Source organism: Okeania sp. SIO2C9 (assembly GCF_010672455.1).
Taxonomy (GTDB): domain Bacteria; phylum Cyanobacteriota; class Cyanobacteriia; order Cyanobacteriales; family Microcoleaceae; genus Okeania.
On sequence record NZ_JAAHGO010000025.1, the window covers coordinates 1 to 57,671 of the forward strand.

Sequence of the window (57,671 nt, forward strand, 5' to 3'; positions counted from 1 at the left end):
CTCCCTGGTTCACCAACAATAGTTGTGCCACTCACTTTTTTATGTTCTATCTATTAATTTGTTGGCTAAAATTTTGATTATCGTTCATGTATCTTTTCGTACTACATTGTGAAGTGCGGAATGTGGGATTAATAGTCAGTCAATTAAGTTAGTAATTGAAGTTGTCAGTAGCAATTGGAGCGATGATTATGCTCTCAAACTAGATGCTTATGAAATTATGGGCATTAAAGAATATTGGATTGTGGATTATTTGGGATTAGGAGGAAGAAAATTTATCGGTTATCCCAAACAACCAACTTTTACTGTTAATATTCTAGAAAATGGAGAGTATAAATCTACTCAATTTAAGGACAAACAGCTCATTCAGTCTTCTATTTTTCCGGAATTAAAATTGACTGTGGAGCAAATTTTTCTAGCAGAATAATGTAAGCATTCAGCCGTCAGCTATCAGCTATCAGCTATCAGGTATTGTTTTTAGTTTTAGATAAAAGCTTTACTAATTGAGTCAGAATTAAATCTTACTACAAAAACTGTCTAAAACAGTCTATTTTCATTAAAACCCTGTCCTTTTTCTGAGAGCTGATAGCTAATAATATACAATCCGGTTATATAGTATATGTTCATAATTGGTGTCTACACTTCAATCTCCCCATCTCCCCATCTCCCCATCTCCCCATCTCCCCATCTCCCCATCTCCCTACGATACAATAACTATTCAACCGGATTCTATATAACTTTTTGCGCAGCATTCCGTAGGAAATGCTTACAGAATAATACCAAATAGTTTTCAACTAAAATCCTTGGAAAGATTCGTCCAAGATTATCTCTATAGATATTGCTTGATGAAAAGTCAATTATTGAGTTGTTTGAGAAGGAAAAATTAAGAAAATATTAGAGAAAAAGGTCTTCATCTGAGGGAAAGGTAAAAATGTTATGAAAAGTTCCTTTTGAAAAGCACCCAATATAAGGATAAACGAAGAGACAAATGGAAAGATTGTGGAAAATTATCGCAGGAATCATGCTGGTCGCATTGGTTTTTTTCGGTACGATGCTGGCAAATGTAACTTCAGCTCTTGCAGACGATATGGGGCCATTGTCCCCTGATGTATTTATCCGAGGGCGAGGACTTGCTGTTACCGATGTTTATGGCCCAGAAGAATGTTCTAACTTATGTGAAAATGATTCTGAGTGTATAGCAGTGAATTGGTTTCGACCTACATCAACTTGTACGGAGTTAATGGCTTACTTTTCAGCAGAAGTAAATCCAGACTACATTTCTGCATTAAAACCCCAAGGTTACAGTGACTAATCGCAATCTGGGGTTGTTGACATCCTCCCAACGCTGCTCTACGAGACAGCGCGGGATTCCTAACCATCGCGCTCTTAGATCTTTCTGCTGCCTCTTGCAGAGGAGCTGCGCTAACAATGCACCAGCCTCCAAGGTCGATCCTCTTTTCGGTCTAAAGGCGCGCTCCACAGACTGACACTGCTAGCCCAGCAGCCATATTTCTAAGTCTAACACACTATTGACGAAACCGCAAAATTGATTGGTTTTCATCCCGACGCTCCCCTTCGGGAGAGCGCGGGTCTTCAACCAACGTTGAGATAAATTAGGGTATAATATTAATCTTACAGGACTTACGCAGTACCGCTATATATAGAGTATAACTTCGTAATTATTCTAGATACAATCACTATAATTAGTGCTGTTGAGTAAGTCCTGTCTTAATTACTTAGGAGTCAACCCACCCCTAACTCCTCCCAGGAGAGCTATCCCTGATAAGGAACTCCTGAAAAGCTTGTGGGGAGCAGGGGAGAAGGGAGAAATAGTCAATAAAGCTTGGCAAAACTACTTAACTTATCCAAATAAATGTGCTTTTAAATACATTTTTTCTCAGGAAAAAGCCTTTTGAAGGCTTATACATAATTTATATGTTTTGTCAAGTTTTATGTGAAGTAAAGATGTTTATAAAGCATAGCCCAGGAGGGGGAGAACGGAGTCAGGAGGGAAGAAAGAAGAAGAAATAAGGAATAGAAGGAGAAAGTTTTTTGTTGACTGGCGCACAACGCACGTTAACGCGGAGTGCGCAACGGAGTTCTATCCCGCTCTTATCTGGAATGATATCATACCTCAAATCACCAACGCCTGCAATCTTAGACCCACTTTACAACTTCGTTAACGCTAGGCGAAATCTTTGCGTAGCATGACTTTCCGTATTTCATATTACGACCAAGAAAACTAGCTGTTTGCGGAGTATTCCGGCAGGGAAATGCTAAAAGCTGATAGCTAGTTAACTATTTGAGTTTGATTCAACAAAAAAGCTTTAGCAGTTTCAGTATCAAATGCCCAAGCTTTAACTTTAACTCTTCCTTGAGGAATTTCTTCAACAGTAAAAGACTTTTGCCAACCTGAATCTAAATAACTTGAATTATCAAAATATTCCCTGACACTAGGTCTCGGCATTCTCTGATTAATTAACTTAAATATTATGTCTTCTCCCTCGGTATTTTCATAAGTTAAAATCACACCATCAGCAACTTCATTTCTTTCCGGTAAAATTGCCCAACCATTAGCAACATAAGTCCCATAGTCAATTTTATTAACTGTATCAAAATAACCATAAATTACATCTGTTTCTGTCTCTCCAGCAATATCTTGAATATTCTTACTCTTAATTAAACCCGGTTGCAAAAAACCTAATTTATCTAAAATATTAGCTGTCTTTCTCAGAGGTTCTGGATTTCTTTTGGTCACCAAACATTCATTTTGCAGAATTACATTTATCATTAACAAACAAGCCTTACTTTGTAATAAAATTACTCGGCGATCGCTCATCCTCTCTACAGCATTAATTGTAGTATTAATATGCAAGAATACAAAAACACTAACCAAAAAGTATGAACTATATTTAATCAACTTTTTCTGAGGCAATTTATGAATATTTAACTGCAAAAAAATAGCCAACAAATAAACCAAAGAAACCATCAAATATAAAGAAAAAGCCGTATATCTTGGAGCCAAAGATTGTTCGACACCAAAACCAACTCTACCTACAGCAGTTACAGCACCACTAATAATTCCATAAACCCCAATTATTAGCCAGCCAATTAAACGATGTAACAATAAAAAATCTGTTTTAACTAACCAAAAAAATTTCCAACCTAAAAACAGCCAAAAACCAAATACCAAACCTCCAACTATTGTCGCCACAGTTAAATTTTCAAATCCTAAAGGAGCGCCTAAAAAAGCTAAAAAATAATGAACTGTCTCAACTGGGTGAGCTATAGCAGATAAAAAACTCGGATGTTTATCGGGCTTTTGATAATCATAAAAATATACGACTAAATTAGCAACTAAACCCAACAACCCACCGATAATTATCCAAATATTCTTAGTAAAAACTTCCTCAAATTTTCCAGAAGCTAAAATTGTCAATGCTGGAAAAACTAATACCCAAGTTAACATTCCATTGGCATAAGAAAAAGTGCTAACCGCACAGAGACAAAAACAAATAATAAACTTAGTTCTTAAACTCAGTTTTTTCTGGGCAATAACCAAACAACCAGTCAAACAAGCAATAGGGATATAAACCACAATTTGAATTCCCCAAAGCCAATTTTCATATTGGGCAGGAGAAAAAATTAGTAAATTAGAAATTGCCAAGAGCAAAAGTTGAGTAAAAAGACTAGCCCTAACAGTCAACCTATTTAAACAATAAATATTGAAAGAAACAACACAAGTCAACAGAAATATCACCAACATTTCATATCTGACATCCCAATTAGTCAAATAAGCTAAACCGATAAAAATTAGCCTGGGAAAAAATTTTCTACTTTCATGGAATTGAGCAAATAAATCGCTAAAAGATAAATTTCCAGCATAGATTTTCTCAAACATTACTGCTAGAGGCCATTGGTCAGAAAAAGGAAAATTTACACTATATTTTAGGATGCAAATTCCCATGAATAAAACTGGCAAAAAAATCAGACATAAAATAGGAATTTGTTGGCGCGTTAACTGCTGCATAGACTAGAAATATTTTAATTGATGACTATACTCAAGAGCTTTTCAAGTTTAATAAACTCCAGGTATAACAGATAATATTAGATAATTTTCAGACGAAACAAAGGAAAAATGTATTTATAGAACCCCTGAGTGGGATCTTTTAGGAATAAAGTTATACTAATGAGCGATATAGCTGCCGCTAGGCTCCGCCAACGCCAACTAGCATGAGAAAATGCCAGCCTTCAAGCAGTTTAACAGACAAAGAATAGGTTCTGATCGAACCACTACTACCTAAGAAGAAGAAAACTCGGCCACAAAAATGGAGCAACAGAGAAATCTTAGATGGTATCTTGTATCAACTTAAGAATGGTTGTAACTGGTGTAACTTACCCTGTATACTTACCTCCTTATTCAACAGTATTTTGGCAGCTACATTCAGTGGCGAGCATCAGGGAGAATTGAGAAGGTTAGAGATGTATTGCATTCTCAAGTATATCAACAGGTAAAAAAAGCCAGATGGACAACTTTAATCATCATTGATTCACTTATCTGTAAAAAATACCTGTAATGCTAGTATCAAGTCAATCATGATTTTGTTTTTACAAATCCACGAACGGAATTAAGCGACATAAGCGCGTTAGATAGTCTCGGTTTTCCTTCTTGCTCCGTCCTTACTCTGAGGAAACCTCAGAGCGGGCAGTGCGCTTTTTTTACTTATTGCAGCAAAGCCAATGTATCTGACGATCAGGGATGAATAGAAATGTTGTCAGATAACATTGATTACTTCAAGTCCAAACCTTTTAACCCATACCAAAATTACTATTTTACTTGACAGGTTTCAACAATTAATAATGAATAATGAATAATGAATAATTACCTTTCCTTGAAAAGAAGAGGATTGACAAATTCATGAAAATTTTTCTTCACAGGAGTCGATTGGATATGGCGAGGAGACCTCGCCATCCCTCGACCGCTTATTATCCCCTTAAAAGGGGAGGCGCATACCCACAATTTTTCGGTAAAAGCTTGACCAAAAATTTTGTTTGCGCAGCATTCCGCAGGAAAAGGATTCTTAAAAAGACTACAGCTAAGATTAATCAGTGTTTGATCCGATTGATGCTTGAGAGATTGGCGATCGCATAGATACCACTCAGGGGTTCTATAGCATGGTATGCTGACGCGAGGCCGCACCACTGTTCCCTGTTCCCTGCTATAAATAAAATGGTAAATAAATAATCTGGTTTGATAAATGTTCTTATATTACCTATTGGGATTTCTACTTTTACTTTTGGTGCTAGGTATTGCGCTTTATTTTCTCACCCCTCGCAGTTATGAGTCGTCTGAGACGGTAGCTAATTCCTACGATGAATGGACTCAAGACGGTATCCTAGAATTTTACTGGGGCGAACACATTCACTTGGGTCACTATGGTTCGCCACCACAGAAAAAAGATTTTTTGACTGCCAAGTCTGACTTTGTCCATGAAATGGTGAAATGGGGAGGGTTGGATAAACTATCTCGCAATACTACCGTTTTAGATGTAGGTTGTGGCATTGGCGGCAGCACCCGTATTCTAGCAAAAGATTATGGGTTTGACGTTACAGGAATTACGATTAGTCCTAAACAAGTACAACGTGCTCAGGAATTAACCTCGGAAGGAGTTGATGCTAAATTTCAGGTGGATGATGCTCTAGCACTTTCTTTTCCAGATAATAGTTTTGACGTAGTTTGGTCGATTGAAGCAGGACCTCACATGCCAGATAAAGCTAAATATGCTGAAGAAATGATGCGGGTATTAAAACCTGGTGGAATATTGGTTGTAGCTGACTGGAATCAGCGAGATGATCGTCAAAAACCACTCAATTTCTGGGAAAAACCTGTAATGAAACAGTTATTAGAGCAGTGGTCTCATCCTGCTTTTTCTAGTATTGAGGGTTTTTCGGAACTGATAGCAGAAACTGGATTAGTTGAAGGGGAAGTAGTAACAGCAGATTGGACACAGGAAACTATTCCTTCTTGGTTGGATTCTATTTGGCAAGGTGTAATTAGACCTCAAGGAATGATTCGCTTTGGTTTATCAGGGATAATTAAGTCTATACGAGAAGTACCTACCTTGTTACTGATGCGTCTAGCATTCGGGAGTGGTCTTTGTCGTTTCGGAATGTTCCGCGCGGTCAAGGTTAGTTCAATATTATCATCAACAGAAAATACTCAAGCTGAAGTAGTTAAAATGTAATATTTGTCGGTATCTTTGACAGATTTGGGAAGTTAGTTACTGGGAGTAATATCAAATCTGGTAGCATTGGTCTAATTAGATTCATAGTGTGGAGACCCACCCCTAACCCCTCCGGTGGAGGGAAAGATGGGGAGATAGAGAAAGATTTAGCAATGGCGCTTTAATGGAACATTTTTTTATACCGAACCCAAGCGGATTTGATATCAAAAGCTTAAAACTCAGACAACGCAAGATTTTTCTGTCTTCCTTCTTCCTTCTTCCCTCTTCCTTCTTCCTTCTTCCTTCTGCTTTGGAATCGGAAAACTTAACTGTTTCGCAATGAAAAATAAATCACAAATTTTGGTTGACTAATAGATTTTAATTGAGATATTTAAGATTTAATTACTACTACCGATTTCTTTGATAATTTCGCAAATTTCTGAATCAATTTTGTCTTTATCCATTAAAGCTGCCATACGAGAAGCATCTTTTTTTTTGTTAAAGCGAACATTATATATCTGACAAACTTGATCGAGTAATAAGTCACCAGGAACTATATCCAGCTTTTTATAATTCCAGTTTTTCTCAACTTTAGATAAGATTTTATTGTAAATATTTTCTGTATCTTTCTTACTTTCTTCTAGCTTTTTAAGATTACTGTTAATTTCTAAATTTATTCTTTCAACAATTGTATTGGTATCCGAGTATTTTAATAAGCTTTGTTCAGAGAGATAAATTAGCTTAGGTAGTTTTTTAATTATCCTTTTATCAATCGAAAGTTGTTTTAATTTTTCTGCACATTCTTCTATTTTATTGGAAATTTCATCTATTTCCGGTATTTCCGGCAAATCATCTTTTGTTTTTCCTTCCAATTCTTTTTTTGACTGAATAAACTTTCTGATTGTACTAGGACAAATCAAGTAATTTTCTATTTCCCTCTTACTGAGAACTTTTAATTTTGCGTTATTTCCTAAAAGACTTTGTAACTTACTAACCTCTGAATCTTCTTTTTCATCTCTATCTAATAAAAACCACATTTTGACTTGACGTTTAGTCAGAAAAGATAAAGTTGTTTCTGTGGCAAAATGTGCAAAATTTCTTACCCCACTCATAATCACAAAACCTACATTAGCTTGACTAAAATTAACGCCTAGTTTAGATGCCCATTCCCGAATCACATCTTCATCAGATTTACCTTCAACAAATACCAGGCGATCGAACATAAATAAGGAACTAAGTCTAATACCAAGTTCTTGAGGTATTTTAGTTTCTGCCTCTTGAATATCTAACTTTTGAATTTGAGTTGAATCTGGTTTAGATACTAAATAAACATTTTGCATTTCACCAGTATCTAAAAAATTTGTAGAGTGAGTTGTTAAAAGAATTTGACAGCGAGAACTAATACCTTTTAAATAGCGCATCATACTTATTTCAAGAGCGGGATGAAGATGAACTTCTGGTTCTTCAATCAGCAAAATATTAGGTTGTTTAGACTCAAAATCAAAGACTAATCTTAAAGCTTCTCTAATTCCAGACCCATTGACTTCTACTAGAAAATTATCAACATCTAACTCTGGACCATGTTCTCCTTGAAAGGCATCAATTTCAATTCCCAATAGAGAAGAAAAAACATCTTGAATATTAGTGAATTTTTCTGTAAAACCTCTTGTATTTTTCAATTTTAAAAAACTCTGAGCATCATGCTGGTTTATAGGTCTACGTTGCTCTTTTAAATGAATTACTTTCAGTTTTGATACTAGATTGATAACTAAAGATTCTTCTTCCATTAAAAGCTTTCGTATATTTTTTGGTGCTTCTTCTTTAAGCTCATTTAAATATTTTATAGTTGATTCTATAAATTGTTCGTAACTTTGTGATTCTTGGTAAAAATTTTCAATTTTCGATATGATAATATTTGATTTACTTATATAGTCTTGAAAAAAACCTTTACTAAATTCATCAAAAGAATCATCAGTAATATCTTTATATTTACAATTTTCACTCCATGTTTTGCTTGCTCTTGTTATGATTTTATTTATTTGATTAACGCCTGAAAGTTGCTTATTATTCTCCACTAATTGCTGATATACTTCCGTTGCTGCACCATCATCAATATTTAATATAACAGTTTCATCACGATAATCTATATCATCAACACAATTTCCACTTAGCTTAATTTGAGTTACTAAACTAAAACTTTCGGGAGGAGGAAAAATTTTTAAAGTCACTAAAAGCTGTTGAATATATTCAATATTGCCTACAGCATTTTTCATTTGTGGTGCTTCATTAATAACTTTCATTAAATCTTTTTTATCACTGGATTCAAGTCCGAAAATCACTACAATTTCTATAGGTGAATCAGTTTCTTTATTGAAAAAATCTATTTCTTTTTTGAGGGTATAATCAAGTGTAATTATCTTGCCATCCTTAGCATCTTTAAGATTTTTCAACAAGGTATTAATTTCTACAAAAAAAGTATCAATAGCTAATAGGATGCTAGACTTACCAGAATTATTTTTACCTATGAAAACATTAAAATCACCACAATCTTTAAGCTCAACTTCTTCAATACTGCGAAGTCTTTTAATCTTAACGGAATGAAGCCTCATTATTTTTTTCCTGAATACTAATCAATAACTGAATTATATATGTTTATAATTGCTAAAAATCGCAAACCATTATTTTTCTCTAGAACATAATTTATTAAATACTTGTTCCGTGGAGGCTAGTAATGAAATCATTAGACATATCCAGAAAAGAGGGAGTAGGGGAAAAGAATGGATGATTTGTGTCCGATAATTGATTTAGTCCCTTAATATTTACTTCATAAATCAGCTATAAGTTTATAAATCAGGATAATAATAATCCCACCAATTACCATATATTTTTACTATTCCATCTGACCCGTCATTGCGTAGATATAAACAATTTTCTTTACCAGGAGGCACATAAGCAATACCAAATTCATCAAACATAAAGATACCAGTTTTAAAGAAAGTACATCCTTCGCGTTGGCGAATGGACTTAACATAAAACCATCCAATTCTGGTATTGTATTGACATAAATTAGGATTATTTACACAATTAATTAAAGCAGATTCAGATAATTTTAATCTAATTGTATCTGTATAAGCTGCTAATAAAATGTAGGAAAAAATTAATAATGGTACTCCTATGGCTTTAATTAAAGTTTTTACCGGAGAATATTTCAGTTTATTTTTTTTGAGAGAATATATTAACATTCTCACAAGTTCTATGACCCAATAAATGCCGATAATTAAACAAAAAATTAGAGCAATTATCAGAGCAATTAAATATACTAAAAATTCAAGGGTAGACCTATAAATTAATATAAATTGCCAACCTTGAGCTAGAGGTACAATTAAACAAAGAAAAAGTACAATTATTTCCCAATAACCTTTGATTAGTTTAAACTTCAAAATTAAATCTTCTAAAACATTAAAATTTAGATAAAATCGTAAAATAAGCGTAGGTTGGGTTGGGGTAGGAAACCCAACCTACGCTTATTTTTTTTGGGTTTCCATGATTTAGTCAATAAAAATATTACTACATACTTTTTCCTCAAACTAAGTCGAAGGATGAGTCATATTTTTAGGAATTACAATCTCGTCAAATTCCTCCGCTGAAACATAACCCAATTCCAAACAAGCTTCCTTCAAAGTCAACTCTTTCTCATGGGCAAAATGAGCTACTTTCGCCGCATTATCATACCCAATTTTCGGACTCAAAGCTGTCACTAACATCAAAGACTGTTCCAAATAAAATTCAATTTTTTTCTGATTTGCCTGCAAATCAACTAATAGAAAATCAGTAAAATTATTACAACTATCAGCAATCAAATTAATCGACTGAATCAAATTAAAAATCATCATCGGTTTATAAGTATTTAACTCAAAACTTCCCTGAGCGCCAGCAAAAGCGATCGCTGCATCATACCCCATTACCTGAGTTGCCACCATCGTCATTGCCTCACACTGAGTAGGATTAACTTTTCCTGGCATAATTGAAGATCCTGGTTCGTTTGCAGGTAAAATCAACTCTCCAAACCCACACCGGGGTCCGCTTCCCAACCACCGAATATCATTAGCTATTTTCAGCAGCGAACAAGCTAAAGTTTTCAAAGTACCACTCGCCATAACTATTGGATCGTGGGCAGCTAAAGCAGCAAATTTATTAGGTGCAGACACAAATGGCAACCCAGTTATTTCACTAATATATTTTGCAGCAAGTTCGGCAAAACCACTAACTGTATTTAATCCCGTTCCCACCGCAGTGCCACCTAGAGCGAGTTCATACAAACTTGGCAATACATCACTAATGTATTGCATATTTGCATCCAGTTGCGCCACATATCCAGAAAATTCCTGCCCCAATGTTAACGGTACAGCATCTTGCAAGTGAGTACGCCCTATTTTTACAATTTCGGAAAATATTTCTGATTTTTCCTGGAGTGCATCGCGCATCTTCTTAACTTTCGGCAGCAACTTTTCCTGTAATGCTATTGCTGAGGCGATGTGCATAGCAGTGGGAAAAGTATCGTTAGATGACTGCGACATATTAACATGGTCGTTGGGATGTATTGGTATTTTGCTTCCCATTTCTCCACCAGCAATTTCGATCGCCCGGTTGGAGATGACTTCGTTGACATTCATATTGCACTGGGTGCCACTTCCTGTCATCCAGACTCGCAGGGGAAAGTTACCATCTAGTTTCCCAGTAATTATTTCTTCTGCTGCTTGAGAAATTAATTTTGTTTTATCTTCTGGAAGTTTGCCGAATTCATGGTTAGTTTTGGCGGCTGCCTTTTTGAGAATGGCGAATGCTTTGATGACTTCTGCTGGAATATAGTCTTGCCCAATGGAGAAGTAGATGAGCGATCGCTGAGTTTGAGCGCCCCAATAACGATTTGTTGGTACTTCTATTTTTCCCATGCTATCGCTTTCAATGCGCATTTTGGGCGACATTAATTCTGTCATTAGTATTTTTATGATATGGTGTATCTTTATATTTACTTACATCATTATCTTTTATGGCACTGACTTAGTTAAATTTTTATTTTTTTGTTTTTATTTATAAGAATTTTATGGTCAGAAAATTATCTGATTATACTATTTTTATTCTCTTCAGCATTCAGGTGCCAAAGCTAAAGATTGTGAAAGGTTATTTTTATTTTGATATTCCTGTTTTTTTAACTTTAAATATTTTTCTACTATGTCTAAGATTTTTTTTGCATTTGCTGGTTTTCTTAAAAAATCTGTTGCCCCTGCTAATAACCCCCTGGCTCGATTTAGATAATTATCCTGTCCAGTATAAATAATAATAGGAGTTTGTTTATAAATTGAAGCTTTCCGCAAAAAATTACAGAGTGCATAACCATCAACTTCCGGCATAGCTAAATCCATAAATATTAATTCAGGATTTTTTTTAGCCATTAATCCTACCCCTTGCATTGGGTCAGTAATTTTCTCAATTTTATAACCTTTAGGCATCAAAATTTGTTCTAAAAATTTACCTGTTGTTTGTGTAGAATCTATACAAGCTATGAGAGGTCTATAACGATTTGTTGAACAGTAAGCTAGGCGTAATTGCTCTAATGGAGAAGGTAAATCTGGTATAGCTCTAACTTCTATTAAACCTTGTTTAAAAAAATGATACATAGTACGGGTTGTTAAGGCTAAACATTGCCTTTTTTGAGCTGTAATATCCCACAAGGTATTTTCACCATTAAATTTACTAGTAAGAACCTGTATAGATTCTTCACTGAGACGACTGTGTAATTTTATAGATTGTTTAACTACCGGAGCTTGTTCTGGAAAAATATCATTAATACCTATTTTTTGCCAGCGTTCCCAAAGTTTTTGTGCTGCCTCTATAACTTGCTTTAATTCTAATGGAGATAATGCTAAGTTGGAACAAATTTCTGATGTTAATTCCCGATCGGATTGCCAGTTGAGATTTAAAATTGACTGACTTGCTAAAGCAAAGAAAATTTCATAGCTGCTACTACGGATAATTGCTTTAGCTTGTTTTATAGTTATTTGTTCTTCAGTAAGACCTTGTTGAAGAAGCTTATATTCCCATAATTCTTCAGTAGATAGTAAACTAGCGTTAAATTTTAGATGCTGACAATATTGACTAATTGTTCTGTACCAACGTCTAGTTTGATGTAATCCTCCTGTGGCATATAACATTTGTCCCCGACAAAAGTAAATCTGCCATTTTTCTTCGCCATTGTCTAATATTAGTTTACCTGTTGCTTGCTTGTAACTAAGTGCAGCCAAAGCATTCCATACTTGATTACATCCTATATTAGTTATTAACATAATTATTCTATGTTATATTTGCTATATAATTTTATCTCTAGTTTAATCATACAATCAAACTTTTTCTATAGGGTTTAACCCTCTACTGACTATTTTATCCATGATTAATTATTAAAAAATTAATTTTTCTGAAAATTTTACTATAAACATATAGATTAACTAGCTGTAAGCTATCAGTTACTAGCAGTCAGCGGGAATAGTCCATATAAAAAAGACATCTAAAAGCTTGGATTAAAATCCCCGACTTCTAGCTTTTCGTTGAATTTTATGAGGGGTTGAAATCCCATTCTAAAAAGCTGAATACTAAACGCTCTCTCGCTGTTTGTGGAGCATTCCATCAGGAAATGCTTTTTAATAATGTTGATTTAATGATTTTATTAAGATTACTTTTTTAATATATTTTAGGAGATATAACAAAAAGATTAAGCGGGTAGTCGTGATATGGTTTATATAGAAACACTAGATTTTACAAGTGCAAAATTGTGTATCAAAATTATCATTAATGAATAATTAACTTATAATTTATCGTAATTTAGTGTTAGCTTCCTACAGCCATAAAAGTGAAATTATATGTTTGCCCCAAAGTGCTTTTTGAATCATTTGTAGAATGTTTAGGATTGACATACTTTTCCACAACTTCTACAATTTTTTCTGGGTCGTAAGATTTACACAGGTAATCATTAGCACCTACAATTCTAGCTCTAGTCCGGTCGATAATACTATCTTGAGTTGAAAAAAATACAATTGGTATATCTTGAAAGGTAGTAGTTTTTCGTAAAAACTCACATACTGTATAACCACTAACTTTAGGCATAATTAAATCCAAAAAAATCAAATCAGGTTTACATTCTTCCAAAAGAGCTAATCCTTTAATTGGATTTTGAATATGCAAAATTTCATATCCCAGTGGCTGGAGAATTTTACCCAGTAAGAAACCAGTACTATAACTATCATCAATACAAGCAATTTTGACTTTATCAACACTCTTTTCTATGGCTGGCAAGTTAAATCTTTCTGAAGGTGGAAGCCAATCTTCTACCTTCAGAAAATCAATTAAGCCTAGTTTTTCAAAGCTATATAAACTACGGGTAATTACCTCTAATGACATTTTCATTTCTAATGTAATATCCCAAATTGTTCGTTCGCCATTGAGTAACTTATCGATCTTCAAAACAGACTCTGATTTTTCTTGATTGAATAGCTTATTTCTATTTTTAATAATTGGCACAAGATCGGGATTAATTTGCCATAAACCTTTATCTTGTAAAGATTTTAAAAGTATTTTTGCTGAAGCAAGAACTTCTTTAATTTCTCGCCTTGATAACAGTAAATTTAAAGTTGTTTGAGAAGTGGAATGTTTCTGTGGATGCCATCTTCTTGTCAAACCTGCTTGACTAATGATAGCAAAGAAAACTTCTTCAGTAATAGTACGCAAAATTGCCTTAGCTTCACTTAAAGTTATCTGATTATCACTAATAGCTGTTTGCAACAATTTATATTCCCATAGTTGAACATTTGTTAACTGATTAACTTCAAATTTAAAGTTAGGACAATGTTTTTTGACAGCTCTATACCAACGTCTGGTAGGGTGTAACCCACCACTTGCATATAAAAGATGACCAAATAGGAAATAAAGTTGCCACTCTTGATTGCCATGAGCGACGCTCAACTTTCCGGTAACTTGCTTTTTGCTGACTATACTCAGGGTATTTGCTAGCTTAATATAACCAATAGTGGGTGCTGACATAATTATTTAACCTTTCAAATAATCGTAATATTTAATTTTGCAGTATTAAGCAGTAGAGCAGCATGATATAGACATGGTTTTTATTGTTTCATATTTCCTTCATTATGTCATCGCTTGTTATACTGAGTTTTTTTAAGAATTGTACTGAAATATCAGGGTTTTCTCGGAAACTTTTTGATTTACTTGTAGCAGGAAATACTTAAAAGTGGGAAAAAAGTTTTCTTGTATTCAATTCATCACTACTCTATATACTAACTAACTCAATATTTACTAACAATATTTATTACTAACCACATTCTCTACGGATTATACATCCGCCATTCAGATTATTTTTTAATTATTTTTTCACCAGATTCATAATATTAGATTTTAGGTATAGCAATAGACAAATAGGTTAGGACATAGATTGATCAAGATTTTTAAACAGGGAAATATTTTTCCTACTGTTCCCTATTCCCTGTAATATTTTATATTTTCAACATTGATTTAATTGTATCTCATCTCAAACTCGGTTAATTGTATACCAGTTTGATAGATATTTGCTACAAATAAATAAATTATTTCTTAGGAGTCAACCGACCCCTACTGCTCCCATGAGGGGAAGTCAGTCCTCAGGTAGGGGAGCTGTCGGATTGGCGAGGTACAGAATAAATAGCTTTGATACCATTTATTAGGTTTATTAGGTCAGAATTTATATTTTTAGTCCAAGGGACATCTTTGATCAAGTCTTTATAATTGCCTAAATTAATTAGTAACATTATTTTTCCAAATTGGTAGTATATAATTAATGTTTCGTAATTTTCATAATTCACTTGCTTGCAAATTGTTATAATATTAAGTTTCATGTAATACTTAGTGTGATTCGTTCTAGAAAATACGATTTGTGTTGAATCTACACTTAAATCCTTGTAAATTAAGTGTTCTATAAATTATCAAATCAGCTCTCCAAAGCAATAATATTTAACTTAAATAAATTAGTTAGGTATTAGCATAATAAATAAAGATATTAATGTTTGAATGCGATGACAAGATTGGCGATCAAATGGAAAAGTTATTGTTCCTATAGGAGTACGTTATTTGAGTTAGGACAATAAATTTGAGTGAAAAGGGAATAAGGAGTAGGGAATAGAAGAATGTCCGTACCCTATTTGCGTAGTGCTATATGTAAAATTGATAAAAATTAGTTTTAGAAGTAGCTAAAGAGTTAAGTGACTATGATTAGCTATTAGTTTCATTTGCAAAAATACCAGGCAAAAATAGGCCTATTATTAAACTTTTCTAATTCAGCAATAAGTCTAACAAACTCCTGCTTACAGTGCTTTTCAGATTGATGAACCAGATCTTCACAACAAAAATCGTGTAGGGGCGAATGGCCATATAACCTGACGGCATGGGCTTCGCAATTGCGCCCCTACTGTGGTCTACCCAAACGAAAACCGCTTTCAATAATGAATAATGAATAATGAATAATGAATAATTACCTCTCCTTGAAAAGAAGAGGATTGACAAAGGGATGAAAATTTTTTTTCTCTTGGTCGATTGGATATGGCGCAGGTTTCCTCGCCATCCCATCCTAACGGACTGCTCCGCAAACGACCGCTTATTATCCCCTTAAAAGGGGAGGCTTTAAACCACAATTTTTCGGTAAGATAAATAATTATTATCTCGACAATAATACAGTAAATAATTATCGAAGCAAAGAGTTTTTTATTTACTCCCATAAAACAGTATCCATACTATTGACTCTTCTTGAGGTAATGCAGCTAATAAATTTATCGCATTATGTAGTTTATTAGCAACATAAATATGCTTTACATATTCAAATTAATCACTATTTTCCTCAAAATAACGTAATTTAAGCTATTATCATGGTGATTTAAGAATAGTATCATATAGTATTTTAGTAATTATTTATCTGATATATTGAGGAGTCAGGAATCAGGATCAAGGAAGGATGAGAGTGGAAATTATCTAGGGATATTTCGGTATTTTATGTCTGTATTGAGTGGAAGTATAGAGTGGGATAACGGTATAACCATATTTCATATAAGTTGTGAACAATTTAACTTTATTCCAGTCTTGTCTTCAGAGTAACTTACTAATCTATTAGCTATCCATCTTTCCCATTCTTTTGTTAACTTTTTTACTTCTTTATTCCTGTTTCTAGAATAGATCATTTGAATACTGACCAGCTTAATGAATTCCATAGTTCATTTTGGACTATTTTTTCTTCTTGATCATAGAAGTAAATCCACAATTTATGTGATTTCTATATCAACAGCTAGCCGCAATAATAGTTTGTAATTTCTATTGCCGATATTAGTATTAGTATTTTATTTTAACTCTGACAAAATTCTACTACTCTCATAAAATAGTTAGGTTTTCCTACTAAAAAACTACAACTTTTACTTAAAAGTTCATCTAAATCTTCCACAGACCTTAGCCAAACCTTGCCGTTACTACCAGCAACAGCAATTTTTTTGCTATCTGAACTAAAACTAATACTAATTACATTGTCCATAAATTCAAATTGACTAATCTGCCGTCCTGATAAATTCCAAAGTCGCACAATACTATCAATTCCAACAGTAGCTATTAACTCTCCATCAGGACTAAAACTAATTAGCTTAGTATCCAAATGTAAACTTTGAAAATTGTTCATTAATTTTCCTGTAGAAATCTGCCACAATTCCACTACTCCATTTGATGTTGCTGTTAGTAAAAGCTGAGGTTGAGAAATGCTAAAATTCATACTAATAGCTTGCACATTTAGAGTTTGGAATTGATTTTCAGATATATTCCATAATCTAATTGTAGACTTTCCATCTAATGTTGCTAGAAAATTTCCATTAGGACTAAAACTAACAGCTCTAATCAAACCATTATCATTCAAAATTGAATCAGATAATATAGTTATAGGTGAGGATGATACATTCCAAATTTGAATAGGAATATCTATGCCAGAAGTTGCTAAATACTTACCATCAGCACTGAAACTAATACTATTAACTTCAGTTTGAGATATCTCTAATACATATAATTTTTCCCCTAATAAATTCCAGATTTTTACAGTACCATCACTACCAGCAGTTGCTAAATATTGACCATTAGGATGAAAAATTAGATTATTAACTGATTTTTGCTCTGTTTGCCATTCTGTAATTTTTTTGCCCTCAAAATTCCAAATAATTACTTTTCCATCTACTCCTGCTGAAGCTAAAATATCTCGATTCGGTCTAAATTTAACACTGGTAACAGCACCTTGATGACCTTGCAGAATAATCTTTCTTTTCTGAAGAAAACTATCTTCAAATTGTTTTTGTTCGTCAAGTTTATCCAGAATCATTTGTAGTGCTAATATCGGTCGAGTTGCAGGATATTCTGCTAGAGGAATATTGTTATTAACCAAATCTTTTAATCTTTGTCCCGCAGATATTGCCTTGGGTAAAGCTTCAAACAATGCTTGATTTGTTGTTGACTTTTTGAACATTGCTAATAACAGAGCATCGGTGCCAGTTTGTTCAATTTCTCGACTAGATTGTGCCAATCTAAATCTCTGATAAGCTAATAGGGAAAAACCTATTGATAAAACTAAAGATGTGCCAAGGATAGCAGAACCTATGGAAATCCAACGTTTAGCTTTTTGTTGTGCTTTTGCAACTTTTGCTTGAGCTTTTTTAGTTTCTATTTTTGTTGATTCTAAGGCTTCTACTTGAGCATCTAATACTAATCTTTGGCTAGTAGTCAAAAACTGAAAGTCTTGATTTCTTAAACTTTTTCCGGCTGCCCAAACTAAAGCAGATTGTAAATCTTCCCCTTGCAATAAATAGGATTTATCTTCACAGTTTGAATGAAGCCATGCTTTAATTTTTGTAGAATAAGGAGGTAGTTTTTCTAACTCTTCATTAATCATTTCCTCGTGAAAAACTGTAGCATATATCGGATTAGCCACAGTTAATTTACTATCTCTTCTAACTACCAATCCAGATAACCTAAGTTCCATTTGTTCAGGACTATCATCGGCAACTATTCCAGCCAAATCATTCTGTAAAATTTGCTGATATAACCCTAATCTTCTGACTATTCTTTCATCCTTTCTGAAAAGGCGATCGCGAATAGTTTTCAAATGTTCTGGTATATCTTTTGCCTCCCAATTATGAATAATTTTAGATTTAATTATCTCCTCTAATTCGATTTTGGGATTAACAATTACAGTTCTATTTTCAATGATAATTTTACATACTTTTTGAGTTAAAAACGGTTGTCCATTCGTCCACGACAAAATCTCTTTTAAAACTTCCTCTGGCTGCTGACAAATTTCAACTAATCCATCCACCAATGATAAAGCTTCATCAAATTTAAAACCAGCTAGTTCAATAGCTCTACCAATATTAAAAGGCGTACTATTTTTGTCTTGACATAAATCTTGAGGCGTACTAACTCCTAACAAAGCAAAAGTTAAGCGATTATATTCTTGATTATTAGCACGTTTATTATAACAAGAGCGAATAAATACAAAAAAATCATCTACCGGAAAATCTAGAGCTAGAATACTATCAATTTCATCAATAAAAATCACAATATTGCTCTGGATTTTTGTTAGTAATATCGTTTCAATAAATTCACTTAATCGTTGTACGGGTGTCAGATAATTTCGTTCTCGCCACCAGGTACGAATATTTATATATTCTGAGAGATTAAAATTATTTTCCAAGATGCGAAGAATACCTGCATACCACTGCTCAGGAGTAACTCCCCGATTACCTATTTCGGAGATGTCTATTGCCACACAAGAAATACCTTCTTGCTGTAATCTTTTAATCGTTCTAACTTGCAAGCTAGATTTTCCCATTTGACGAGAGTTGAGAACATAACAAAACTCACTTATTTTGAGATTTTTATATAAGTCTTCATCTGCTTGTCGCTTGACGTAGTTGGGTGAATTTCTGGGGAGACAACCACCGACTTGATAATAGGATTTTTGTGTTGAATCATTCATGGTAATAATGTATTTATCAACTAAGTTAACAGTCATAACTTTCCTCAATCTAACCGAGAAAAGCTATAAGCAGTTGTGCAAAATTACAGCGTATTCGGTGGTTTATGAAGTTGTATGCAACGTCCGTACAGAGTAGGGGATAGGAAAGAATATAGTTTTTTCCATCCTGAGTATTTTCTTCAATAAGCTTTCATTATTTGGACTCTCAACTACTGTGCCACATTTACATGGAATCTGCTGTAATTTAATATTTGGAGAAAGCAAAGAAGTTAGAAATGTCTATTAGATTAGATATCTCCGAAAAAAATATAATGATGATATTTTAAACTTGAAAAGGTAAGAAGGAGTGAAGAAAAAGGGAAAAGAGAAAGATGATAAAATAGTATTTTTATTAATATAAATCTGGTGAAAAAGATATAAACTTTTTGTAAAAGTAGGGAATAGGGAATAGGGAATAGGAAATAGGGAAGATATTTTTAGGAAAAAAACACGAAAAATGATTTTTTTAGTTATTACAGTTTATAGCAAAGAAAGGGCAAGTTTATTTTCTGGAGATGTCTAATATTAATTAGGACTTACGCAGTAAAACGTATTTTCGTCCGAAGCGACCGACAGGGTTTGCGGAGTAGTCCGGAACGGATAGCAATCTCAAATCCTAGTTTTTCGTAATATAGCGCTGTGCGCAGGCAACAGGCAACAGCGGTGCGACCCCGCGACGACGCCAGTTGCAAGCGGTCAGACCCCGCGACGACGCCAGTCGCAAGGGAACGCTGACCAAGAGAGGGAACGCGCACTCCTGTGAGGCAACAGCTCATCTGGGGGAATAAATTGCCGATAATATAAGACTTTCAGCTATTTGGCCTTTCCTGCAATTTGTAAATATACCAGCGCTCATTGCTATACCAATTTAAAAAAAGAATGTTACGAATAGTAAGAGGAATAAGAGGAATAAAAAGACAAATGCAGGATATGTACTTTGACAAAGCAGTCAAGGGATGGCGAGGAAACCTGCGCCATATCCAATAGACCAAGAGAGCGGTGCGACCCCGCGATGACGACAGTTGCAAGGGAACGCGCACCAAGAGAGGGAACGCGCACCAAGAGAAAAGAATGATTTACGACTTAAAAAATGGTATTGAAACCATTCATTCTGTACGTCGTCAATCCGACAGCTCCCCTACCTGAGTTCTGATATCAAATCCGTTTAATTCGGTATAAAAAAATGTTCCATCTTCAACCATTACCAAATATTTCTTGATCTCCCCATCTCCCCACACTTCCCACCCTTCCCACACTCCCTACCCTCTTGATCTAATTACACCGATGCTACCGGATTTGATATGACTTCCCCTCCTGGGATGGGTTAGGGGTGGGTTGACTCCTAAGAAATATCCTAGCTATTTGTAGCAAACATTTATCAATTTGGTATAACTCATGCGTAAGTCCTGAATATATATAGCGCTACGCGCAAGGCAACAGGCAACAGATCCGGAAGGCAATAGGGAAATACAAAAGGGTTTGTTGCTTCTATTCATGTCAAACACCTTAATGCGTAGCGCTATATATAGAACCCATTTGGTATCTTCATAAATATTAAGTTTTTTAGCCAGGAGACAGGAGACAGGAGACAGGAGACAGGAGACAGGAGACAGGAGGTAAGAGGGAAGAAGAAAGATGTGGGGAGAAATAATACAAAAAATTCAACACTCCTTATAGCTGATTTTTCCTCAAAATTGATCCGCGAAAAGACTTGACTACCATAATTATATAGATCTCAAATGGGTTCTATATAGCGTTTCTCAAATTGCTGAGGTAGAGTTATTTTTCTTGTTTTCTATTCTGTGTTTCCCGTATCGTTAACGATAATTGTGCGCAAACTAACGGCAGTTTTGTGCTTCGCGAAGCTTCCTCTAATATCAAATCTGCTGAATTCAGTAAAAAAAATGTTCCATCTGAGCGCCATTGCCAAATCTTTCTCGATCTCTCCATCTCTCCACATTCTCCTCCTGGGAGGGGTTAGGGGTGGATATCCATACTCCCCACACTACCCCACCCCCCATCTCCCCATCTCCCCATCTCCCCACACTCTTTATAACATGTTCGTACTTTATCGTTTGTGTAAAAGTTAGCGTGAATATCTACAGAAAATTTAATTAAGTTTTTTCGGACTTTTAAGTCTTCTGTTCTAGATAACTAAAGCTTTTTTCCTTCTTCCCTCTTCCTTCTTCCCTCTTCCTTCTTCCCTCTTCCTTCTTCCCTCTTCCCTTATTAAGTAAATTGAAAATTTTAGGTAGAGACAGAATATAACAATAGGCAATTCATAAATATAGAAGCACTGCCAATAACAAATCATTTTTGGTAAAATACCTGGCTATTATTATCTTAAATTTGCGTAGTAATTGAAAAATAACTTCAGAATTATAAGAGCAAGACAGAAAATTAATTACTCACTAACCGCTACTTCCAGCAGATAAAATTACTTCATAAGACTAGGGTAATCTATCCATATTCTCAACAGGGATCAAATTTTCTATACTCAACTAAATTTGCATATTAAATGCTTAAAATTATATTTTAATCATAATTTGAGTTGAATATTATAAAGATTTTGTAAAGATTTTTATAAAAAAAGTAAAGATTTCGTGAAGTTAAAAAATTATCTGAATTAAGTCTTTTATGTATTTACACAGATATTATAAAATGATATAGTATATGTAGATAAGTAACTAAACCGTAAACAATACAACTGCAAAGTTAATAAAATTAACAGATATTTCTAACATTAAGTGTTAGTCCGTAAATTAAAAATTACGGTTAAACTGCTCAAAGAGGTTTACTACCTTAACTAAGAAATCATCTCAAGTTGTAACGGTCGATTTAAACTTTACAGGGTCATCTATTTCTGGGATAGCAATTGCGTTGAGCAGAACAGAGTTCTATTGCTTCCCAGAGTCGAGCTACTAACATTTATTACTCCCTGATAAAGTAAAAAAAGATGCCTAAAAAAGCCTATCTCAAATCTCACCTGAGTGAAATAGAAATCAAAACACGTTATCTCCAAACTAGAGATAGAGTAGAATCTCGACGCTGGCACCTTTTGTGGTTAGTGTCTCAAAAGTGGACGATTAAAGAAGCAGCTAAAGCTTTGGGTCTTAACTATGATTATGCCAAAGATATAGTAAAAAATTACAATCAACAAGGACCAAATGCTATTTTGAATCGACGGAAAACTCGGAAATTTTATCCTTCTCATGCTTTACTGACACTAGAACAACAAGAACAATTACGCATAGCACTCAAAAATCCACCCACAGACCAAGAAACCTGGACTGGACCGAAAGTGGCAGAATGGATTGCGAAGACTATTGGACGCGATCGCGTTTCTCCCCAACGTGGATGGGAATATATGAAACGATGTAGTTCCAATTCCTAAATTTCCTGAATATACCAACGTTTAATCTTTTGACTCTATTCAAGGTAGGGTGTGTGACGGCATCATTAATTAAGCTGTCACACCTGATTATCCGTTTAAATAGTGATAAAAAACTTTCTCCTCCTCTTCCTTCTTCTTCCCTCCTAACTCCTGACTCCTTCATCATTATTTATAAGTATTCAACCAGATATAATCAGGACTTACGCATAACCACTACAGATAGTAGGGGTTAATGGCCATTAACCCCTACACGGCCATTAACCCCTACAAATGGTGTATAATTTAATCTTTTGCGTAAGTCCTGATTATGTGATGGCAGAGAAAGAGTTGATGTTTGACTTATGCGGATGATGAACCTCAGACAGGGAAATGTTTTTCCTCCTGTTGCCTGTTGCCTGTTGCCTGTTGCCTGTTGCCTGTTGCCTGTTGCCTGTTGCCTGTTGCCTGTTGCCTGTTGCCTATTACTTGCTATAGGTTCATTTTTCGGTAACTTTCAATTCATCAATATTCCAAAAAGCTCCACCAATAGCAGAGAATTTTAAATTATCTATACGATCGCGAACTGCTTGGAACGAAAGAGGGTTTACTAAAAAAAATATAGGCAACTGTTCCGCAACAATTTGCTGAAACTGACCGTAAATTTCTCGACGTTCATTCTCATCTACCGTCTGATATCCAGCAGCAAATAAACGGTCAATTTCTTGCTCCCAATTAGAAACTTGCCAATTTTGCATTGGTGTTTCTCCAGGTTTAGCACCAAGATTAAATTGATGAAATGAGCCATTACTTAACCAAAATAAGGAGAGTAAATTTGGCTCAAAATCTGCACCAGGAACACCAAAAGCTCCGACATAACATTCCCAATCTCTACGAAGTAATAGCTTCTCTAAAACAGTATTGAAATTAAGTACCTGTAAATTAGCTTGAATCCCAATTTTACTTAAATCTTCTTTGACTTGAACTGCTGTATCTATTCTGAGTTTTTCTTCAGATTTTACTAAAATTGTAAATTCTACTCGGTTACCATCCTTGTCTAATAATTCATTGGCATTATTATATTTAAAACCAGCATCTAACAATAAGTTTCTAGCTTTTTCATGGTCATAATTATAGACCTTTAATCCTGCTTCCGGAGATAAATAATAAGGACTTTGTACCCCCAGAGCAGAATGTTGTATTGCTCCTAAACCTCGATAAATATTATTATTTATCTGTTGACGGTCAATAGCATAAGCAACTGCCTGACGAAACGCCAAATTATTAAACCAACCAGACTTAATAGGATTTAAAAAAGGCTTACCTTCCGAATTTTTAGCTTGATTAAGATTAAAACCAACAAACTGATAGCCAACTTGAGGACCACCATTATAAATCTGATATTTTCCTCGTTTTTCTTCTCGTTTAAGTAATTGAAATGCTTCGGCATCTACTCGTAGAGTATCTAATTCCCCAGAACGAAATCTGAGCAATTGATTATCGGTTGAAGGAATAATTTGGATAATAATTTCATCGAGATAAGGCAGTGAATTACCCATGGCATCAGAACGCCAGTAAAAAGGATTTTTTTGTAAAATAATTCTTTGAGAAGGTATATAACCAGCAAGTTTAAATGCACCATTACTAATAATTTTTTGTGGTTCTGTGTTTGTATTCCAGGTTGATAAAAATAGAGGTTTACCATCAGCATCACTTGATAAAACAGTATCTCGCAAAGCATGAGCTGGTAAAATTTTTAATCTTTCTATATATCTGAGAAATGGGGCAAATGGTTCAGGCAAAATAAATTCAACTCTTTGTCGATCGAGTTTTTTGATAGAGGGAAAAGCACCATTTCTACCAATTCTTAAAAAGTCTCTGTAAACAGTAGGAATTTGTTTATTTAGATAAATATCTTGATAGGTAAAAACAACATCATCAGCAGTTAGAGGTTCCCCATCAGACCATTTTAATCCTGAGCGTAAAGTAAAGATAATTCGTTTTTTATCTTCAGACAAAATCCAAGATTCTGCTAATGCTGGTTGTAACTCACCAGTTAGACCATTTTCTGATAGTAATCCTTCGTAAATAAAATTAAAAATTCCGTATGGAGAACGAGATATTGGGTAGTTAAAAGTGGGTGGCGCACTAGGCAGAACTAAAACTAATTTGGAATTATTATTAATCTGTGAATTTAATAATATTGGGCGACAACCACTTATTAAAATCAATAAACAACATAATAAAAATCCAATTGAAAAATGTAGGAATCGAAAAATCATCATAAAAATTCGGTAAGTGGGAAACCACCGTCTTTTAAGCGGTGGATGGAAGCGACTCGACGGGTTTTAACCCGTAGTCAAAAAAATGTGTTATTATAAATGAATAACTTAAAAAGTAGCCTCAATGGCCTTTTAGCCGGAGAGAGTAGTGGCAATTGGCACCGCCTAGTAGGGGCGATTCGCGAATCGCCCCTACTGTTGTATAAGTACTACGGTACGGTACTGGCAATGTGGTTGTTTGCCTAACGGCATACTTCGTAAACGAGCAATGTGAAAATCGTGGTTTTAACCCGATAGAAAGCTCCTCTGAAGAATCCACGCGACTTTAGTCCGTGGAGTGTCAACTGAGTGCCATTTTCCCATCTCCCCACACTCCCCATCCCCCCGCTTCCCACTCCTTATACCAATTGACTTTAAAAATGTCACAAATAGTTTCCCTCCTTCAAATGTTAAATAGGGTTTGCTGAATAAAGCTGATAAAATCTTAACTTTTGACTTTTGACTTTTGACTTTTGACTTCCATGAAACGATATTACTTGTGAGTAAATGCCCAAACTCCTTCCCAGTTGTTCGGCACACCAGTTGCTGTTAACTCCTCAATTCTTTCTAGATAAAGTTGGGATGTTTGGTCTGAAGAATTAACTGCCAATACTTTCTCAAAATAATTCTTAGCACCAACCAAATCTCCCAAACGATAATACTCTACAGCTAGTTCAAAATCTGCCTGAGTTCTTAATTTTAATTCTCGCACAGAATCTACTTCTCCATCAAGCACTTCATAAACATTAATCGGTTCATCTCTACCCTTAACAGAAGCTCTATCTAGAAATCTAATTTGATATTTTTGAGGATCTTTTAAACTCTTAAAAGCTGACTCAGAAATTAATAAAGAAACTCCATAATACTTAGTCAAACCTTCTAAACGTGAAGTCAAATTCACATTATGAGAAAGTGCATCTCCTGACATCCGAGTTTCCTCTCCAATGATGCCAACCATCATATGACCCCAATGAATACCAATGCCAATTTTCATCGGTAACAAACCCATAGCTTTTAGAGTCTGATTATATTCCTGTAATGTCTTAAGTTGAGAAATAGCTGACTGTATAGCATCATCAGCGCCTTCAGGAAATACAGCCATAATACCATCTCCCATAAACTTAATAATTAAACCATTGTAAGCACGAATTTCCGGACAAACTTGTTGTAAATAACCATTGACAAAAGCAAAAGTTTCTTGAGAAGTCATCTTTTCAGATATACTCGTAAAAGAGCGAATATCAGAAAAGAATATAGCCATTTTTTTACTCACCCGATCGCCTAAATTGACATCAAGAATATTTTCTTTTGATAGCAATTTGACATATTCATGGGGTACAAAACGTCCGTAAGCATTAGTGATTTTTGATAATTGAAGATGGGTTTTAACCCTAGTTAATAATTCATCTTTAGCAAAGGGTTTAGTCAAATAATCATTGGCACCAAATCGGAAACCCATAACTAAATCAGCTACTCTATTTTTAGCAGTTAACATCAAGATGGGCAAACTTTGAGCAGGATATTTTTCCCGAACTTTAGCGCAGACTTCATAACCAGACATATTAGGCATCATTACATCTAGTAAAATCATGTCAATATTCGTTTCTTTCTCCAAAACTGCCAAAGCTTCTTTTCCGTTTAATGCTTGAGTAACTTGATAGTTATTAGCTTTGAGGTGGTTATTCAAAACTTGAATATTTATAGGTTCATCATCGACAATCAAAATATGAAAGTTACTATTGTAAATATTAGTATCAAGAGGAGTTATTTCTTCAATTTCTACTTGCTCTTCAATATAATGAATACTTTTTATTGAAGCATTCAAGGTTTCTTCTACAGTTTCTTGAGAAATTGGTAAGGTAAAACTAAAGCGAGAACCAATATCCACTTCAGACTCAACCCAAATCTGACCGCCATGAAGTTCAACTAATTGTTTTGTGACTGCTAACCCTAAACCTGTGCCGCCGTACTTTCTTGCTGTAGAACCTTCACCTTGCTCAAAAGATTCAAAGATGCGGTCTAATTTATCATTAGGAATACCAATACCAGTATCAGAGATAGCGATTACCAGTCTTTCCCATTCAAGGCAAGAGCGATCGCTATTTTGAGATTTTGTAGTAAGATCGCTAACTAATGCAGCTGACATTTCAATTACTCCAGATTCAGTAAATTTGATAGCATTGCCAATTAAATTATAAAAAATTTGTTGCAAACGATTTTCATCAGCATAAACTGGAGGTAAATTTTTGGGAACACTGTTGATTAATTCCAGGTTTTTCTTTTTTAAAGAAACTTGACTTAAAGCCATCACTACTTCAACCACCCCACGCACATCAACTGGTTTAATTTGCAGTTCTAATTTTTGGTGTCTGAGCTTTGAAAAGTCAAGAATATCGTTGACGAGATTAGATAGACGACGAGCGCTATAAACTATCATACTTAAGTTGGAAGAGGCGACCGAATTTAACTCTCCAGTGTTACCTTCCAAGATAAATTCACCAAGACCAATAATCCCATTAAGTGGGGTTCGGAGTTCGTGGGAGGTGTTAGCTAAAAATTCATCTTTGAGGCGGTCTAGTTGTTTGAGCTGCTCGTTTTGTGTTTCTAAAGTTTGAAAAGAATTTTTAAGTTGACTTGCCATGAGATTAAAAGAGTTGGCAAGTTCGCCTACTTCATCACGACGGTGAATATTGAGTTTATTTTCCCATTTGCCTTCAGCGATTTCTTTAGCCGCAGAATTAAGTTGTAAAATAGGTTGTGAAATCCAGTTCGTAGTTACTATTCCTACTAATATAGCTACAATCAAAGCAGCAAGACTTAATAAGATTGTCGTTCGGGTGTTGGTGTCTATTTTTTCCATGAAATCCTTCTCAGGAACGATTACAACCACTAGCCACTCAATCCCTTTACCATCCTTAACTGGCATGATGCTAGCATAATACCACTCTCCATCAATCGGAAAATTGATTTGTTCGTTACCCTCAATTTCATCAAAATTACCGAAATTTTCTTGTAGGTGTTTTGCCGTGGAACTTACTATAATGTTATCGCTATCAATAGCAGGTAAGCGTTCAATTTTTTTCTTTTCACCAACTTCAATAGTTAGGAACGGTTGGGAAATCTGAGAACTAACAACTAAATCTCCTGATCGCTCCATAATAAAACTTTGTCCATTGGGACTAATATATAAGTTTGTAAGAAATTCTGTAATCCTGGTCAAGCTGGTCTGATTTGCTAAAATCCCAATTAACTGGCCAGTAGAATTAAAAATGGGTCTGACAGCAGATATATCCAAAGATGTATTAGCACGAGAGAAAGCTGGATAAATAGAACTCCATGTGGGTTGACCAAGTTTCTTTGCCGCCTTATACCAAGGACGAATCCGGGGGTCATACTCTTTTACTGTCACAAACTCTTCCGCATTACCCTGAGAATCTAACCGATAAATTTCACGAACTGGTTCAGTAGCTATAGTACGAATCCGGAAGACAATTTCACCATTATCAGGATTAAGTTCAACACCAATAAATTCTCCCTGCTCATTACCGAAAAAAAGGTCACTTTCCAAATCCCCTTCTTTAATAATTTGCCAAAAATAGGCTCGCATTGCCTGAAAATTGTCAACATCTAAATTGTCACTTTCAATTGCATCATTAGTTACTCTTAGTACCTGATAAGACTTGTTGAGATAACTTAAAACGTGCTGTTCAATACGAGAACTAATTTCTTTAGTTAACTGGTTTGCAAGAGTATCGACAGTTTGGCGTCCATTAGTAAAAGAAAAATATCCTACTAATCCCACAGCACTAACAATTTGTAGAATAAAAGGGACAATAAGGACAGTTTTGAGAGGAAATTTATTAAACATTTTGCCCAGTGTGAGAGATAGAGGTCTAAATAACATAAAAGCTTTAAGTTTATTTCTAATATATCTCTGAACTTGAATTTGATCATGCCAATTTTAAAAAAAGAATGTTACAAATTATAGGGAATAGGCAACAATTAATAATTAATAATTATTGCTCTACCGAGCTAATCTAGGGTTTGCTGAATAAAGTTTTTTGATAGGAGTAGGAGACAGGAGATAGGAGTAAGAATTGTCCCTCAATTTTTCTGTCCTTAGTTAGCATAAAAGCCAGGGGGGATAGCAAAAAAATCACGATCGACAATTGTTCCGGGTATCTTTTCTATAATTCCTCGTTTCTCTTAACTAGGGCTTGCGCTCATAAAGCTAAAAGTCAGGTAGCTTAGGGTAATTGAGCTTTTTATATTCAATTTATCTCCTAAGTTATTGGCTCTTATTGGCATCAATTTACTGAATTTTTCTGCTGAAATTCAAGAAAATTTCTTCGCATAAAATGGCGAAACCATTGTCTGTTACCCCATCTCCGCGTCTCCCCCTCTCCGTGTCTCCCCCTCTCCCCCTCTCCCCCTCTCCCACTCTCCGTGTCCTCAATAACCCACTCCCCACTCCCTACTCCCTTTACTTGTGAGTAAATGCCCAAACCCCATCCCAGTTTTTGGGCACACCAGTTACAGTTAATTTATCAATTCTTTCTAGATAAAGTTGAGCTGTTTTATCTGAAGAATTAACGGCTAATACTTTCTCAAAATAATCTTTAGCAGTAACAAAATCTCCTAACCGATAAAACTCTACACCCAATGCAAAATCTGCTTGAGTTTTTAATTTTAATTCTCGTACATAATCAATTTCTCCATCTAGAACTTCATAAACATTAATAGCTTTATGTCTACCTTTTACAGATGCACGGTCTAAAAATCTAATTTGATATTTTTCTGTATCTTTCAAACCCTGAAAAACTGATTCAGAAATTAATAAAGAAACTCCGTAATATTTAGTTAAACTTTCCAAACGAGCTGTCAAATTCACATTATCAGAAAGTGCATCTCCTGACATCCGACCTTTCTCCCCAACTATACCTACCATCATGTGACCCCAATGAATACCTATACCAATTTTAATTGGGGGAAAATCTTCTGCTTTTAGGGTCTGATTATATTCTTGTAATTTCTTAAGTTGAGCAATAGCAGTTTCAACGGCATCATCAGCGCTATCCGGGAATACTGCCATAATCCCATCTCCCATAAACTTAATAATCAAACCATTGCGATCGCGAATTTCTGGACAAACCTGTTGTAAATAACTATTGACATAAGCAAAAGTTTCTTGAGAAGTCATCTGCTCGGATAGGGTTGTGAAAGAGCGAATATCAGAAAAGAAAATTGCCATTTCTTTACTTACTCTATCTCCTAATTTAACATTTATAATACTTTCTTTTGAGAGTAACTTCACATATTCGTGAGGAACAAAACGCTCATAAGAATTAGTAATTTTTGATAATTGAATATGAGTTTTAATCCGAGTTAATAACTCATCTTTAGCAAAAGGTTTAGTTAAATAATCATTCGCACCAAATTGGAAACCCATAACCAAATCAGCCACTTGATTTTTAGCAGTTAACATTAAAATGGGCAAATTCTCCGCAGGATATGTTTCTCTAATTTTAGCGCAGACTTCATAACCAGACATATTTGGCATCATTACGTCTAACAAAATTAGGTCAAAATTCTGATGTTTGGCTACAGCATCTAAAGCTTCTTTTCCATTTAATGCTTGAGTAATTTGATATTTATTGGCTGTCAAATGGTTAGTTAGAACTTGCACATTTATCGGTTCATCATCAACAACTAGAATATGGAAATCACCATCTGCTAAATGATTGTCATAGGGTTCGATGTTTGGGGATGTTTCTACGATCTCATTAACTCTAGAAACAGAAAGACTCAGAGGATCGGCGACATATTTTTCGGAAACGGGTAGAGTAAAACTCAAACTAGAACCGACACCAACTTGAGACTGTACCCAAATTTTACCCCCATGAAGTTCAACTAATTGCTTGGTGACAGCTAACCCTAAACCTGTACCACCGTATTTTCTAGCTGTGGAACCTTCTCCTTGTTCAAAAGATTTAAAAATGCTTTCTAATTGATCACTGGGAATACCAATACCAGTATCAGAAACAGTAATTATTATTTCCTGAAATGCTTGGGAGTTATAATTATTGGTAATTAGTGCTGCTGAGATTTCAACTTTACCAGAGTCAGTAAACTTGAGCGCATTGCCAATTAGGTTGTAGAGAATTTGTTGTAAACGGTTTTCATCAGCACTAACGAGAGGTAAATTTTTGGGGATAGCATTGATTAACTGTAGATTTTTATTTTTGCTGATCAATAGATTTAAGGTGACTACTGTTTCTACAACCACAAAAACATCAACTGCTTTAATCTGTAATTCTAGTCTATTGTATCTAATTTGGGAAAAGTCAAGAATGTCATTAACTAGAGTAGAAAGACGACGAGCGCTAGATACAATCATAGTTAAGTTGGAAGTGATGGTTGTATTGAGATTTTGGGTTGGTTCTCCTAGAAGAAATTCACCAATACCAATAATGCCATTCAGTGGGGTGCGGAGTTCATGGGAAGTGTTGGCTAAAAATTCGTCTTTGATGCGGTCTAATTTTTTCAGTTCTTGGTTTTTTGCTTCTAGGGTTTCAAAGGAGTTTTTGAGTTGTGTTGCCATCCGGTTAAATGACTGAGCAAGTTCTCCTACTTCATCCCCACGATCAATATGCAGTTGATTTTCCCATTTGCCTTCCGCAATTTTTTTCGCAGCAGAATTAACTTGTAATATTGGTCTAGTAATCCAGTATGCAGTAAATATCCCAACTAAGATAGCGATAATTAGAGCCGTAATACTCAATAAAATAGTAGTTCTGGTGTTGGCATCTATTTTTTCCATAAAGTCACTTTCGGGAACCACAACCACCACTAACCAATCAATACCCCGTCCGTCTCTAACTGGGATGACGCTAGCATAGTACCACTTTTTATTAATAAGAAAACTAAATTGTTTGCTGCGATTAACTTTTTCTAAACTACCAAACATTTTTTCTAGGTGAGTTGCCGTAGCACTGACTACAGCATTATTGCTGTCAAAAGCGTGCAAGCGTTCTATGTTTCGTTCCCCATTAATTTTAGTAATTACAAAAGGTTCAATATCTTCGGAACTAGCAATTAGATTTCCAGAGTGCTCCATGATAAAGCTTTTGCCATTAGGACTAATCTTTAAGTTGTTGAGAAATTGAGTCATCTCAGTTAAGCGAGTTTCATTACCCAAAACTCCAATTAAATTATCGTCAGAATCAAAAATAGGTTTAACCGCAGCTATATCTAAAGATGTGTTTTTGTCAGAAAAGCTAGGATAAATAGAACTCCATGTAGGTTCACCTATTTTTTCTGCTGCCTGATACCAGGGGCGAATGTGAGGATCATACTTTCTAATTTTCAATAATTTGCTGATATTAGCACGCTCATCTAACAGATAAGTTTCTCGTAATGGTTGAGTAGCTGTAGTCAGAATTCTCAAGACAATATCTCCACTTTCAGGATTAATGTCAACGTTGATAAACTCTCCCTCTTCGTTACTAAAAAAAAGGTCGGTTTCCCACTCCTGATCTTTGACAATTTGCCAAAAGTAGAGCCGTATTGCACCAAAGTCGTAGAGATCAAAGTTGCCACTGGTAATAGCATCATTGGTTATTCTTAGAACTTGATGGGATTTGTCTAGATAATCTAGAACATGCTGCTGAATACGAGTGCTAATTTCCAAAGTTAACTTACTCGCCAAAGTCTCAACTGATTCGCGTCCATTAGTAAAAGAAAAATATCCCACTAATCCCACAGCAGTAACAATTTGCAGAATAAAAGGGACAATGAGGACTGTTTTCAGGGGAAATTTGCTAAACATTTTGCCTAGTGTGAAATATAGAGGTCTAAATAACATAAAAGCTTTAGGTTTATTTCTAATATATCCCTGAACTTGAATTTGGTTGCTAATTAAAAAAAAAGAATGTTACAAGTTATAGGGAATAGACAATAATTAATAATTAATAATTAATAATTAATAATTAATAATTAATAATTAGGGCTTACCGATCTAATCTAAAAGCATTTATAGATAAAAGTTTTAGCCTTTTTAGAACTGGAAAAAGTACCTAGCTTTCAGCTCTTTATGCTCAAAAAGGTGCGCATTTTGGGCAGGAGAGTAGCCAAAAAATTACTCCCCTACTCCCTACTCCCCCGCTCCCCTACTCCCCTACTCCCTACTCCCTTTACTTCTGAGTAAATGCCCAAACTCCATCCCAGTTTTTGGGCACACCAGTTACAGTTAATTTATCAATTCTTTCTAGATAAAGTTGAGCTGTTTTATCTGAAGAATTAACGGCTAATACTTTCTCAAAATAATCTTTAGCAGTAACAAAATCTCCTAACCGATAAAACTCTACACCCAATGCAAAATCTGCTTGAGTTTTTAATTTTAATTCTCGTACATAATCAATTTCTCCATCTAGAACTTCATAAACATTAATAGCTTTATGTCTACCTTTTACAGATGCACGGTCTAAAAATCTAATTTGATATTTTTCTGTATCTTTCAAACCCTGAAAAGCTGATTCAGAAATTAATAAAGAAACTCCATAATATTTAGTTAAACTTTCCAAACGAGCTGTCAAATTCACATGATCAGAAAGTGCATCTCCTGACATTCGATTTGGCTCTCCCACAATACCAACCATGATAAAACCTACATGGATGCCAATTCCTACCTGAATTTGGGGTAAACCTTCTGCTTGTTGAGTCTGATTATATTCTTGTAATTTCCGAAGTTTACCTATAGCAGCTTGCAACGCATCATCAGCGCCTTCAAGAAATACAGCCATAATAGCATCTCCTATAAACTTAATAATTAAACCATTCCGGTCACGAATTTCTGGGGAAACTTCTTGTAAATAACCATTGACAAAAGCAAAAGTTTCTTGAGGTGTCATGTTTTCAGATATAGTAGTAAAAGAGCGAATATCAGAAAAGAAAATTGCCATTTCTTTACTTACTCTATCTCCTAATTTCACATCAAGAATATTTTCTTTTGATAGTAATTTAACATATTCGTAAGGGACAAAACGTTCGTAAGAATTAGTGATTTTTGATAATTGAATATGGGTTTTAATCCGAGTTAATAATTCATCTTTAGAAAAAGGTTTAGTCAAATAATCATTGGCACCAAATTGGAAACCCATGACTAGATCGGCGACTTGATTTTTAGCAGTTAACATTAAGATGGGTAAACTTTGGGCAGGATATTTTTCCCGAATTTTAGCGCAGACTTCATAACCAGATATCTGAGGCATCATCACATCTAGCAAAATCATATCGATATTCTTATTAGTCTCTAAAGCAGCTAAAGCTTCTTTTCCATTTAATGCTTGAGTAACTTGATAGTTATTAGCTTTTAAGTAGTTACTTAAAACTTGAATGTTTATAGGTTCATCATCCACAATTAAAATATGAAAATTACTATTAGCAATATCAGTATTGAGAGGAGTAATTTCTTGAGGTTTTTCTACTGAATCTACAAAATAACGAATACTATTGACCGTAGAAGTAGTAGAGGTTTCTGCTACAGATCCTTGTGAAATTGGTAGGGTAAAGTAAAATCGGGAACCAATACCAACTTCAGACTCCACCCAGATATGACCACCATGGAGTTCGACTAATTGTTTCGTGACTGCTAACCCTAAACCTGTACCCCCATATTTTCTAGCTGTGGAACCTTCTGCTTGTTCAAAAGAGTTAAAGATGCGGTCTAGTTTATCACCGGGAATACCGATACCAGTATCTGAGACGACGATCCTCAGTTCTTGAAATTCCTCTATATTTTGATTGGAGTATTCTCGGGCCTGAATTTGTTGGTGGGGGTTTATAGAATTGTTGCGAATTACTTCTGCCCAAATTTCGACTTTACCAGACTCAGTAAATTTAATAGCATTGCCAATTAAGTTATAGAGAATTTGTTGTAAACGATTTTCATCAGCACGGACGGGGGGTAAGTCTTTAGGAATATTATTAACTAACTGTAGATGTTTATTTTTCCTGACCACAAATTTATTTAAGCTAACTACTGTCTCTACTACCCCATAAATATTAATAGCTCTAATTTGTAACTCTAATGTATGGTGTCTGATTTTAGAGAAGTCAAGAATGTCGTTGACAAGATTAGATAGACGACGAGCACTAGAAACTATCATGCTTAAGTTAGAACTAGTGATTGAATTTAGCTGTGGTTGATCTTCTTCTAAAAGAAATTCGCCAATACCAATAATGCCATTGAGGGGAGTTCGGAGCTCGTGGGAGGTGTTGGCTAAAAATTCGTCTTTGAGGCGGTCTAGTTGTTTGAGTTGTTCATTTTTTGCCTCTAAGCTTTCAAAGGAATTTTTGAGTTGGTTGGCCATGAGCTCAAAAGAGTTGGCAAGTTCACCTACTTCGTCGCGACGGTGAATATTAAGGGTGTTTTCCCAGTGGCCTGTAGCAATGTCTTTCGCAGCAGAATTAATTTGTAAAATTGGTTGAGTAACCCAGTGAGTAGTGGCTATTCCTACCAATATAGCTATCATCAAAGCACTAAAACTTAATAAAATAGTGGTCTTGGTGTTGGCGTTAATTTTTTCCATGAAGTCATTTTCAGGAACAACCACAACCACTAACCAATCAATACCTTTACCATCCTTAAGTGGCATGACTCTGGTATAGTACCAAGCTCCATCAATTAGAAATTTAAGTTTGCGATCGCTATTAATATTTTTAAAATCACCAAAATGTTCTTGCAGTTGTTCGACAGTAGCGCTTAGTGTAGGGTTATTACTTTCGATCGCAGGTAGACGTTGGATATTGCGCTTTTTGCCCTCTTCAGTAATGATAAATGGTGTCTTAATTTGAGAGCTGACTACTAAATCTCCTGATCGCTCCATAATAAAACTTTGTCCATTGGGACTGATATATAAGTTACTCAGGAAATTTGTAACTTGCACGAGAGTAGTTTTGTTCGAGAGAACTCCCACTAACTGCCCACTGGAGTTGAAAATAGGTCTGACTGCGGATATGTCTAAGGAGGTGTTTTGACGGGAAAAGGAGGCAAAAATTGGACTCCAGGTTGGTTCACCTAGCTGCTTTGCTGCTTTATACCATGGGCGATCGCGAGGGTCATAAGCTTTTCCTTTTAAATATTCGCTGATGTTACCCTCATTATTAAGTAGGTAAGTTTCCCGAATAGGTTGAGTAGCAATGTTACGAATTTTAAAAAGAATATCTCCATTTTCTAAACGTTCAACCCCAATAAATTCTCCTTCTTTATTGCCAAAGAAAAGATAATCCTCCAAATCTTTTTCTTTTACCACTTGCCAAAAGTAAAGTCTCAGAGCAGCAAAATTATCAACATCCAAATTTTCACTTTCTATGGCATCATTGGTTACTCTTAGAACTTGATGAGATTTATTTAGATATCCTAAAACGTGCTGTTCAATACCACTGCTAATTTTTTGGGTTAACTGGTTAGCAAGATTATCAACAGTTTGTCGCCCATTGATCAAAGAAAAATATCCTACTAATCCCACAGCACCAAAGATTTGTAGAACAAAAGGGACAATGAGGACAGTTTTCAGGGGAAATTTGCTAAACATTTTGCCCAGGTTAAAGAATAGAGGTGTGAACTACCCAATGCTATAGCTATTGCTACAGGATAGGTTTCCATCTTCGCTGGGAATAGCATCTAACAAAACTGATGTTTTGCCAGGTGACTTACATTCCCTCAGATTGGCAGTAGAGCTAGTTCCTAACTCCTGTTTTGAGTGCATTTGACATTTATCGTGCGACGGCAAATTACGCACTCGCAATATCCGCAAGGCTTCATTTTTGATATTGATTGCAGCATTAATCTCTCTATTATGGGTTGTATGACAATGCTCGCAAGTCCAATTTTTCACATTCACAGACAAACTACCAACTTGATTTAAACAAATATTACAAGTTTGTGAATAAGGCAAAAAACGATCGACTTCTATATAAGTTTTTCCTTCTCTTTCTGCCTTATAACTAAGCATTGTTTCAAACATTCCCCAAGCACCATCACCAATAATAGATGCAGCTAAATTATTGTGTCTTGGTGCGCTACCAGGTGCGTCTTTTGCTGAGGTTGGGTCACACCGCTTTTTTATAGCCAGATTTTCCACTGCAATTACTTGGTTTTCGTTGACTATCTTGCGGGATAGCTTGTGTAGAAAATCTTCACGGCATCTAGCTATTTTCCCCTGTACTCTAGCTATTTTTATGCGTGCTTTAGTTTGGGCGTTGCTGCCTTTTTGTTTACGAGCTAATTTCTGCTGCTTCCGTTTGAGATTAAGAGTATATTTAGCAATATTCTTAGGATTTTTATATTTTGAACCATCTGATGTTATACAAAAATGAGTCGATCCTAAATCAATTCCTATTGCTTTTCCTTCTGCTGATTTTTCAGGATTTACTCGATCGTCTTCAACTAAAACAGAAACAAAATATTTACCATCTGGATTAACAGAAACAGTTACAGTCTTGATTTCTCCTGAAAAATCTCTGTGGCGACGATAATAAACTAATCCAATTTTAGGTAGTTTGATATAGTTATCCTGAAATTCTACATTTTGAGGATAAGTAATAGATTGTCTACCTTTTTTAGACTTAAATTTTGGTAACTTAGCCTGTCTATCAAAGAAATTTTTGTAAGCTGTAGATAAGTTTAATGCTACTACTTGGAGACACTGAGAATAAGTATCTGTTTTTAGCCATTCATGCTCTTTTTTAAGTTGAGGAAGCATTTTTTGAATAGCTGCTCTACTGAGACTTTTTCCAGTATTTCTGTAGGTTTCATGGCATAAATTTAGTGAATAGTTCCAAAACCATCTACAACAACCAAAGCTCTTCGCTAAAGCCAATTGCTGTTCTGATGTTGGATATATTCTATACTTATATGCCTGATACATTTATCACTTATCTATAACAATGATAAAATTTTAGCATATATTTTTATGTATCCGCAACTATAGCGCTACGCAAATACGCTCTTGACATTCCTCTGTTCCCTTTTCCCACCAAAGTTTAAAGTTTATTGTCAAACGCCAAAAAACGTAGTGCTATATATTGATTGTGATTAATACCAACACCAAGACTCCACTATGATGCGGGACTTATCACAACATCAAATTATATCATGTCCGCTTGAATACTTATACTTTGGTGGAAGGAAGGCAGAGGGCAGCGGGAGCTCCTATGCTGTTTGCGTAGCATTCCGTAGGAAAGGGTTTCTTTCAATTGAAACTTAATTCTATACATGCTCCGATGCTACCGGACATGATATTAAAAGTAATATGTTTAATCCAACTTGATACGGTCTCGGGGTCTCCCGTTATCATCTGCGATTTAACGGGAGGAGAATTGCCGAGCTGTAAATTAAAAGGGTGTCGATTGCTGTTCAAATGCAGCACTAAAGAGTAGTATAAAATTATGATAATTACTCATTGCTACAAAATTAAGCCCACTCCTGAACAGTCAGTCAAAATTGATTATTGGCTAGAGTTGTTACGAAGACATTGGAATTATGCTCTTGGTCAAAGACTAGATTGGTTAAATAGAACTAGATGTCAAATTGACCGTTGCTCACTAATTTCATGTCCTATTGGCGAGATTTCTAGTAGGCCAGATTATTATTTTCAGCAATCAGCACTTAAACAGACAAAACAGTTATTTCCCGACTACAAAGAAATATATTCAGAAGTTCAACAAATTAACCTACAAAGACTAGATAAAGCTTGGAAACGTTGGCTAACACCTGGTAAAACTGGTAAACGTGGAGGACGACCAAGATTTAAAAAATCAGGAAAGTTACGGTCATTCTGTTTTAGTAGAGTTAATCATTCCAAAGCAGTAATGAAATTTGATGGAAAACAAATAATTACTACGAGGTTTGGTGCTATTCCAGTCATAGTTCATAGACCAATTCCAGATGGATTAACGATTAAAACTGCAACTATAACCAAAAACGCTGACGGTTATTATATAAGTTTCAGTTTAGAAGATAAGTCGATTCCTAGTTTAATTCCTACAGAAAATATCAAAACTGCTGTAGGTATAGATGTCGGTTTAAAAGAGTTCTTAACTACCAATACTGGTGAAACTGTTTCTGTTCCTAAATTCTATAGAAAATCCCAATCTAATTTAGCAAGAAAGCAAAAAAAAGTATCTAGAAAAGAAATTGGGTCAAACAATTGGAGGGTAGCACAAAATAAAATAGCTAGACTACATCAACATATTGCTAGACAAAGAGAAGATTTCCATGTGCATTACTGCTCATAAATTAGTTAAAGAATATGATTTAATTGCTTTAGAAGACCTAAAGATTAGAGGTTTAGCTAAAAACACTAAACTCTCAAAATCAATTTATGATGTAGGTAAATAATGAATAATGAATAATGAATAATGAATGATCTCAAATCCGTTGGCTTCACAGTAGTATAATTCTGTCGATCATCATACAATCGGCAAGGGTAAATGGCCATCATTCCCTACAATATAGACTCTGATCTTTAAAGATTAAATAACACCGATACTACCGGATTTGATATGATTCTTTAATTATTAATTATTAATTATTAATTATTAATTATTTAAGGTGTTCATGTAGGTAGGGGCGAATGGCCATTCGCCCCTACATCCTCACAATACATCACAAAATTGTAGTAATTGTGGCCTAAAAGTCCCTAAGACTTTATCAGTTAGAACTCATTCTTGTCCTAAATGTAAAGTAGTTTTAGATAGAGATGAAAACGCTGCAATTAATATATTAAATAAAGCGTTAAACGAGGTGGGTATCATCTTGTCTGCTTGTGGAGGCTTAGATGTTAATCGGCCTGTGTTCGCGCAGCGTTGCGCAGCAAAACAAGAAACTTCTTTGTTTGAGAAGCTCCCGTTATAATCGCTCTTATTTAACGGGAGAGAACTTCACAATTAAACACTAGCTTTCACAGGTAGAATGGCTTCAGCAATTATACTGAAAAAAAATTAAAATTTCCACTTTGTATAGACTACTAATTAAAGTCGTGAATGAGGAAATTGTGTGAATATTCATCAAATTCATCCTCAGTTTTTTTGACTTTCCTCAAAAAAAGTGCTATTTACAAAGATTTCCAAAATTTAACTCTACAGTATATAAACTTTTGACTATTTAATTTTGACTTTTGACTTTTATGCCTGGATAACCATTAAAAAAATTGATCTTTAGTTTTGATCCCAGGAAAGTCTGTGTAAGAATGCTTATTAGTTTTGTCTACTTAATTAAGAATTATAAAGTAACCATAAATTATGGAAGCACTTTATCAATATGCCTGGCTGATTCCATTATTGCCCCTACTTGGAGCAATGGTAGTTGGCCTGGGACTAATATCCTATAGTCAAGCCACAAGTAATTTGCGACGGGGATCTGCAATATTTATAGTCTCCCTGTTAGGAACTGCAATGGTTCTCTCCTTTGCCATTCTCTGGAGTCAAATTAATGGCCATGAAACCTATACTCAAATGTTTGAGTGGGCAGCAGCAGGTGACTTTAGACTAAGTATGGGCTACACCATCGACCATCTGACTGCCCTAATGTTAGTCATTGTAACTACTGTTGCCTTTTTGGTAATGGTCTACACCGATGGCTACATGGCTCACGACCCTGGTTATGTACGCTTTTATGCCTACTTGAGCTTATTTAGCTCCTCAATGTTGGGTCTAGTTGTCTCTCCAAACCTCGTCCAGGTTTATATCTTTTGGGAACTGGTGGGTGTATCTTCCTACCTACTAATAGGTTTCTGGTACGACCGGAAAGCAGCAGCTGATGCCTGCCAAAAAGCTTTTGTGACCAACCGCGTCGGTGACTTTGGTCTGCTATTGGGGATGCTCGGAATTTACTGGGCGACTGGTAGCTTTGAATTTGAAGTCATGGGCGTTCGTCTAGAACAACTGGTAGAAACAGGCGCTCTGAGTGCTGGTTTAGCTACTCTATTTGGTGTTTTAGTCTTTTTAGGACCTGCGGCCAAGTCGGCTCAATTCCCATTGCACGTTTGGCTACCAGATGCGATGGAAGGCCCTACTCCAATTTCTGCTCTAATCCACGCAGCGACAATGGTAGCTGCTGGGGTTTTCCTAGTGGCGCGGATGTATCCAGTATTTGAACATCTGCCAGTAGTAATGAATATTATTGCTTGGACAGGAGCCTTCACGGCTTTTCTAGGAGCAACGATCGCCATTACTCAAAATGACATTAAAAAAGGTCTTGCCTATTCCACTATTTCCCAATTGGGATATATGGTCATGGCAATGGGTGTGGGAGCTTATAGCGCCGGACTATTTCACCTAATGACCCACGCTTATTTCAAAGCCATGTTGTTTTTGTGTTCCGGTTCAGTTATTCATGGTATGGAAGCTGTTGTCGGTCATAACCCAGTTTTGGCACAAGATATGCGGTTAATGGGCGGACTACGCAAATATATGCCTGTTACCTCTGCTTGTTTTTTAATTGGTACTCTGGCAATTTGCGGTATCCCTCCTTTTGCTGGTTTTTGGTCAAAGGATGAAATTCTGGGCAGTGCTTTTGGAGCAAACCCCGCTTTGTGGTTGATCGGTTGGGCAACTGCTGGAATGACTGCTTTTTATATGTTCCGGATGTATTTCTCCACTTTTGAGGGAGAGTTCCGGGGTAACGATGAGCAGATTAAACAGCAATTAATGGCTGCAAACTCTACAGGTGACAAGGTCGAGATGACCCCAGCGGTTGCTTTCGGACCTGGCGCAATGGACCCGAAAGAATTAGAACACGGCCATGATGACCATGACCATGACCACGACCACGGTCATCATAGTGACTCTCCCCATGAGTCTCCTATTAGCATGACTTTACCATTGATGGTTTTAGCGATTCCTTCAATGATTATTGGTTTGTTAGGAACGCCTTTTGCTAATTATTTTGAGCAATTTATCTATGCACCAGGAGAATCTTTGGCAGAGGTGCTAGAGGGACTAGCTGAGTTTGACCTGACTGAATTTTTGATTATGGCAGGTAACTCTGTGGGTATTGCTTTAATTGGCATTACCTTTGCTTCCTTGATGTACTTGAGTCGTAAAATTGACCCTAGTGCGATCGCTGAAAAAATCAAACCTCTTTACAACTTCTCTCTCAACAAGTGGTATCTAGATGACCTCAATGACTTTCTATTTGTTAAAGGTAGTCGTCGTCTAGCACGTCAAGTTTTGGAAGTAGACTACAAAGTAGTTGATGGAGCTGTTAACTTAACAGGTTTTATTACACTTCTAACTGGGGAAGGTTTGAAATATTTAGAAAATGGTCGCGCTCAGTTTTATGCCCTCATTGTATTTGTAGCGGTGTTGGGTTTAGTTGTTTTCTCTGGAGTTTAGAGGGAACAGGGAACAGGGAACAGGCTGTTTCATTCTCGATAGAAACGGAGACGCGGAGACACGGAGACACGGGGATGGAGGCTTTTAATCATAAATTAAAAGTTGGCTTTTCACCCTCGATAGAAACGGAGACGCGGAGACACGGAGACACGGGGATGGAGGCTTTTAATCATAAATTAAAAGTTGGTTTTTCACCCTCGATAGAAACGGAGACGCGGAGACATGGAGACACGGGGATGGAGGCTTTTAATCATAAATTAAAAGTTGGCTTTCACCCAAAGAAGTATAACTGCCCATAACTTTCTCCCCGTAAGGCTTTGAGATAAACGCAAAAACTTAGAATGAAACAGCTTTGAGGGAACAGGGAACAGAAAATTAACAATTTCGAGTAATATTTCTTCTTCTTCCTTCTTCCTTCTTCCTTCTTCCTTCTTCCTTCTTCAAACATTTTAAAAGTGGGATTTGATATTTATGACTAATTTTCCTTGGTTGACTACAATCATCCTATTTCCAGTAGCTGCATCGTTGCTAATTCCGATTATTCCGGATAAAGACGGCAAAACGGTACGGTGGTACGCCTTAATTGTTGGATTAATTGATTTTGCTATTATCACTACTGCCTTCTGTACTGGGTATGACACGAGTAACCCTGAGCTTCAACTTGTAGAAAGTTATGCTTGGGTGCCGCAATTAGACTTAAATTGGTCAGTGGGAGCTGATGGTTTATCCATGCCATTAATTATCCTGACTGGGTTTATCACAACTCTGGCAATTATGGCAGCGTGGCCTGTAACTTTTAAGCCAAAGCTATTTTATTTCTTGATGTTGTTAATGTACGGCGGTCAAATAGCTGTGTTTGCTGTGCAGGATATGTTGCTATTTTTCCTGGTTTGGGAATTAGAATTAGTACCAGTTTACCTAATTCTCTCTATCTGGGGAGGCAAAAAACGGTTGTATGCAGCAACTAAGTTTATTCTTTATACCGCAGGTGGTTCGCTGTTTATTTTGATAGCAGCATTAACAATGGCGTTTTATGGCGATACTGTTACTTTTGATATGAGGGCGGTTGCTGCGAAAGATTACGCTCTGAATTTGCAACTCTTATTATATGGAGCGTTTTTGATTGCTTATGCTGTAAAATTACCAATTTTCCCATTACATACCTGGTTGCCTGATGCTCACGGGGAAGCAACTGCACCTGCTCATATGTTGCTAGCAGGAATTCTGTTAAAAATGGGTGGTTACGCTCTGTTGCGGATGAATGCAGGAATGTTACCTGATGCTCATGCAGTGTTTGCTCCTATATTGGTAATTTTGGGGGTTGTCAATATTGTCTATGCTGCTTTGACTTCGTTTGCTCAACGAAACTTGAAGCGGAAAATTGCTTATTCTTCGATTTCTCACATGGGTTTTGTGTTGATTGGTATGGCTTCGTTTACCAATATTGGTATGAGTGGAGCTGTACTGCAAATGATTTCCCACGGTTTGATCGGGGCGAGTTTGTTCTTTTTAGTGGGAGCTACTTATGACCGTACCCATACTTTAATATTGGATGAAATGGGTGGTGTCGGTCAGAAGATGAAGAAAGTGTTCGCTATGTGGACGACTTGTTCCATGGCTTCTTTGGCATTACCTGGAATGAGTGGGTTTGTGGCAGAGGTGATGATATTTATTGGTTTTGCCACCAGTGATGCTTATAATCCAACTTTCAAGGTATTGGTAATATTCTTGGCGGCAGTGGGAGTGATTTTGACTCCAATTTATCTGTTGTCAATGTTGCGGGAGATTTTGTACGGTCCTGAGAATAAGGAGTTAGTAGAACATGAAGTTCTCAAGGATGCCGAACCCCGCGAGGTGTTTATTATCGGTTGTTTGTTGGTGCCAATTATTGGTATTGGTTTGTATCCCAAGATTGTAACTCAGATTTATGATGCGACGACAGTACAGTTGACAGCGCGGTTGCGAGATGCTGTACCAACGTTGATTGAATCTGGAGAAGTGGCATTGAATAGTGAGTCTGAATTGTTGATGCGTGCGCCTGCGATTAAGTAGTAAAACTTTTAGAGTGCGTTAATAAACCGGGTTTATCAAGGAAATTTAGTGGTTTGAACCACAATACCATGACCATAAACCCGGTTTCTTGGTTGCTTTGCGTAAGTCGTGCTGATGAAATTGGTATAATTGATATAGCACTAAGAATTACAGCGCTTTTCAGACAAATGAACCACATCGTCACCATCAAAACCTTGTAGGGACGTTCCATGGAACGATGAAAACTGCTGTAAGGTTAGGACATTTCTAAATCCCGTTTGCGCAGCATTCCGTAGGAAAAGCCTTTAAAATCCCCTGTTCCCTGTTCCCTAGCGCGTAGCGCTATAACTGAAATGACAGTCACCATACCTATTAACAAAATTGAGCTTCACCCAGGTAGTCTCATTACCCTAAATGACTTAACCTGGGAACAGTTTGAAGCATTTCTAGAAGAAAAAGAAGCTAACGGAATCAAGACACGAGTCGCTTACAGTCAAGAAACTTTAACCATTATGTCTCCTCTTCCTGCTCACGAACGACCGCACCGAATTATTAGTGATATTGTGAAAGTATTGCTGGATAGTCAAGAGCGAGACTGGGAAGAGTTCGGTTCAACAACCTTTAGGAAAAAAGCTAAAAAAGTCGGTCTAGAACCTGATACTTGTTTTTATATCCAAAACGCTCAAAAAATGCGCTCTCGAATGAGGATAGATCTGACTGTAGATCCACCTCCAGATTTAGCTATTGAGGTAGATGTCACATCCAAAACTACTCTTGATGCTTATGAAGCTTTAGCAGTTCCAGAATTATGGATTTATACTGAAGAAAAATTCACGATTCAGGTTTTTACCGATGGATTATATGTAGAATCATCTATCAGTCCTACTTTTCCCAATTTACCTATCTTAGAATTAATTCCTAATTTAGTCAACCAGGTATTAACGATGGGTAGCAGTAAAATGCTAAGAGAGTTGAGGAAGAAAATGAGTTAGAGTCGAGTAGTAGACTAACACAAATAAAACTGTTTGTAGATATATGGGGATGGTTAACTCTGCACTATAAAAATGAATCAAAACATCAGGAAACTGTAAATTTGTATCGGCGTTTTACCTCTCAAAATCAGAGAATTTATACAACAGATTATGTCTTAGATGAAACTTTTACCTTGTTTTTCAAGCGACTACATCCTGCTCTTGCAAGTCAGTCTATGAAATTGTTGATAGAGGTGTTTAAGGCAGAAAAATTTAATCTGGTTTGGATTACGGAAGAGCGCTTTTTTAAAGCACAAGAATTAAGGATTAAGTTTGTAGATAAACCCCTAATTTCATTTACTGACTTGACTTCAATGGTGGTAATGAAAGAATTTGGTATTGAATATGTTTTAACTGGAGATGCTCATTTTATTCAAGTTGGTATGGGATTTCAAAAGATACCTCAATAATTAATAATTGTTGTTATTAAACTATTGCGCAATGGTAAAGTAATGCTGTTCTCTGTTCCCTCTTTTCTTATGAATGACATCAAATTACATGACACTGTAGCTTTAACAGAGAATATGAAAACTACACAATTTATGACTGATAAAGAAATAGTATTACCTAGAGGTCAAGTAGGAACTGTGGTAGAAATTTACGAGCAAGGAAAAGCTTTTGAGGTGGAATTTGCTAATAAAAATGGGCAAACTTACGCATTAGTATCCCTCGAAATTGAAAAACTAATGTTGCTGCATATAGACTGTTCCAATCTAACATTTTGAGTGGCGTAAATATTTATTCTGTGTGATACATAACTGTGGGAATAAAATAGATAATATACTTTCCCCTTCTCACTCTCGCTAGAAGATTTTTATAACTTCTAGGTAACGCAAAGATATTGAAAACAAAGGGGGTTTTATTGTATTTTACTGATATCTATTTGGATAAACATGATGCTCTTCAAAGCGACTTAATTCCCAAAGCGGTATTAGAGCATTTTTGGCAGCATTAAGTTGAGCTTGAGAGTAGTGGAGATCATCCTCAGACTCTAAAAGACAACTAAATGTCCGAGACATTAAATCTACATAAGAACTATTTTCAAATTCTAAATTACTAATTCTTTCTACTTGTTGGTCTAAAAAATTTACCACACGTTCGTAACTCCAGTTACCCTCATTAGCGAACTTTAGCCGTTCATTTTTACTAGAGAGTTTATATTTAATTGCTCTTAATTTTCCAGTAATATAATGCGTTTCTGATACTTCACTATCTCTAACTAAATTTGTACAAGTTTGGTAGTAAGAGTATAATAGTGAAGCATCAATTGCTTTCGACCTTCTGATAGTCCATTGTTGAATATAACAAATATAAGGTTTTAGCTGACTAGCTTCATAAATTTTTTTAATGGGAATAAGTTTTTCTTCTGCATCATCTAAAATACTATCTTCAAACTCAGTTTGATCTCGATTATGGAAATAGTAATCAAGGACTTTGGGGATAAACTTTTCTAATAACCACTTTTTAGTATAGGTAGCAGTCCAAAACCCTCTGTGGCCTACATTTTTTTGCCATGAGTCATAATACTTGTCAAAAAATTCTAATTCATAACTGCTCAAAAAATAGATTATATCAATACTATAATATGAATCTATATTGGGGTTTAAGCTAGGCCAAACATTGGTTTGCTCTGGATAATTACTTCTACTACAAGGACGACAAACTTTAATATATCTTACTTTCTCAAAAATATGCCAATTTGAGTTTCCATCATCATAACTAAACTCCCTGACAAATTTAAGCATTAATTTCCACAATTCTTTGGTGACTGAAAACAGCTTAAAACCTTGAAAATATTCAAGATTAACTGGCTCAAATTCAGATGCTTCAAGAATATTCTCAGATTCGATAATTATACGTTTGTATTCTGAAAAAACCTCATCAACACAATCACATAAATCTTGAGTTTCTGCTGCTGATAAAATTACTGTTGTTCCACTTAAACTTGCTTCAAAATAATTATCTTCTAATTTTCTAAGAAAACTACGAGTTCCACAGTGAGATTTCGTTTTTAATCCCATCATTAAGTTGCCAAGTATTTCTTGATGACTTAAATAAATTGTTGAACCTCTTAAAATTATGCTACTAAACTCTATTGTACAATCACCCTCATCAAATGCTGTTGGCAAATTACATTCTATTGCTACTTTAGCTTTAACAACCCTTAAGTAATTTTTTCCTCTAGTAATAGAAGGTTCAAAGTCACCTTTATCTAAAATAGCTTGTATATGTGGATGACATTGCAAAGCTTTTTCTAAAGATACATATTGACTATGAGTTAAGTCATTTGCTGTATTTTCATTAATTTGTTTGACAATTTCAAAGTTGAGTTGTTTATAGAATTCTGAGGCTATTTTTCTATCTTTAAGTTCATCAATATTAATATCAAATATAGATTCTTCTATACGGTGGCGAGGTCGCTTTAAAACTTTTACTTGATAGCCATTAGTTATTACTAAAAAAACAGACTTAAGATGGTCACCATAAAATTTAGCTTGTTTAATATGTGGTTCTAAATTTTTTTCTGTAGGCTTTTTTGCTTCAACAATAATCAGTGAGGTCTCAGCATTCTGTTTTTCTTGTTCATTTGTTGAAAAATAGACATGATCTGCTTCTGGATCTCTACCTTGTTTTTTGCCTGGTTGATAAGTTTTTATAGGATATTTACCTCGGCGATTATTTTCTGGATAACCTAATAGTTGAAAAAAGGGTAAGACAAATTTAGTTTCAACATCATCTTCATTTTGTAGAAGTTGTGGATTAAAATTACTTATCCACTCAATTAATAAGTCAATTTGATGATGATTTGACATATTTTTTTTCAATAAATTTATTTGAAGATGTTTTGGTTGTGCTATTATAACATAGCATATCTGAGTTCTCATGTTTTGAGAACATCAATTGTCTAAAGTCTGACTCATAACCAATAAAACTTATAATTAAATTATTAAATTATGATATTAGATTTCACCCACTACATAAAAATATGACTGATAACTGATAACTGATAACTGATAACTGATAACTGAAATGACTTACACTTCATCCAAACAACTTAACTTTGAAGAATTTATTGCCCAATACGGGGATAATACACGTTATGAACTAATTGACGGAGAATTAAGAGACATAGAACCTACAGGCCCTCACGAAGCTGTTGCCGGGAGTATTGCTGGTAGAATTTATCTCGAAATTTTTCGTAATAATTTTAATTGGTTAATTCCCAAAAATTGTCTAATTAAACCCCTATATACTGAAACTACAGCACTACGATCTGATGTAATAGTATTAGATAAAATAGAACTTACTCAAGAACCCCTTTGGCAAAAAGACCCTGTCATTTGTAACGGTAGTACCATTAAACTTGTTGCTGAAGTAGTTAGCACAAATTGGCAAGATGATTATGCTAGAAAAGTAGAAGAATATGCTTTTTTAAATATCCCAGAATATTGGATTATCGATTTTAGAGCATTAGGTGGTTTACAATTTATTGGTAATCCTAAACAACCTACTTTCACAATTTGCCAGTTACTAAATGGTGTTTATCAACAGCAACAATATCGCTTGGGTGAGCCAATTTATTCTGATTTATTTCCAAATTTAAAACTGCGATTAGACGAAGTTATGCCAACTTCATAATTCTGAAATAAAGCTCGAAACATTTAGCGCGATCGCTCTTTTTCCTTGAAACTATTCTGCAATAAAAACTATTACAGCGTATCAGGACTTACGCTCAGAAACTACATCCTGTGAGGGCGTTAGCGGAGCTTGACGTTAGTCAATGCCATTCGCCCCTACATATAGCGTTTTTAAGATGAATTTGCGTAAGTCCAGTTAATATAAAAATTATTACCACTCAGCAACGCTAAATGTCTTTAAGCATCACCCAAACTTGGATAATCTATATACCCTTCTTCACCACTGGTATAAAAAGTATTACGATTGTATTTGTTAAGTTCAGCATTCAAAGCAAAACGTTTAGGTAAATCGGGATTCGCTACAAACAGACGACCATAAGCTACGAAATCAGCAGTGTTATTTTGGAGAGCTTCCTCTCCTGTGTCGCGAGTATATCCACCTGCGGTAATAATTGCTCCACCAAATAGCGGACGGAAAAATTTTGCTCCCAAACCTTTACCATCATCTTCAACTGTTACGTTACCTTTGATACGGGGTTCAACAACGTGAAGATAACCTATTCCCAAACGGTCTAATTCTTGCGCAACATAATTGAAAGTAGCTGCGGGATTAGAATCATGCATATCGTTGAAAGTACTACTAGGAGATAACCGCACCCCTACTCTTTGTTTTCCCCAAACATCTATTGCTGCTTGCGTCACTTCTAGAAGGAAACGCGCTCGGTTTTCTATCGAACCTCCATATTCATCTGTTCGATGATTGGAATTATCTTGCAGAAACTGGTCGGGTAAATAACCATTGCCAGCATGAATTTCCACTCCATCAAAACCTGCCTCTTTTGCGTTTTTCGCTCCTTGTCGAAACTGCTCAATAATCAGAGGTATTTCTTCTAGTTTGAGTTCTCTAGGAGTAACGTGCGGAAATTGTCCATTGGGAAGATCCGCTAAATAATCAGCCGCAATAGAACTAGGAGCGATTGGAATGTCTCCCTCTTCTAGTAAGTCTGGATGGGCAACTCGTCCAGCGTGCCACAGTTGTAAAAATATTTTGCCACCTTTTTCGTGTACTGCTTTTGTTATCTGTTTCCAACCTTCTATCTGCTCTTGACTATAAATTCCTGGTGTATTGGCGTAACCCAGACCGTTACGAGAAACCTGAGTAGCTTCACTAATAATTAATCCCGCAGAAGCACGTTGAGCATAATAAGTCACATTCATCGGTTGAGGAACATAGCGATCGCCTGCACGACAGCGAGTTAAAGGAGCAAGAATCATACGATTTGTTAATTCTAGGTCGCCTAAAGTAGCAGGGGAGAGTAATTTGAGTGTTTTAGTAGTCATAATTTATCTCTTTATAATTGTTTCAGGACTTACGCAGAACCTCCATATCTCGTAGGGGCGAATGGCATTCGCCCTCTACAGATACCTTATTGTCTAAGAATTTGCGTAAGTTCTGTGTTTGCCGAGTTTCAGGTGAAAAAGTTAATTAGCGAAAGTGAGCAAATTCCAAATTATTTGTGCTTTCTTTTTCCATGTTTTTACTTTAACTCCATTCATATAAGATGTTAATATGGCTTTTATGCCAAACAGTTTTGCATTTTACGCAATAATTTACCTGTAAATAGAAATCTATGGATCAATTGGCGGCCATGCGTGCCTTTGCCCTTGTAGTTGAGACAGGGAACTTTTCGGAAGCATCTCGGCAGTTAGGAGTTGCTGTTTCTTCAGTTACTCGTCAAGTGAATGCTCTGGAAACTCTACTCCATACACAACTAACCAACCGTTCCACTCGTAGTATTACTCTCACTCCTCAAGGACGAAGATATTATGAGAAAGTGGTGCAAATTCTTCAAGATGTAGAAGCAGCTAATCTTTCAGTTGCAGAACAGGATGAAGTACCACGAGGTCTATTGCGAATTAGTTTACCTGTAGCTTTTGGCAGACTCTACATTGCACCTCTAGTTCGGGATTTTCTCGTGCAATATCCTGAAATGCAACTAAATTTGACTTTGAGTGATGGATTAGCTAATCCTGTTGATGAGCAACTCGATGTGGTGATTCGTTTGGGTAATCTTGAGCGCTCTGGCGCTACTTGGATCGTCCGCAAACTTGGCTCATATACGCGTAAAGTTTGTGGCAGTCCAGCCTATTTTCAGCAGTATGGCAAACCAGAGCATCCTGAAGATTTAGTTCACCATAATTGTTTGTGCTTTAGCTATTCCACTGGTTATGAAATTTGGCGATTTAAACGAGACAAAGAGGTATGTGAAGTTAAAGTTAATGGCTCGTTGGTAGCAAATAATTCAGAAGTCCTTCGGCAAGTTTGTTTAGATGGTGCTGGTTTGATTTTAATGCCAACCTGGTTAATTGGAGAAGATATCCGTGGGGGTCTTCTCGAAGCTGTACTTAATGATTTTCAGTTCTATCCCCACATAGATATGGATACAGGTATTTACGCACTTTATCTACCGAATCGTCGTAATTCCTTGAGAGTTAAAACTTTCATTGATTTTTTAACTCAACGCCTTGGTAACTCACTTCTATGGGAAAAATTTTGAACAATATGTAAGCATTCAGCTATTAGCACTCAGCTATCAGCAATGTGAGTAATACACATCTCCATAAAATAGGGAACAGGAAGGAGAAATAATTGACAATTAATTTATGGATAATAATTGATTTGATTTTTAATTTCCACCAGATTTCAATGAATAATTAAGAGCTGATAACTGACCGCTGTTTGCGCAGCATTCCGGAGGAAATGCTTACAACAATACTTGGCAATTTTAAGAGAAAATCTAAAAATAAACGCCTATTAGCTGATTTTGAGATTATTGTAGAAAATCAGCTCTAAAAATCACCTTTAGTGCTACTATAAATTATAAATTCTATTTTCTAGCACAGAATAATGAATAACAAAAATCTAGCAATAACTTTAGCTACAGTTGTTTTTCTAACAGCCTGTGACATTGGTGACAATAGTCATATTAAACTTAAACGTGATGGCTATCACAGTTCTAGTTATCCTAACTATATAAATCGTAGAAAAGTAGGAATTAAAAATAACATTCCAGTTAATTCTAATACCAGCTATGTTGTCAGTTATTGTCAAGATTTTATGCAATATGAAATGGGAGTTCCTCGTAATAGTCGGTGGTCTTCAAGAGAAAATATAACTGAATATACATCTGGTTGGCAATGGCAAGGTTGGGTAGAATTTGATGGGGAACGAAGCAATTTTATTTGCAATATTGATAATAATGAAGTAACAGCATATTTTCATCAAGAAACTTATCCCGATTATTCCCCCGATCGTTTTTATGGAGGTGGCGATCGCATGAATAAAAGTAATATTAGTGTGGTAAGTTCTTGTCAAGAATTTATGCAATATGAAATGGGAATTCCTAGTAATGGGCGGTGGTCTTCTACTCAGAATGTGACTAAAACTGCTGAAGGTTGGCAGTGGCAAGGATGGGTAAATGTTTATGGAGAAAAAAATAAGTTTGTATGTACTGTTGATCCTAATGGAGTTAGAGTTGCCACTAATTTTGAAGACTCCTACAATTATGAATATGAATATAACGATACTTACTAATATAAAATCTGCTTGAATACTTATTATATAGTTGGGAGAGATGGGGAGATGGGGAGATGGGGAGATGGGGAGATGGGGAGATTGAATATTGAAGTGTGAATAGAATGATAAACAGATACTGTATAACCAGATTCTATTTCTATATAACTAATAAGTATTATTCAATTTACCGAATAATTCAGGTCTAAAGCCTCTTCTTTAAATAATATGAAATATGTTAATGTTTACTACCAAACTATTGATAGGGAGATGGGGGAGATTCGTAAGTAGCACAATTTTTTGTATTTCATATAGGAAATAAAGAAAAAAATCCTTTTCATCAATCCTATCCATTTTCAAGAAAGATAATAATTAATTATTTATTAATTTTTGAATGAGCAAACTAAAGCTTCAAACGTACTAAAATAAGGATATAATTGGTGGCTCTAGTACAGGATGGCGGAAATAACTGGTTACAAAATCCTAAAACAATTACAAATTAATACTTTTGACTTTTAACTTTTGACTTTTAACTTCCGCGTAGTACCTCTAATATTGCTTCATTACTCTTTGCATAGTCCGTTTATCATCTCGTTGTTTAATAGTTTCACGCTTATCATGGAGCTTTTTACCCTGTGCTAAAGCAATATCAACTTTTACCCAACCGCGCTTAAAATACATCCTCAATGGTACTAAAGTTAATCCCTGTTGTTCTACCTTACCAATCAATTTACGAATTTCTTGTTTGTGTAACAATAGCCTCCTACTACGACGAGGTTCATGATTGAAAAATTCTCCTGCTTTTTGATATGGAGAAATATGAACGTTCAGTAACCATGCTTCATTATTACGAATTAAGGCATAACCATCTCGTAAATTAACCTTACCTTCTCGGATTGATTTTACCTCTGTTCCTTGTAATGCAACACCAGCTTCATAAGTTTCAATAATATGATAGTTAAATCTAGCTTGGCGATTATCACTAATTATTTTACGTCCTTCACCACTTTTTTTATTCATAAGATATTTTAAGTACACTTAATTTTTTGTCTGTAATTTTTGATTATAGCAGAAGGAAGAAGGAAGAAGGAAGAAGGAAGAAGGAAAAGTCTTACGTTGTCTGAGTTTTCAACCTTTGAACTTTCCTAAGCTTTCCTTCGACTGCTATATACTACAAAATTATTAACTTACAAAATTATTAACTATAGAAAAAATCAAAAGTTTTAGGTGAGGCGGTCAGCTTTTTTCACCTACTACCTAAAACCTTCTTAACTCTGAAAATTATCCTGGTATTTCTAACAGCGATCGCTCTAAAATAATCATCTCAGAATTGATCGCCGAACTACGAGCTATAACTCTACCTTGAAAGTTCATAACTTGTAACTTACTAAAGTCTAAATCTTGCACTTCTTGAAACATTTGTTTAACTAATTTATCTTGTTCTTCCTCAGTTTTGTCATACCAGTCATTATTCAGTTCAACAATTAATAAACTACTGGGAAAATTAACTCTTAAAGATTCAGTAATTCCAGCACCATATTGATTAATAAGGTCATCAATTTGATTTTGAATTGACACAATTAAAATTTGCTCTGGTGTCAACTTTGGAGGTGGAGCTATAATTTCTTCCACAGATTCAGGAGCTTCAGGAAATGAATTTTCGGATACTTCTGGATCTACACTCAGAGGTAGAGACTTTTCCGGGGCGATCGCTTCTGTTTCCTCAGCTATAGGAATATCTGCCACCTCAGTAGCAGGTTGATCGGGGGAGAAAGAAACAAAAATAATTACCAGAATGAGGACAAAAACACTAGCGATCGCTCCTGTCAATAAGCCATCAGAAAGCTTCTGACTTAGGGACTCTGGTAATAAGGAACGAACTAATCCTAAAACCTGCTGTCCAAAACCAGGTTTGGCCACTACTGATTTTTTCTCAGTAGTAGATTGTGGTTGAGGTGGACTTTCGGGTGTCAAGGAAGTAGTTTCTGTTGATTCTCGATCGACTGCTTCATTTTCAGGTTGTTCTAAATTTGGTTGCTTTGGTTGGTCTTCTGACATTTTATCTATACCTTTTGAACTAAACAAATCGACTGATAAAGCGATAAATTAATAAAAGAAAAATTTGTACTCTGGACTATAGTCCTTTTTCTACTTATATTTATTTTCTCAAACGATGAGTATTAAAGGTCGTCAATTTTTATTTTTAAGTAGTCTCAGCAGCACTAGTATTGCTGGTATATGGAACAAAATAGTAAAAATTATTAATTTTTTTAGTCCTGCTAATGCAGTGACATTAAACAATTCTTCCTCTGTTCAAACAAACCCTATTTTCAGATTTGTTTCTGTCGCTGATACTGGTACAGGAGGCAAAGATCAATTTGCTGTAGCTGAAGCTATGGGGCGTTATTTTTTAAAATATCCTTTTGACTTTGTAATTCTTGGTGGAGATAATATTTATGAAGATGGAGAAATTGAAAAAATAGAAGATGTTTTTGAGAAGCCATATAAATCTTTACTAGAAAAAGAAGTTAAATTTTATGCTTGTCTGGGCAACCACGATATTCGTACTGAAAATGGAGACTTGGAACTCAAATATCCAGGTTTTAATATGGCAGGAAGATACTATACTTTTCAGTATCACCCAATTCAATTTTTTGCCTTAGATACTAATATTAATGCTGACTGGGAAACCGAATTAAAATGGTTAGAAAAAGAATTGAGTAACAGTAATACTCCATGGAAAATAGTCTTTGGTCATCATCCAATTTATTCTTCTGGAATGTATGGGTTAAATGAAGATTTTATTCAAACTTTAACACCTCTATTTAAAAAATATGGGGTTCAGCTTTATATTAATGGGCATGAACATGATTATGAAAGAACTAGCTCAATTAATGGTACTACCTATTTAATTTGTGGTGCTGGTGGCAAACAACGTCCTGTAGGGAAATCAGAGTGGACTGAATATTCTACAAGTGATTTTAGTTTTGCTGCTTTTGATGTTTATCAAGACCACATAATTGTTAGAGGTATCGATGTAAATAATCGTGTTTTTGACGAAGGTATCATTAAGCTTAGTTGAAGTAAATTTTATACTAGGTGATACAGCATATTTCGGGCAAATGGTGTATAGGATAAATAGTGAAAATTATGTAGTGCGGGCATCTTGCCCGCGTGGGTGTACCTCATTAAAGTGAAATCTGCTGTATTAATTATTAATTGTTAATTGTCGAACTGCCCTATAAAATCTAAAGAAGTCAATATTTATCCCCAATTTTTTACTATTTAACCTTCATTTGGAGGCATTTCCTTATTTGTAAATCGCTGAATTATAATTTGTATAGCTAAGGCAACTAAACCTAAAGTAACCATCGCACACATACAAGTAGCTAAAGCAATAACTCCCACTACTAAAGCACGAACAGCAGTCGAAATATTCACCACAAAAACATTATCTGAAATAATAGGTTTACTAGCAAATGTCTCGGAAATAGATTTCATTAATAGATAGGCAAGTGTGGCTAATCCACCAGAAATTACAGCACTAGCCAAACATTGTAAAGGATTGGTATTTGAAGTATTTTTTTTGTCAGATTTAGGCCTTAAATTAGTCATAATTTTGAATAGTTGAAGTTGGAATAAAAATTGTTTGTAATTATATAAATTATGGTGAAAATTAAAATCACAAATAACAGTTTGTGACTATGCAAAATAGAGATTTATAGAGCTTTCAAGAACAGAAAACATAGAAGAAATAGTTATAACAAATATTGAGTTGATGCTTTACATAGAGTAACGATAGACTTAAAAGGGGAAATATTTTTCCCACAGATGAGCTTTTGCCTCCTGCCCTTTCTCCGTTCTACTAAACTTATCTAAACTTACCCACAGCGGAATTGCATGAACTTTGGCAGTTCAGTTCCTGCTTCAACAAGAACCACTGAACCCTTCAATGAGCAACAGTAATACCACTAGAATTAAACTTTGCTATCCAGAATTCTAGACCGGGGTCAGCCATTTGAGCTTTTACTGTGGCCTCAACTTCCTGTGCTTGAGCAAGAGATTCTGTCAAAGCAAATATAGTAGGGCCAGACCCCGACATCATAGCTCCTAAAACATTTTGGGATGCAAAAGCTTCTCTTAATTTTAATAATTGCGGATATTCTGGTAAAGCTACCTTTTCTAAATCGTTGTGCAATAGTTTACCAATTTCTATATTATCTTGGTGAGCGATCGCTGAGACCATTGGTCCAGAATGTACCCTTTGTATGCTATTTTCCCGAGCTTCAGTATCATCAATATAAGTATGACCGAACTCTTGACGATAAGTGCGATAACTCCAAGGTGTAGAAATAGAGAGATTCTTATATTTAGCCAAAACCACATAAAGTTGGTCTAAATTTGGTAGTGGGGAGAGAACTTCGCCACGTCCAGTTGCCAATGCTGTACCGCCACTAACACAAAAAGGAACATCTGAACCCAATTGTGCCCCCAACTCTTGCAACTCTCCCTGAGTCAAACCAAGTTCCCACATTAAATCTAATCCTACTAATACCGCTGCTGCATCTGTGGAACCTCCTGCTAACCCTGCTGCTACAGGAATCTGCTTATTGATAGTAATTTCAACGCCACCATACCTGGCAAATACATCTGGAAATTGTTTACCCATCAAGGAAGCTGCTCGGTAAGCAATATTGTCAGCATCAGCAGGAACCAGGGGATGTTCGCATCGAACCACAATAGTTTCAATTCCAATGGCACGAATATCTATTCTGTCTGCAAGACTAATGCTTTGCAAAACCATTGCTAATTCATGATAACCATCTGGGCGATCGCCTATGATTTCCAGATACAGATTAATTTTAGCAGGAGCAATTAATGAATAGGAGCGCATTTTAGCTAGTTTAGTATTAGATATTTTAACTCGTAAGCATAATAAAAATCTTGTTATCCCTTGTT

Annotated in this window: 38 protein-coding genes and 1 pseudogene; 17 read left to right on the top strand and 22 right to left on the bottom strand. The window is 35.5% G+C overall.

Translation table 11 applies throughout. From position 1 onward, the window contains the following. The first annotated feature begins 142 nt into the window (after positions 1-142). Positions 143-424: a Uma2 family endonuclease gene (locus tag F6K23_RS19880; RefSeq protein WP_367267761.1), complete on the top strand. Its 282-nt coding sequence runs from the start codon at positions 143-145 to the stop codon at positions 422-424. A 196-nt stretch (positions 425-620) separates the two neighbouring features. Here the strand turns inward: F6K23_RS19880 and F6K23_RS19885 are convergent, their stop codons facing one another. Continuing rightward, entirely contained in the window at positions 621-791 is a 171-nt protein-coding gene (locus F6K23_RS19885; RefSeq protein WP_293159022.1) for a hypothetical protein, read from the bottom strand. 194 nt (positions 792-985) lie between these two features. Between F6K23_RS19885 and F6K23_RS19890 the strand changes: the two genes are divergently transcribed. Then, positions 986-1,309, top strand: a complete 324-nt coding sequence (locus tag F6K23_RS19890) for a PAN domain-containing protein (protein ID WP_293159024.1) — start codon at positions 986-988, stop codon at positions 1,307-1,309. Between the two features lie 978 nt (positions 1,310-2,287). On the opposite strand, the gene F6K23_RS19895 is transcribed toward F6K23_RS19890, so the two are convergent. Further along, positions 2,288-4,027, bottom strand: a complete 1,740-nt coding sequence (locus tag F6K23_RS19895) for a hypothetical protein (protein WP_293159026.1) — start codon at positions 4,025-4,027, stop codon at positions 2,288-2,290. Between the two features lie 254 nt (positions 4,028-4,281). Between F6K23_RS19895 and F6K23_RS41950 the strand changes: the two genes are divergently transcribed. After that, a complete protein-coding gene (locus F6K23_RS41950) occupies positions 4,282-4,512 on the top strand; it encodes a transposase (RefSeq protein ID WP_367267762.1) in 231 nt (76 codons plus the stop codon). A gap of 743 nt (positions 4,513-5,255) precedes the next feature. Further along, on the top strand, positions 5,256-6,242 hold the full coding sequence (locus F6K23_RS19900) for a methyltransferase domain-containing protein (protein ID WP_293159028.1): 987 nt from the start codon (positions 5,256-5,258) through the stop codon (positions 6,240-6,242). A gap of 377 nt (positions 6,243-6,619) precedes the next feature. Here the strand turns inward: F6K23_RS19900 and F6K23_RS19905 are convergent, their stop codons facing one another. The 8 genes from F6K23_RS19905 to F6K23_RS19940 all read right to left on the bottom strand — a co-directional run bounded on the left by F6K23_RS19905 (position 6,620) and on the right by F6K23_RS19940 (position 21,395). After that, positions 6,620-8,830 (bottom strand): AAA family ATPase, encoded by a 2,211-nt coding sequence (locus tag F6K23_RS19905; RefSeq protein ID WP_293159030.1) that lies wholly within the window; start codon positions 8,828-8,830, stop codon positions 6,620-6,622. Between the two features lie 234 nt (positions 8,831-9,064). Continuing rightward, a complete protein-coding gene (locus F6K23_RS19910) occupies positions 9,065-9,661 on the bottom strand; it encodes a hypothetical protein (protein ID WP_293159032.1) in 597 nt (198 codons plus the stop codon). 147 nt (positions 9,662-9,808) lie between these two features. Then, a complete protein-coding gene (gene fumC / locus F6K23_RS19915; protein WP_293159034.1) occupies positions 9,809-11,218 on the bottom strand; it encodes a class II fumarate hydratase in 1,410 nt (469 codons plus the stop codon). A gap of 147 nt (positions 11,219-11,365) precedes the next feature. Next, positions 11,366-12,565 carry a response regulator gene (locus tag F6K23_RS19920; protein WP_293159036.1) on the bottom strand — a complete coding sequence of 400 codons (1,200 nt, stop codon included), beginning with the start codon at positions 12,563-12,565 and terminating at the stop codon, positions 11,366-11,368. A gap of 538 nt (positions 12,566-13,103) precedes the next feature. Then, positions 13,104-14,312 carry a PleD family two-component system response regulator gene (locus tag F6K23_RS19925; protein WP_293159038.1) on the bottom strand — a complete coding sequence of 403 codons (1,209 nt, stop codon included), beginning with the start codon at positions 14,310-14,312 and terminating at the stop codon, positions 13,104-13,106. A gap of 2,338 nt (positions 14,313-16,650) precedes the next feature. Then, entirely contained in the window at positions 16,651-19,347 is a 2,697-nt protein-coding gene (locus F6K23_RS19930) for an AAA-like domain-containing protein (protein WP_293159040.1), read from the bottom strand. Positions 19,348-20,471: 1,124 nt separating this feature from the next. Next, positions 20,472-20,606 (bottom strand): hypothetical protein, encoded by a 135-nt coding sequence (locus F6K23_RS19935; RefSeq protein ID WP_293159042.1) that lies wholly within the window; start codon positions 20,604-20,606, stop codon positions 20,472-20,474. 636 nt (positions 20,607-21,242) lie between these two features. Then, entirely contained in the window at positions 21,243-21,395 is a 153-nt protein-coding gene (locus F6K23_RS19940) for a hypothetical protein (RefSeq protein WP_293159044.1), read from the bottom strand. A 911-nt stretch (positions 21,396-22,306) separates the two neighbouring features. Between F6K23_RS19940 and F6K23_RS19945 the strand changes: the two genes are divergently transcribed. After that, positions 22,307-22,744 carry a helix-turn-helix domain-containing protein gene (locus F6K23_RS19945; protein WP_124144036.1) on the top strand — a complete coding sequence of 146 codons (438 nt, stop codon included), beginning with the start codon at positions 22,307-22,309 and terminating at the stop codon, positions 22,742-22,744. A 476-nt stretch (positions 22,745-23,220) separates the two neighbouring features. Here F6K23_RS19945 and F6K23_RS19950 read toward each other — a convergent pair whose 3' ends face one another. From F6K23_RS19950 to F6K23_RS19975, 6 genes are all read right to left on the bottom strand, one after another. Beyond that, on the bottom strand, positions 23,221-25,005 hold the full coding sequence (locus F6K23_RS19950; RefSeq protein ID WP_293159047.1) for an ABC transporter substrate-binding protein: 1,785 nt from the start codon (positions 25,003-25,005) through the stop codon (positions 23,221-23,223). Positions 25,006-25,244: 239 nt separating this feature from the next. Next, positions 25,245-25,397 carry a hypothetical protein gene (locus tag F6K23_RS19955; RefSeq protein WP_293159049.1) on the bottom strand — a complete coding sequence of 51 codons (153 nt, stop codon included), beginning with the start codon at positions 25,395-25,397 and terminating at the stop codon, positions 25,245-25,247. A 137-nt stretch (positions 25,398-25,534) separates the two neighbouring features. Then, positions 25,535-28,909: a response regulator gene (locus F6K23_RS19960; RefSeq protein WP_293159051.1), complete on the bottom strand. Its 3,375-nt coding sequence runs from the start codon at positions 28,907-28,909 to the stop codon at positions 25,535-25,537. Between the two features lie 615 nt (positions 28,910-29,524). After that, on the bottom strand, positions 29,525-32,869 hold the full coding sequence (locus tag F6K23_RS19965; protein ID WP_293159053.1) for a response regulator: 3,345 nt from the start codon (positions 32,867-32,869) through the stop codon (positions 29,525-29,527). Between the two features lie 364 nt (positions 32,870-33,233). Beyond that, positions 33,234-36,635: a response regulator gene (locus F6K23_RS19970; protein ID WP_293159055.1), complete on the bottom strand. Its 3,402-nt coding sequence runs from the start codon at positions 36,633-36,635 to the stop codon at positions 33,234-33,236. A gap of 30 nt (positions 36,636-36,665) precedes the next feature. Then, the gene (locus tag F6K23_RS19975) at positions 36,666-37,970 is read right to left on the bottom strand and encodes an RNA-guided endonuclease TnpB family protein (RefSeq protein ID WP_293159057.1); all 1,305 of its coding nucleotides are present in this window, start codon (positions 37,968-37,970) and stop codon (positions 36,666-36,668) included. Positions 37,971-38,490: 520 nt separating this feature from the next. On the opposite strand from F6K23_RS19975, the gene F6K23_RS19980 reads away from it, so the two are divergent. The 8 genes and pseudogenes from F6K23_RS19980 (at position 38,491) to F6K23_RS20015 (ending at position 46,225) form a co-directional block, all read left to right on the top strand. Continuing rightward, complete coding sequence (locus F6K23_RS19980; protein WP_293159059.1) at positions 38,491-39,339, top strand: transposase; 849 nt, start codon at positions 38,491-38,493, stop codon at positions 39,337-39,339. Beyond that, the gene (locus F6K23_RS19985) at positions 39,320-39,442 is read left to right on the top strand and encodes a hypothetical protein (protein WP_293159061.1); all 123 of its coding nucleotides are present in this window, start codon (positions 39,320-39,322) and stop codon (positions 39,440-39,442) included. Before F6K23_RS19980 ends, F6K23_RS19985 begins: the two co-directional genes overlap by 20 nt. A gap of 264 nt (positions 39,443-39,706) precedes the next feature. Next, a pseudogene (locus F6K23_RS19990) lies at positions 39,707-39,958 on the top strand (zinc ribbon domain-containing protein); the annotation flags it as partial. A gap of 386 nt (positions 39,959-40,344) precedes the next feature. Then, positions 40,345-42,438 carry an NAD(P)H-quinone oxidoreductase subunit 5 gene (locus F6K23_RS19995; protein WP_293159063.1) on the top strand — a complete coding sequence of 698 codons (2,094 nt, stop codon included), beginning with the start codon at positions 40,345-40,347 and terminating at the stop codon, positions 42,436-42,438. Between the two features lie 471 nt (positions 42,439-42,909). Next, entirely contained in the window at positions 42,910-44,490 is a 1,581-nt protein-coding gene (locus F6K23_RS20000) for an NAD(P)H-quinone oxidoreductase subunit 4 (protein WP_293159065.1), read from the top strand. Positions 44,491-44,822: 332 nt separating this feature from the next. Next, positions 44,823-45,461 (top strand): Uma2 family endonuclease, encoded by a 639-nt coding sequence (locus tag F6K23_RS20005; RefSeq protein ID WP_293061555.1) that lies wholly within the window; start codon positions 44,823-44,825, stop codon positions 45,459-45,461. Between the two features lie 59 nt (positions 45,462-45,520). Then, a complete protein-coding gene (locus tag F6K23_RS20010) occupies positions 45,521-45,910 on the top strand; it encodes a type II toxin-antitoxin system VapC family toxin (protein WP_293159173.1) in 390 nt (129 codons plus the stop codon). Between the two features lie 69 nt (positions 45,911-45,979). Continuing rightward, positions 45,980-46,225: a DUF4926 domain-containing protein gene (locus F6K23_RS20015; protein WP_293159067.1), complete on the top strand. Its 246-nt coding sequence runs from the start codon at positions 45,980-45,982 to the stop codon at positions 46,223-46,225. Positions 46,226-46,369: 144 nt separating this feature from the next. Here F6K23_RS20015 and F6K23_RS20020 read toward each other — a convergent pair whose 3' ends face one another. Next, positions 46,370-48,313 carry a type I restriction enzyme HsdR N-terminal domain-containing protein gene (locus F6K23_RS20020; RefSeq protein ID WP_293159069.1) on the bottom strand — a complete coding sequence of 648 codons (1,944 nt, stop codon included), beginning with the start codon at positions 48,311-48,313 and terminating at the stop codon, positions 46,370-46,372. A 217-nt stretch (positions 48,314-48,530) separates the two neighbouring features. Here F6K23_RS20020 and F6K23_RS20025 point away from each other — a divergent pair, with 217 nt between their 5' ends. Then, the gene (locus F6K23_RS20025) at positions 48,531-49,139 is read left to right on the top strand and encodes a Uma2 family endonuclease (RefSeq protein ID WP_293159071.1); all 609 of its coding nucleotides are present in this window, start codon (positions 48,531-48,533) and stop codon (positions 49,137-49,139) included. A gap of 236 nt (positions 49,140-49,375) precedes the next feature. Here F6K23_RS20025 and F6K23_RS20030 read toward each other — a convergent pair whose 3' ends face one another. Beyond that, entirely contained in the window at positions 49,376-50,479 is a 1,104-nt protein-coding gene (locus F6K23_RS20030; protein ID WP_293159073.1) for an alkene reductase, read from the bottom strand. A gap of 290 nt (positions 50,480-50,769) precedes the next feature. Between F6K23_RS20030 and F6K23_RS20035 the strand changes: the two genes are divergently transcribed. Continuing rightward, positions 50,770-51,696 carry a LysR family transcriptional regulator gene (locus F6K23_RS20035; protein ID WP_293159075.1) on the top strand — a complete coding sequence of 309 codons (927 nt, stop codon included), beginning with the start codon at positions 50,770-50,772 and terminating at the stop codon, positions 51,694-51,696. Positions 51,697-52,046: 350 nt separating this feature from the next. Further along, positions 52,047-52,733: a hypothetical protein gene (locus tag F6K23_RS20040; RefSeq protein WP_293159077.1), complete on the top strand. Its 687-nt coding sequence runs from the start codon at positions 52,047-52,049 to the stop codon at positions 52,731-52,733. Between the two features lie 528 nt (positions 52,734-53,261). Here F6K23_RS20040 and smpB read toward each other — a convergent pair. Further along, positions 53,262-53,732 (bottom strand): SsrA-binding protein SmpB, encoded by a 471-nt coding sequence (gene smpB / locus F6K23_RS20045; protein WP_124154743.1) that lies wholly within the window; start codon positions 53,730-53,732, stop codon positions 53,262-53,264. Between the two features lie 261 nt (positions 53,733-53,993). Continuing rightward, the gene (locus F6K23_RS20050) at positions 53,994-54,770 is read right to left on the bottom strand and encodes a hypothetical protein (RefSeq protein WP_293159079.1); all 777 of its coding nucleotides are present in this window, start codon (positions 54,768-54,770) and stop codon (positions 53,994-53,996) included. 115 nt (positions 54,771-54,885) lie between these two features. On the opposite strand from F6K23_RS20050, the gene F6K23_RS20055 reads away from it, so the two are divergent. Next, positions 54,886-55,794 carry a metallophosphoesterase gene (locus tag F6K23_RS20055; protein ID WP_293159081.1) on the top strand — a complete coding sequence of 303 codons (909 nt, stop codon included), beginning with the start codon at positions 54,886-54,888 and terminating at the stop codon, positions 55,792-55,794. Between the two features lie 203 nt (positions 55,795-55,997). Here F6K23_RS20055 and F6K23_RS20060 read toward each other — a convergent pair whose 3' ends face one another. Together F6K23_RS20060 and ispE are read right to left on the bottom strand one after the other, a co-directional pair. After that, entirely contained in the window at positions 55,998-56,327 is a 330-nt protein-coding gene (locus F6K23_RS20060; RefSeq protein WP_293159083.1) for a DUF3082 domain-containing protein, read from the bottom strand. 334 nt (positions 56,328-56,661) lie between these two features. Beyond that, on the bottom strand, positions 56,662-57,606 hold the full coding sequence (gene ispE / locus F6K23_RS20065) for a 4-(cytidine 5'-diphospho)-2-C-methyl-D-erythritol kinase (protein ID WP_293159085.1): 945 nt from the start codon (positions 57,604-57,606) through the stop codon (positions 56,662-56,664). Positions 57,607-57,671: the final 65 nt, after the last annotated feature.

Excerpts from the sequence above, each read along its gene's own strand:
- F6K23_RS20035 (WP_293159075.1), top strand. The coding sequence starts at position 50,770 with ATGGATCAATTGGCGGCCATGCGTGCCTTTGCCCTTGTAGTTGAGACA.
- F6K23_RS19930 (WP_293159040.1), bottom strand. The coding sequence starts at position 19,347 with ATGACTGTTAACTTAGTTGATAAATACATTATTACCATGAATGATTCA.
- F6K23_RS19965 (WP_293159053.1), bottom strand. The coding sequence starts at position 32,869 with ATGTTTAGCAAATTTCCCCTGAAAACAGTCCTCATTGTCCCTTTTATT.
- F6K23_RS19995 (WP_293159063.1), top strand. The coding sequence starts at position 40,345 with ATGGAAGCACTTTATCAATATGCCTGGCTGATTCCATTATTGCCCCTA.
- ispE (WP_293159085.1), bottom strand. The coding sequence starts at position 57,606 with ATGCGCTCCTATTCATTAATTGCTCCTGCTAAAATTAATCTGTATCTG.
- F6K23_RS20055 (WP_293159081.1), top strand. The coding sequence starts at position 54,886 with ATGAGTATTAAAGGTCGTCAATTTTTATTTTTAAGTAGTCTCAGCAGC.
- fumC (WP_293159034.1), bottom strand. The coding sequence starts at position 11,218 with ATGACAGAATTAATGTCGCCCAAAATGCGCATTGAAAGCGATAGCATG.
- F6K23_RS19970 (WP_293159055.1), bottom strand. The coding sequence starts at position 36,635 with ATGTTTAGCAAATTTCCCCTGAAAACTGTCCTCATTGTCCCTTTTGTT.
- F6K23_RS19925 (WP_293159038.1), bottom strand. The coding sequence starts at position 14,312 with ATGTCAGCACCCACTATTGGTTATATTAAGCTAGCAAATACCCTGAGT.
- F6K23_RS20015 (WP_293159067.1), top strand. The coding sequence starts at position 45,980 with ATGAATGACATCAAATTACATGACACTGTAGCTTTAACAGAGAATATG.
- F6K23_RS20030 (WP_293159073.1), bottom strand. The coding sequence starts at position 50,479 with ATGACTACTAAAACACTCAAATTACTCTCCCCTGCTACTTTAGGCGAC.
- F6K23_RS20050 (WP_293159079.1), bottom strand. The coding sequence starts at position 54,770 with ATGTCAGAAGACCAACCAAAGCAACCAAATTTAGAACAACCTGAAAAT.
- F6K23_RS19975 (WP_293159057.1), bottom strand. The coding sequence starts at position 37,970 with ATGTATCAGGCATATAAGTATAGAATATATCCAACATCAGAACAGCAA.
- F6K23_RS19895 (WP_293159026.1), bottom strand. The coding sequence starts at position 4,027 with ATGCAGCAGTTAACGCGCCAACAAATTCCTATTTTATGTCTGATTTTT.
- F6K23_RS20000 (WP_293159065.1), top strand. The coding sequence starts at position 42,910 with ATGACTAATTTTCCTTGGTTGACTACAATCATCCTATTTCCAGTAGCT.
- F6K23_RS19950 (WP_293159047.1), bottom strand. The coding sequence starts at position 25,005 with ATGATGATTTTTCGATTCCTACATTTTTCAATTGGATTTTTATTATGT.
- F6K23_RS20025 (WP_293159071.1), top strand. The coding sequence starts at position 48,531 with ATGACTTACACTTCATCCAAACAACTTAACTTTGAAGAATTTATTGCC.
- F6K23_RS19920 (WP_293159036.1), bottom strand. The coding sequence starts at position 12,565 with ATGTTAATAACTAATATAGGATGTAATCAAGTATGGAATGCTTTGGCT.
- F6K23_RS19960 (WP_293159051.1), bottom strand. The coding sequence starts at position 28,909 with ATGTTTAATAAATTTCCTCTCAAAACTGTCCTTATTGTCCCTTTTATT.
- F6K23_RS19900 (WP_293159028.1), top strand. The coding sequence starts at position 5,256 with ATGTTCTTATATTACCTATTGGGATTTCTACTTTTACTTTTGGTGCTA.
- F6K23_RS19985 (WP_293159061.1), top strand. The coding sequence starts at position 39,320 with ATGTGCATTACTGCTCATAAATTAGTTAAAGAATATGATTTAATTGCT.
- F6K23_RS20005 (WP_293061555.1), top strand. The coding sequence starts at position 44,823 with ATGACAGTCACCATACCTATTAACAAAATTGAGCTTCACCCAGGTAGT.
- F6K23_RS20060 (WP_293159083.1), bottom strand. The coding sequence starts at position 56,327 with ATGACTAATTTAAGGCCTAAATCTGACAAAAAAAATACTTCAAATACC.
- F6K23_RS19945 (WP_124144036.1), top strand. The coding sequence starts at position 22,307 with ATGCCTAAAAAAGCCTATCTCAAATCTCACCTGAGTGAAATAGAAATC.
- F6K23_RS19980 (WP_293159059.1), top strand. The coding sequence starts at position 38,491 with ATGATAATTACTCATTGCTACAAAATTAAGCCCACTCCTGAACAGTCA.
- F6K23_RS19890 (WP_293159024.1), top strand. The coding sequence starts at position 986 with ATGGAAAGATTGTGGAAAATTATCGCAGGAATCATGCTGGTCGCATTG.
- F6K23_RS20040 (WP_293159077.1), top strand. The coding sequence starts at position 52,047 with ATGAATAACAAAAATCTAGCAATAACTTTAGCTACAGTTGTTTTTCTA.
- F6K23_RS20020 (WP_293159069.1), bottom strand. The coding sequence starts at position 48,313 with ATGTCAAATCATCATCAAATTGACTTATTAATTGAGTGGATAAGTAAT.
- smpB (WP_124154743.1), bottom strand. The coding sequence starts at position 53,732 with ATGAATAAAAAAAGTGGTGAAGGACGTAAAATAATTAGTGATAATCGC.
- F6K23_RS19905 (WP_293159030.1), bottom strand. The coding sequence starts at position 8,830 with ATGAGGCTTCATTCCGTTAAGATTAAAAGACTTCGCAGTATTGAAGAA.